The sequence below is a fragment of the Parabacteroides chongii genome, assembly GCF_029581355.1.
Lineage (GTDB): Bacteria > Bacteroidota > Bacteroidia > Bacteroidales > Tannerellaceae > Parabacteroides > Parabacteroides chongii.
In genome coordinates this window covers 3,605,449-3,663,119 of the sequence record NZ_CP120849.1, presented here as the reverse complement: position 1 = coordinate 3,663,119, position 57,671 = coordinate 3,605,449, and the positions used below count along the sequence as shown (strand labels likewise).

The window sequence follows — 57,671 nt, the reverse complement described above, 5'->3', positions numbered from 1 at the left end:
AGGTACCTTCTCCCTTCCCGGAAGATAAATAATAACAAACACTTACTTTAAAATCAAATAGTATGTCAAAGTTAAGATTCAGAGTTGTAGAATCGGCCTTCAAGAAAAGAGCCGCCGAAGTAGCCACCCCGGCAGAACGTCCGTCGGAATATTTCGGAAAGAACGTATTCAACCGTGAGAAGATGTTCAAATATCTTCCGGAAAAGGCTTATGCCAGACTAGTCGATTCTATCGATAACGGAACTCCTCTTGACCGGGAAACGGCCGATGCCGTAGCCTCCGGTATGAAAAAATGGGCGATCGAAATGGGAGCAACCCATTATACCCACTGGTTTCATCCTCTGACCGAAGGAACCGCCGAAAAACATGATGCTTTCGTAGAGCACGACGGCAAAGGCGGAATGGTTGAAGAATTTGCCGGCAAACTCCTGATCCAACAGGAACCGGATGCTTCCAGTTTTCCGAACGGCGGTATCCGAAATACGTTTGAGGCACGCGGCTATTCGGCTTGGGATCCTTCATCCCCTGCTTTTATCGTTGGCGATACCTTGTGTATACCGACCATCTTCATCGCTTATACCGGCGAATCGCTGGACTATAAGGCTCCCTTGCTGAAAGCATTGGAAGCCGTCAATAAAGCCGCCGTCGACGTATGCCACTATTTCAATCCGGATGTAAAGAAAGTATACGCTTATTTGGGATGGGAACAGGAATACTTCCTGGTAGACGAAGGTCTGTATGCCGCCCGTCCCGACCTGTTGCTTAGCGGTCGTACGCTGATGGGCCACGAAAGCAGTAAGAACCAGCAACTGGAAGATCACTACTTCGGTGCCATTCCTACCCGCGTCATGGAATTTATGAAAGAGTTGGAAATTGAATCTCTCAAATTGGGTATTCCATTGAAGACCCGCCACAACGAAGTAGCTCCCAACCAATTCGAGCTGGCTCCTATCTTTGAAGAATGTAACCTGGCAAACGACCACAACCTGCTCGTCATGGCCTTGATGCGTAAGATCAGCCGCAAGCATGGTTTCCGTGTCCTGTTGCATGAAAAACCATTCAAAGGAGTGAACGGATCAGGTAAGCACAACAACTGGTCGCTGGGTACCGATACAGGCATCGGCCTGATGGGACCTGGTAAGACTCCGGAAGACAACCTGCGCTTCATCACTTTCGTTGTAAATGTTTTGATGGCCGTTTACCGTCACAACGGATTACTGAAAGCAAGTATCTCCAGCGCAACCAACGCCCACCGCCTGGGAGCCAACGAAGCACCTCCCGCAATCATCTCCAGCTTCCTGGGAACCCAGTTATCACAGGTTTTAGACCATCTGGAAAAGAGTGAACCGGAGGATCTCATGCTGGCCGGTAAACAGGGAATGAAACTGGATATCGCCCGTATCCCCGAATTACTGATCGATAACACCGACCGTAACCGTACCTCTCCTTTCGCTTTCACCGGAAACCGTTTCGAATTCCGCGCCGTAGGTTCCGAAGCCAATTGTGCCTCGGCGATGCTGGCTCTGAATGCCGCCGTTGCCGAACAATTGAAGCTATTTAAAGCAGAGGTAGACGGAAAGATCGCAACCGGTAAAGACAAGTTTGCCGCCATCCTGGAAGTGCTCCGCAAAGACATCAAAGAATGTAAAGCCATCCATTTCGACGGCAACGGTTATAGCGATGAATGGAAAGAAGAGGCCAAACGCCGCGGCCTGGATTGTGAAACCAGTGTACCGGTCATTTTCGACAACTACCTGAAAGAAAGTAGCATCAAGATGTTCGAGTCGACAGGCGTCATGACCCGCAAAGAGCTGGAAGCCCGTAACGAAGTGAAATGGGAAACATATACAAAGAAGATACAGATCGAAGCCCGTGTATTGGGCGACTTGACGATGAACCATATCATCCCTATCGCCACCCGCTATCAGACTTCGCTGGTCGACAACGTTTATAAAATGAAAGATCTTTTCCCGGCAGACAAGGCATCCGTCCTTTCCGCCCGCAACCTGGAGATCATCGAAGACATCGCTTGCCGCACCAACTTCATCAAGGAAAAGGTCGACGAAATGGTCGAAGCTCGTAAGGTTGCCAACAAGATCGAGAGCGAACGCGAAAAGGCCATTGCCTACCACGACACCATCGTCCCAATGCTGGAAGAGATCCGCTACCACATCGACAAACTAGAACTGGTTGTAGACGACCAGATGTGGACATTACCGAAATATCGCGAATTATTATTTATCAGATAGTTTTTTGTTGATTGTTTTGTGTTTACAAGGGAAGCATGCTACGAAGTATGGCTTCCCTTCTTTCATATTCCCGGAGAAATACATACCTTTGGAGCATCATTATATAAGAAAGGAGTTTACGTTATGACGGCAATGGAATTACAACAATGGAGAGAAAACTTCATCGAGAAATATCTCAACAAGATGGATAGCCTCGAAACAATGGCTAAACTGGAAAAGTATGCGAAGCGGATAATGACGAAAAAGACTATTACTTTGTCTCCTATCGCATATAGCCTTGAAGAAGCCAACCAAGAAATCGACCAAGCAGAAAAAGAGCTTCACGAAAGAAAAGGAATTAATGAAACAGGAATGCTTCAATTCTTTGCCAAGAAAGAGAATCCTCGTCCTTGCGTCGTTCATTCGCAAGAAGAAATGATTGCGGCAATCAGGGAATCGGAAGAAGCAATCGAGCGCGGAGAATATATCACCGATGAAGAACTTTCTGAAGAAATAAAAACATGGTGGAAATAGCGTATCGTCTTATTTGGTCTCGACCTGCCCAAAAAGAATTAAAAACCATAGCCTTATACTATAAAAAAGAGGTCTCTTTAAGAGTTGCCCAAAGTATAATTGAAGCTATTCAAGCAGAAGCAAGACGGCTTATACACATGCCTTTCATAGGACAAATAGAGCCATCTTTAGCCGACGATCCTCACGAGTATCGTTATTTGATTAGTGGTCATTATAAGATCGTTTATCACATCAATAAAGATAAGATACGTATAAATAATATCTTCGATTGCCGGCAAGCCCCCGATAAACTCAAACAAGCAATACGATAAACAAATAGAATATGAACTACGGATTTATAAAAGTAGCAGCAGCCGTCCCCCACGTACAGGTGGCAGATTGCTCTTATAATATAGGGCAGATAGAAAACCTGATGCGCCAGGCATCGGAAAAGGGAGTCCAGCTGATCGCTTTCCCCGAATTGTCGGTGACGGCCTATACCTGCCTCGACTTGTTTGCCCAGCAAACTTTACTGAAGAATGCAGAACAGGCCCTATTAAAACTCGTGGGTGACACCGCCGACCTGAACCTGCTCACCATCGTCGGTGCCCCGCTCGTAACGGACAACCGACTGATCAATGCCGCCATCGCTTTTCAGAGCGGAAAGATAATAGGCGTAGTTCCAAAAACATATCTGCCGAACTACAAAGAATTTCAGGAACAGCGCTGGTTTACATCCGCTACCGAGTTATGGGATAAAACCATCTCGATCGGAAACAACCGATACCCAATGAATAGTCACCTATTATTCGCCTCCGGACAAGTAAAAGTCGGTATCGAGATATGTGAAGACCTGTGGGTTCCCGTTCCTCCCAGTTCCCTACTCGCAATGGAAGGAGCCAATATCCTGGTAAATATATCCGCCAGCAACGAACTGATCGGTAAACACCATTACCTTCGTTCGCTGATCCGCCAGCAATCTGCCCGTTGTATGGCAGGATATGTCTATACCTCCGCCGGTTTCGGAGAATCCAGCACAGACCTTGTTTTTGCAGGTAACGGCATCATTGCCGAAAACGGAAATCTCCTGGAAGAATCACCGCGCTTCACCATGCAGGAACAACTCATCATTAGTGAGATCGACGTTGAAAACCTGCAAAACGACCGTCGCGTAAACACCAGCTTCATGCACGGAGCCTCCACTTTATTACCTGAGGAAACGATCGTAGTCCCGTTCGCCCTGTCCGAAACTTCCGGAGATCCGGTACTGACACGCCCGATCGACCCGCATCCTTTCACTCCTTCCGGCGATGCTCTGAAAGAGCGTTGCGAAGAAATCTTCCAGATCCAGGTAGCCGGACTAGCCAAACGCATGGTCCATACCCATTCTAAAACGGCGGTTGTCGGTATTTCGGGTGGACTGGATTCCACATTAGCCCTGTTGGTAACCGTGATGACCTTCGATGCGCTCGGCATCCCCCGGAGTCAGATACTCGGTATCACCATGCCCGGCTTCGGAACCACCGACCGCACCTATACCAATGCTTGCGACCTGATCCGCCACCTGGGTGTCACCCTGAAAGAAATTTCGATCAAAGATGCCTGCCTCCAACACTTCAAAGACATCAACCACGATCCGTCCGTCCATGATGTAACCTACGAGAACAGCCAGGCACGCGAACGTACCCAAATCCTGATGGACGTAGCCAACCAAGTGGGCGGTATGGTGATCGGAACCGGCGACCTGTCGGAACTGGCACTGGGTTGGGCGACCTACAACGGCGATCATATGTCGATGTATGGCGTCAACGGAAGTATCCCTAAAACATTGGTCAAATACCTGGTAGAATGGGTTGCACACAACCGGGTGGATGAAGCCTCCCGCGCTACCTTGCTGGATATCGTCGATACCCCTATCAGCCCTGAACTGATCCCGGCAGATGAAAACGGAAATATCAAACAGAAAACGGAAGACTTGGTAGGCCCATACGAGCTACACGATTTCTTCCTGTATCACTTCCTCCGCTTCGGCACCTCACCTGCCAAGATTTACTTCCTGGCCGGGCAGGCTTTCAAAGACAATTACGACAAGGAGACAATCAAAAAATGGCTCTATACGTTCTTCCGCCGTTTCTTCCAGCAACAATTCAAACGAAGTTGCCTGCCCGACGGCCCGAAAGTCGGTTCCGTCAGCCTTTCCCCACGTGGCGACTGGCGTATGCCGAGCGATGCAATGGCAACATTATGGCTGAAAGAGATAGAAGGGTTGAAGTAAACAAAAAAGGCCATCGGAATCCCGATAGCCTTTTCATTTATATTGTTGTTCCGTAGGGGCGGTTCGCGAACCGCCCTTACACCCCCGACATATTACATACCGAATTCTGGTTTACGGTTAATCCATTGTCCGCGAGTAAAATCAGGGAAGTCAACCAAGGCACCGCCACGAGCGATAGACATTTCTGACAAAGCGGAGATAGCACTCCATGCAGCAGCATCATAACAATCCATTGGAGCCGGACGTTTGTTCTTGATGCGATCGATCAGGTCATACATCATGATAAAGTCCATACCACCGTGACCGGCTTCTTTTGCCTGAGCATCCAACTGAGCCCATAGTTTGTGGTCGTATTTCTTGAACCATTCGTCAGAATTATCCCAACGGTGAGGTTTAGACTGGCCTTCCACATATACATGATCGCCATCGTTCATCCATAAGCCATCTGTACCCTGAATACGGAATCCCAAAGAATAAGGACGAGGAGAGTTTGTATCGTGAGTAACGATAATGGTCTGACCGTTTGCACATTTGATCATAGATGTCACGATGTCACCCAGGTTAAAGCGAACCTTAGCCAACGGATGGTTTTCACCACCATTATCTACGATAAACTTATGCAATCCGCGAGATTGAGTTGCCATAGCAGACATAGCAACGAAGCGGTTACCACGGTTGATATCCATACAATTGGCAACCGGTCCGATACCGTGAGTCGGATACACGTCCCCATTACGATGTACAGAGTGATTCGTACGCCACTGAGCTTCAGCAAAAGCAGTTGGCCCCATACGCAACTCACCACCCTTCTGGTAAGTATAGTTCTTACCATCATTGAATTTTACATCACGCAAGTCATGTTCGTAACCGCAACCACCGTGCAATAATTCACCGAACAAACCTTCGCGAACCATGTTCAATGCCGCCATACAATCACGACGATAGCAAACATTTTCCATGATGTTCAGATGGCTTCCTGTTGCTTCCGATACATTGACCAGGTCCCAGCATTCTTCCAACGTATTGGCGGCAGAAACTTCCACACCTACGTAAGGAACACCGGCTTTCATAGCAGCTACCGACATCGGTACGTGCCATTCCCACGGGCTGGCAATGATCACGCAATCGAATTCTTCGTTGTTCAACATCTTTTCGAATTCGCGTTCGCCACCTTTGTACACTTTCGGAGCGTCAACGTTAAATTTAGCAATGTGTTTCAGCGTACGATCAATAGGTCCCTGCTGGATATCGCAGATGGCAACAATCTTATTGCCGGGGATAGCCAACACGTTATTGATGTGTTCATGACAACGAGAACCAGTTCCGATAAATCCGAAACGTAGTTTGCCATCATCTTTTCCGGCTGTTTTTTTCTTCTGAGGTTCCGGAGAACCTGCTACTGTAGTGGCCGATGCTGTACCAGCCATGGCCAAACCTGCCGCGCCAACTCCGGCGGCGGTCATTTTCTTAAGAAAGGAACGACGAGTGTTTTCCATGTTATTTTATTAGTATTTCTTGTTAAGTGGGCAAATTTATAATATTTAATCAACTTCTCAAATATGTTTAGAAAAAAAAGAAGCAATCAAATGTATCAATTAATAATTTGTAATCTTTCCTGTCTCTCTTTTTAGCTTTTCAAACGTCATCATCATTTGTCGCAAACGCCGGGGTTCCTTTTCCGCCAGATTGTGTTCCTGTCCGATGTCTTCCTTTATATTATATAATTGATAACAATTTCCCAGACCGGAAAAACCGACCCCGTCAGGATCGTCATAATAAGCAGGATAAGGCGGTATCATCACCCAATCACCCTGATGCAGGGCATAATTGAAATAACCTTCGGTAACCAGCTCCCGACGTCCCTGATCGCTTTTTCCTAAAAAAACAGGTAACGTGTTCTGGCTATCCGTCTTATCCGGATACGTCTGTCCCGTCAATGCCGCCAAAGATGCCAGCAAATCCATCTGGCAAACCAGTGCATCGGATACACCGGGCTTGACAACCGCCGGCCAACGCAACAGGAACGGAATGCAAGTTCCTCCATCATACAAGCTCGTCTTTCCACCCCGGTGAGGACCTGCCATTTTATGATCACCGACCAACTCCACGGCCTGATCCTGATAACCGTCGTCCAGCACAGGCCCATTATCGCTGGTCAGAATTACCAACGTATTTTCCGTCAATCCCAACCGATCCAGTTCATTCAAAAACTCCGTCACACACCAGTCTGCCTCCAGAATAACATCTCCACGGGGTCCCATTCCCGACTTTCCGGCAAATTTCTGATTCGGTACGCGAGGCACATGCGGCTGATGCAATCCGTAATACAGGAAGAACGGTTTGTCCTTATTGTCTTTCAGAAAACCTTTTGCCTTCTCCAGAAACAACTCAGCCATATCCTCGTCTTTCCATTGGGCAGCTTTACCGCCTTTCTGAAATCCGATACGGGGAACGCCATTCACGATCGATCCGGCATGTCCCACACTCGGATGCATCCGGAGCAATTCCGGATTATCCTTACCGGTCGGTTCACCCGGGAAATTATGCTTATAACTGACATACAACGGATCATTCGGATCGAGTCCGACACCTTTTCCATTTTCAATAAAGATGCAAGGTACCCGGTCGTTGGTTGCCGCCTGGATAAAGGAATAGTCATATCCCACTTCTTTTGCTCCGGGATAAACCGTTTCATTCCAGTCGACCGCCCCGTCACCCAGTCCCAGATGCCATTTACCGACCGAACCGGTTGTATATCCCGCCTGCTTCATCACCTTCGGCAAAGTGATTTGCTGGGTATCAATGATCAAAGCCGCATTGCCCGGAAGTATCTTGGCATCTTTATTTGTCCAGGGATACAACCCGGTCAGAAGAGAATAACGGCTGGGCGTAGAAGTAGCCGCCGTACAATATCCCTGCGTAAAACGCAATCCCTCATTGGCTATCCGGTCCATCCCCGGAGTACGAATCGTGGTAGCGCCATAACAGCTCAGGTCGCCGTACCCCAAATCGTCAGCTACAATAACCACCACGTTGGGCTGCTGCCCCGTTTGGGCATAGACGTTTAAGGTGAACATAGCTCCTATTCCGGCAGCTATACATAGTAGATTTTTCATATTTTATGCTTTCATGAATAAAAAAAGGCGTTGATTATCCAACGCCTGCAAATATAATTAATCATACGGATTTCAAAGCATGTAGCTCCCGATTTTTACTCCATCAGGAATAATGTCTTTATTTCTTTTTAGTTGTCTTCTGATTTCCGGTTTCTGCCCGCTTCTTATTCCGCCAGTAGCTTCCGTCGCGTTTGCTACCGAACATATTGCGGCGCTTGGATTCCTGCTTGATAGCTTCTTTTTTATCGGCTACGGCTGCTTTTACTTCCGCCGTTTCAAATTCGTTTCCCCCGGCAACAGGTATTTGCTTACCGATCAGTTTCTGTATATCCTTCAGGTATGGAACCTCTTCGGCATCACAGAAAGAATAAGCCACTCCGCTACGTCCCGCACGACCTGTACGGCCAATACGATGCACATACGTTTCCGGCACATTGGGCAGTTCGTAATTGATCACATGCGAAAGATGATCCACGTCGATACCGCGGGCGGCAATATCCGTTGCGATCAGCACACGGGTCGTATGATCCTTAAAGTTGGTCAACGCACGCTGGCGGGCCGTCTGGCTCTTGTTTCCATGAATAGCCTCCGCTCCGATATTCGCTTTCGCCAAGACACGGGCTACTTTATCCGCCCCATGCTTCGTCCGGGTAAATACCAGTACCGATTCCAACGAAGAATCTTTCAACAAATGAGTAAGCAGACTTACTTTCTCCCCCTTTTCTACAAAATAAACGGACTGGTCGATCTTATCCACCGTCGATGAAGCGGGTGTGACCTCTACCTTCCGGGGCTCTACCAGGATTGTTCCGGCAAGCCGTTCTATTTCGGGAGGCATAGTAGCCGAGAAAAACAACGACTGGCGTTTCTTCGGCAATAGGGGCAGGATACGCTTGATATCATGAATAAATCCCATATCGAGCATACGGTCGGCTTCATCCAGGACAAAATAGTCTAATGTCTTCAGGCTGATAAAACCTTGGTTGATCAAATCCAGCAGACGTCCGGGCGTTGCAATCAGCACATCCACTCCCTGCTTAAGCACATCCGTCTGGGGCTTCTGTCCCACTCCACCGAATATAACCGTATGTTTCAGCTTGGTATATTTTCCATACGCAGAAAAACTTTCCCCGATCTGGATCGCCAACTCACGGGTAGGCGTTAGTATCAATGCTTTGATACCACGTGCAAATCCACTCTGACGTTCATTATACAGATTTTGTAAAATAGGGATTGAAAAAGCTGCCGTCTTACCTGTTCCGGTCTGTGCGCAACCTAATAAATCGTATCCATCTAAAACATTGGGAATCGCTTCTGCTTGTATAGGGGTTGGGATGGTGTATCCTTCTTCTCTGAGAGCCTTACGTATCGGCTCGATCAGTTGTAATTGTTCAAATGTCATCTAATAAAATGCTGAGCCGTCACGGCTCGTTAAATAAATAATGGGACAAAGATAGTCAAATATATCGATATTACCTTACATTCCTATATACATAGATAATATTTTCTTCAGGAGTAACCCGTAGTTTCCTCCGCAGGGAATTACAGTTTCCTCCGCAGGGAATTACAGTTTCCTCCGCAGGGAACTGGAGTTTCCAAAGAGAGCAACTACGAGGAAACTGTAATAAACTGGCAATCACATAATAGTCTTAAAACAGAAAGAAGTAAGAAGTAATACAAAGATACATGGAAGTAAATTAGAAATTATACTATCTTTGTAAATTGATTATTGGATGATGAAAGAGTTATTGTTGCTGTTAAAGAAGTTCTTCGGATATACTTCTTTCCGCCCGTTACAGGCGGAGATTATACAACGCATTTTGAGGAAAGAGGATTCGCTGGTGCTGATGCCTACCGGTGGAGGGAAATCGATTTGCTACCAACTTCCGGCTATTTACCTGCCAGGAACGGCGGTCGTCATCTCCCCGCTGATTGCCCTGATGAAAGATCAGGTGGGCGGATTGGTAGCCAACGGGATTCCGGCGGCGGCACTCAACAGCATGATGCCCGAAGAGGAACGGCATCAGATCAAGCAACTCTGCATCCAGGGAAAAATCAAACTGCTTTATCTCTCACCCGAAGCATTGGTTAGCGAACTTCACTGGCTGCTTCCACGTATGGATATCTCACTGATCGCCATCGACGAAGCGCATTGCATTTCACATTGGGGACACGATTTCCGGCCTGAATACACCCAGTTGTCCGTCCTGAAAGAACATTTCCCCAAAGTACCGATCGTTGCATTGACGGCAACGGCCGACAAAGTAACCCGTACCGATATCATCAACCAGTTGAACCTCCGTGATCCGGAAGTCTTCATTTCTTCTTTCGACCGCCCCAACCTGTCTCTCACTATCCGGAGGGGACTGAACAAGAAGGAAAAGACGGCAGCTATCGTTCATTTCATCAACGCCCACCGCCGGCAAAGCGGCATCGTTTATTGTATGAGCCGGAACAGTACCGAGGCATTGGCGGAAGAACTTTCCTCTTACGGGATCAAGGCAACCGCCTATCATGCCGGACTACCTGCCCCCAAACGCGAAAAGGCACAAGACGATTTTATCAACGACCGGGTGAATGTGGTATGCGCCACCGTCGCTTTCGGCATGGGAATCGATAAAAGTAACGTGCGCTGGGTGATCCATTACAATATGCCGGGGAGCATTGAAAACTATTATCAGGAAATAGGGCGTGCCGGACGGGACGGAATGAAAAGTGATACGTTGTTGTTCTATTCGGTGGGCGACCTGCTTGTCCTCCGCCGTTTTGCCGAAGAAAGCGGACAGAAAGATGTCAACCTACAGAAGCTGAACCGGATGCGACGGTATTGCGAAGCGGATATCTGCCGCCGCCGTATCCTGTTGAGTTATTTCGGGGAAGAGACTGACCGGGATTGCGGGAATTGTGATGTATGCAAGAACCCTCCCCAACGTTTCGACGGAAGCGTACTGGTACAAAAGGCACTCAGCGCCATCTTCCGCACAGGCCAGTTTGTCGGCATGAATATGCTGATTAACATTCTTCGTGGATCGGAAAAAGCGGATATCACCGAGAAAGGATACGATAAACTGAAAACATACGGTGTCGGAAAAGATCTCTCTTATAAAGAATGGAAAGAATATTTGTATCAGATGCTCCAACTGGGGTATATTGAAATCGATTACGTCAATGCCGGTATCTTGAAAGTTACTCCGTTAGGACGAAAAATACTGTTCGGAGAGCAGAAGGCAATGATGTCCATTTACAAAGAACCGGAAGAGAAAACTTATTTCAGAAGAAAAGATTCCAAATTCAAATACCGCCCGATCAAACCACTCAAATCGGCATCGGTCGAAGAAACCTTGCTCGATTCACTCCAGCAACTCCGTAAACAGATTGCCGAAAAAGAACAAACGCCTGCCTATATCATCTTTTCGGATGATTCACTGGAAGATATGGTACAGAAGAAGCCGGTCACGCTGGAGGAATTCAGTGAAATACGAGGTGTGGGTGAAATCAAACTGGATAAATACGGGAAGGTATTCGTGGCACTGATTCGGTTCGTACTGAGACTACCGAAAATAGGGTAGATTTACTCCGTTTTATTTCAGTTTCCAAATATTCCGTTTGAGTCGCTCAAATTACCGTTACGGTAAAAAAGGGGCAGGTTCATCCAAAACTTTCCTGTAGATTAGCTTCCGAAACAAAGAGACGGGGACAGTACACCCTACTACCCGATCAACATAGTATTAACTTATAAATAAACAGCTTATGAATACACTAAGTTTAAAGATGTCTCAGAGCATATCCCAATTGTATGAGACTTTGTGCCAGGTTGGAAGAAGTACATTTGCTGAATTACAAAGAGCGACAAATTTCCAGGACACCGAGCTTTGTCTGGCTCTATGCTCTCTTATGCATGAGAATAAAGTATATCAGGCCCGTATCAGTAATACCATTTATTACATCCTCAAATAGCCGAACCTGATATATTTAATCCGCAACACGTATTGACAAACGTATAATCTAACGGATATTCGCCACGGGAAATTCGATCTCACCGAACCCGATCATCGCATTGAACAAACGGATCAGTGAATAACGAGACAGATCCTGTGGACGAATAGCAGCCGGAACAATCATTTCTTTCCCCAATAGAGACGCCCGCATCGTTCCTTCCAACAAAGGGACTTCGGGTGTCTCCCATTGACTTCCATTCCATAAGGCTATATTGGCAATCGAGGTATCCGTCAGAAAGCCGTCGCGCACGATCAGGATATCGTCTGCCTCTCCTCTTTGTCCGAACAGCTCATCCAGCTTCTGACGATCCGTACTTTTATAGGTATAATCCAACCCGTCGGAGGTGACCAGTTTCAGACTATTTACCGGACGAAGGGTATACGGAAGATACTCTACTTTCTCTACCTCTTCCTGGTATTCCACCCGGCACCGGGTCCGTTCAGTATATTCTCCCGGCTGGATAAAATCAGCCAGATTCACGGGTAAATTACATTCAAAGATATCTCGCCGCGTCCGGTTGAAGCGGTAATTATGGAAGCTCAGATTAACTGCCTTCCCATTCTCTATACGGATTGTTTCAATAAATGGGCACATATACTTTTTGTTTCATTTCATTATATTCACTTTGTAAATCACTTTGGGAGGTTATGCCGCCACCGCTTTTAAACAACAACTGGTCGCCGGCCTGCTCCAGGAAACGGATCATAACGGCACTATCCAGGCGGTTGCCGTCGAAATATCCCATTACACCGGTATAAAATCCGCGTTCATACGTTTCAGCTTCCGCGATAATCTCCATCGTCTTTTTCTTCGGCGCACCGGTTATAGAACCGGCTGGTAAGAGGCTGAACAACATAGTTCCTAAATTACCATTCCAGTTATCCGGCAATTTTCCTCTGATCTCCGAGCTAACCTGTAATAAGCGGCCTTTATTGGTCTGTAGCTCGTCGATATATCGGTATCGTGACACCGTCACCTCTGAAGCTACCTGGCTCAAGTCGTTGCGGATCAGATCGACAATCGTCGCATGCTCGGCTTCTTCTTTTTTATCTGCCAAAATCCTTTCGCAGGCATTCGGCAAAGAGGCATCGATCGTCCCTTTCATCGGATACGAATAAATAAAGCCATCCTCTACGCGCACGAATATTTCGGGAGAGAAAACGACAAAACGATCTTTCAACCATAATCTGTAAGGGGCTCTTGAAAAAGAAAAGACCTCTTTCAGTGTCAGGTTGGTCCGTACCGGAGTCGCGCAAGTCAGATTGACAAGGTAAGAATTTCCGGCATGGATATGATCGGACACCGTTTGAAAAGACCGGGAATAGGTTTCAAAAGAGACAGGTCTTGTTTCCCAACCGATCTGTTTCTCCGGAAATTGCATTCCATTGCCGATTGCATTGGTAAAACCATTCAGGTTATACAACACCTCCTCCGGATCAACCGCATCCGGCTCTGCCACCCAGACCTGTTCCTGCTTATAATCGACGACAAATATAAAAGGCCGTCCGGATAATCCCAATCGATTCATCTTCCGGACGGCTTCTTCTTTATTACAAAATTTCATATCATATCAAAAATCGCTCCGTCAATCCACCGAAAGCATCGATACGACGGTCACGGAAGAACGGCCACCAACGACGCACATTCTCACTCCGTGCTTTGTCGATCTCCACAACACGTACTTCCTCACGGTCGTTCGGGAACTCGGCCAGCAATTCTCCCTGCGGGCCGGCTACAAAGCTATTACCCCAGAACTGGATACCGTTTGTCTGTCCCGAAGGGTCGGTCTCATGTCCCGTGCGGTTCACGCTAATCACCGGAAGGCCATTTGCTACGGCATGTCCGCGTTGTATCGTAACCCAGGCATCCAGCTGGCGTTTCTTTTCTTCCGTCGTATCGCTACTTTCCCAACCAATAGCCGTCGGATAGATCAACAATTCGGCTCCTTTCATCGCCATCAGGCGGGCTGCTTCCGGATACCATTGATCCCAACAAACCAATACTCCGAGTTTTCCAACCGACGTTTCGATAGGTTCGAATCCCAGGTCACCGGGAGTGAAATAAAATTTCTCGTAATAAGCCGGATCATCCGGTATATGCATCTTCCGGTATTTTCCGGCAATTGTTCCGTCTTTCTCCAATACGACCGCCGTATTGTGATACAATCCCGGAGCACGTTTCTCAAAGAGGGAAAGCACCAGTACGATCCCCAGTTCTTTAGCCAACGCACCGAACTCTTCCGTAGAGGGTCCCGGAATTGTTTCCGCCTGGTCGAATACCTGTGTGTCCTCCGTCTGGCAGAAATACAGGCCGTTATGCAATTCCTGCAACACCACCAGCTCCGCTCCCTCTTCGGCACAAAGACAGATATTACTTTTCAATTTCTTTATATTATCTAACCGGTCACAGGTGTTCGCCTGTTGAATCAATCCAACTTTCATACAATAAATTCTTTCGGATACTGCATCGTCACGCAATGCAATGAACCATGTTGTTTAATTAACGGTAAACAATTAATACCTACAATCTCTCTGTCCGGGAACACCGTCTGCAAAGCCGCTTTTGCAACCTCATCTTTCGGTGAATTATAGAAAGGAACCAATACCGCCCCATTTATAATCAAGAAATTTGCATAGGTAGCCGGCAAACGTTCACCCTCCCCTTCCACTTTATCAGCCATTGGCAAAGCGATCAGCCGGTAGGGTTCGCCATTCTCTTGCTTAAACTCTTTCAGCTCTTCCTCCATCTCCTGCAATTCGGCATAATGCTCATCTTCTTCATCCGTACATTGTACATAAGCGATCGTATCTTCACTACAGAAACGGGCCAATGTATCGACATGGCTATCGGTATCGTCACCGGCCAGATAACCGCTCTCTATCCACAAAATACGATTCAGGCCGAATACCTGTTTCAGATAATTTTCCAGTTCTTCCTGCTGAAGATATTCATTCCTGTTCACGGAAGAAAGACATTCGACCGTAGTCAGCAAAGTACCCTTGCCATCCGACTCGATACTACCGCCTTCCAATACGAACGGTTGCATATTGACAGGGATCACCTCCTCTGCAAAAGTTTTACTATGAAACAACTTCCGCGTGATCAGATTATCATGATTGGCGGCATATTTCATTCCCCAGCCGTTGAATACGAAATCGTATACAACCGGAGTACCTTCCTCGAAGACGGAAATACCTCCGTGGTCGCGTGCCCAGGTGTCGTTTGTCTCCATTTCGCGGAAAATAATACGGCTATAATCCACATCTCCCAACTGAGAGCGTACCGCCGATTCATCCGGACAAACAATCAATAACTTCTCCCGCTTGATCACCTCTTTGGCAATCTCCACAAAACAAGGTACCACCTCGTCGAGTATCGGCGCCCAATCCGTCCCTTCATGCGGCCAGGTTAGTTGAACCGCACTTTGCGGATACCATTCAGCCGGTAATATCGTTTTATTTTCCATGTTTGCTCGTTTTATTTTCAAACCATTAACAAAAATATCATTTCCCTTCTATAATAGCTTTAAGCCTTTCCGGATCTGATTGATATTTATTTTCTTTCAAATATTTCAATACTTTCTTTAGGACAACCACTTCATCCGCTTTTTTGAGTTCCTGAAACAAATTTCTAAATGTTGCATCTTCCTTGCTGGACACCTTTTTTGTTTGCTCTGTAAAAGACTTCAGATCAGATGAAAAACCAAACTGTTCCATATCAGTCTCCATTTCTTCTGCACATTTAAGAATAAACCCATCTACTGCCGGTGAAATCATCACCAGATAATGAGCCTTATTAGGATGTTTATAAAAAAACAGGGAGTCGGTATGAGCTATCTCTTCAAATTCATCCACATAACGAATTTGTCTTTTGTCTTTATCGACAACTCCAACGGCAAACTCATCTGTAAATTTCTCCTTCATGACTTTAGCAACGTTATTACAACCTTTCTGGTGATTATAACCTTTTGCCGTAGGAACTAATGTCTCAAGCAAATTAGTGTCAACGTAACATTCCGGAATTATGTAAAGTTCTGCCATTATTTTAAGAAAGTTTCCGTATTAAAAAATAAGTCAGCCCCAAATTCATACATTTCCTGCAACTCACTCTCAGCCGCCCTCTTCACGATCGTTTCTCCATTTTTGAAATCAACTAAGTAAATAGCCAAATCATTCCCCGGCAATTCCAGAAAATCATTTACAACATAAGGACTATGGGTAGTAATAAAAAACTGATTATTTTCCGAATCTATAATGCTTTGTGTTACTTTTGATATGAATGGAGGGTAAGAATGTGCCTCAGGTTCTTCGAAAATCAGAACTGTATTATCATTACTTTCAATAGCCGCTTTATAAAAAATCATACGTTGCAAAGAATCAGCAATAGAATGAAACGGAATCAAAAAAATCTCTCCCGGATTCTTTTCTTTAAGAACTTTAATTTCCTGGCTATTCGTATCGAATACATACTTCAAACCATACTCTTTGAATATTGCAGACAACTCCCTCCTTAATTCTGGCAACAAAGTTACTATATTCATTAAATTACTTCCATTCGGAGGTAGAAGGTAATTTAACGGTAATTTTTCCTTTTCAAAGGAAATTGGATAAAAATAACTCTTGAACGGGTTTGCCGCCGGGATCTCAATATTCTTTTTCCCAGACAAGAGCATATTGGAAAAAGATAAAGAAAATTCCGCATCAGTATGATCTTTATACCCCAAAAGAAATGAAAGTCCCATATTGTCTAAACGCACCTCAGCATTTACAACATCCGTCTCTATCCGTATAGGTTTCTCTATATGACCATCAAAAAAAAGTTCAGCATCGCTTTCAACACGAATAAACTGCTGAATGCTCCTTTTCTTTGCAAACTTCAAATAAGGAAGACAAAATAAGGACATTGCCTCCAATAAATTACTTTTACCTACATTCGGTTTGCCGATAAACAGGTTAATCCTTCTACAATCATTCAAAGTAACGTCTTTGATCGACTTAAAGTTATTTATATGAACATGGCTTATTTTTGTATGCATTCTTTATTGTATGACTTTAATTGTACTATAAATGCAAAGGTAATAATATTTAGAAAATCTTCTCCATTTATTTGGAATCTTCAGAATCCTCATTAACTTTGCATCACAAAGTACTTTTTATTGTAAGTATATGAACAAACAAGTAGAAGACATAAAAGCCATTCGCGAGATGATGGAAAGATCATCCAAGTTCCTTTCGTTAAGCGGTTTGTCCGGTATATCGGCCGGAGTTATAGCGATCATCGGGGCAGCACTCGCCTACTTTCATATTCTAAGAGAACCGGCAAATGCCGACTTCAATACGACACACGAAGCGATGTTCCGCGAGATCACTTTGCTGATCACGGATGCTGCGGCCGTCTTGCTCTTTTCTATTTGTTTCGGAATCTATTTCTCCTGGAAAAAGTCAGTCAAAAAGAACCTGATGCCCTCCAAAAGCCTGATAAAAAGAACACTTTACAGCCTTGGTGTCCCCCTCGTTACCGGAGGGATCTTTGCTCTTATTTTCCTGTTGCGCGGCGACCTGGAGATGGCAATCACCATGACACTTGTTTTTTATGGTCTTGCCTTGATCAATGTATCCAAATATACTCTCGATGAAGTCCACTATCTGGGCCTGACAGAAGTCGTATTGGGCATCATCGCCGCTTTGTTTCCCGACTGGAGCCTCCTGCTTTGGACAATCGGATTCGGAGTCTGCCATATCATTTACGGAACGGCTATGTACATCAAATATGACTTGAAGAAAGCATGAAAAACATACTGTCCAAATTAAATAAAGCTTTCGAAAGCCGGATTCGACTGGGTATCATGTCTATCCTGTCGGTAAACGAATCAGCTGACTTCAACACCATGAAGCAACTGATGGAGTTGACCGACGGAAACCTGGCAAGCCATTTGAAAGCATTGGAAACGATCGGATATATCCAGTCTACCAAGCAATTCATCGGCCGGAAGCCCAACACCCAATATGCTATCACCGAAGAAGGAAGAAAATGTTTCCGGGAGCACCTGGATGCATTGGAAGAACTTATCAAATAATTTTTTTACCCATTTACTTTGAAACACAAAGTACTTTTTAATCATATAAACAGGTTAAACTTATGGAAACAACAATCAAGAAAGCAAGCAAAATCAACCAGTCTATCACATTCAAGGCTATGGTTATCGGCTTCCTGACCCTCATTCTGCTCATACCGGGATTAATGATTCAGGATCTGATCCGGGAACGACAAAACAGAAGCAATGAAACGATCGAAAAGATCAATGCCAAATGGAGCAACGCCCAAACCTTCTGCGGACCAGTCCTCTCCATCCCCTATACGACTACGCATATCGATTCGAACAATAAAACACACTACCAGGAACATGTCCTGACTATCACACCCGGAGCTCTGAATATCAATACGCAATTATTCCCCGAAGAAAGATACTACGGGATATACAAAACGATCCTTTACAAAAGTGAAACAGACATTACCGGAAATTTCGACAAAATAAGTTTTCCCAAAATAGAAAACAGTGCCATCCACTGGGATCAGGCTTATCTGGCTGTCGGAGTTTCTGATCTTCGAGGAATAACCGACAACATCGATTTCAGGCTGGATAACAAACAATACCCAGTCGAAACCACCGGCAACCAGGATACCCAGATAGGCAAAATGCTGGCTATCCCGCTGAATGACCCCGAAATCCTTCAAACCGGCCAGCCGCTCACCTTCAATTGCAAACTAAAACTAAACGGCAGCAGCAACATCAATTTCATCCCGATGGGAAAAACAACCAAAGTCCATATAACGGGCAACTGGAAATCACCCGGCTTTATCGGCAACTTCACCCCGGAACATACCATCACTGAAAAGGGATTCGAAGCTGACTGGAGTATCCTCAGCTTCAACCGTAGTATCCCGGAAATGTGGATCGACGGACAGGCAAATTCATTCGACGATGCTTCTTTCGGTGTTAACCTCGTAGATCCGGTAAACCATTACCAACAAAACATGCGTTCCGCCAAATATGCCATCATGTTCATTGCCCTGACCTTCGTCGTCTTTTTCTTTGTTGAAATACTGACAAAAAAACGTATCCACCCGATCCAGTATCTGCTCGTCGGCCTGGCTCTGATCCTGTTCTATAGCCTTCTCCTGTCCATCTCCGAACAAATCAACTTCGGCAACGCCTACCTGATTGCCAGCCTGGCGACTATCGGACTGATCACTGCTTATGCACACAGCATCTTCAAAAACAAGATGCAGACCGGAGCACTTACAGGCATGCTGGCTTTATTATATATTTTCCTTTATGTCATCCTGCAACTGGAAGATGTTGCCTTGTTGATTGGAAGTATCGGTTTGTTTATCATACTTGGAGTCATTATGTTCTTCTCCCGGAAAATAAACTGGTATAAGGAAGAAGAAACAGAAGAAAACAGTCAATCACAACCACTAACAGAATTTAATTAAATAAAAAACAGGGATATTGGTATCAAACCTAATATCCCTGCTCTTTTAACTGTTTGTTAAATAAACTTCAGACAATATTCAAATCTTTAAATTGCTTTTGCTTTGAAATATTCCAGAAAGTAAAAGTCCTCAAAACATCTAAAAACAATCCGGCACTATTTCCCTTTCCAAAAGTATATTCTGCTCTGTTCTTTGAAGGTGCAACACCGGATATCGTTCTCAATATCATACCGGACTCCTCTTTACAATTATGAATAAAAGGAGAAGAAGCCCGGTTATCCTGACGACTGCCGATATTCACACAAGGTATCTGATAAGCAGGAGCCTCACGTATACCCGCACTGGAATTACCGACTATTAAGTCTGCATTTTTCAACAACGAAAGGAAATACTCAAAACGCATGGAAGGAATCAACCGGAAACGCGAATTGCCTTTCAACTGACGGTAAGCTTTCAATATGGTCTGCGATCCCAAATCATTATTCGGATAGATCACAATATAGTTATGGGTATCCGCCAGTAAAGCATCCACCAACTGCTTCACGTGATATTCTATCCGGTCATATTCCGTCGTTACAGGATGATACATCACAATCCCATACTTATCATAAGGAATTTCATAATATCTTTTTACTTCCTCAATCCCGGGTAAACTGTCTGAAAACATAATATCCATATCCGGAGAACCGATCACAAAGATCGACTGCTCCAACTCTCCCATCTGCATTAAACGACTCTTTGCCCTCTCATTGGCTACAAAATGAGTATGGCTCAGTTTGCTGATTGCATGGCGGATCAGTTCATCGATCGTTCCCGACAACTCTCCCCCTTCGATATGAGCCACCAAAATATTGTTCAGACTTCCCGTTATCGCTCCGGCAAGTGCCTCCACCCTATCGCCATGAACCACGATCAGGTCGACAGGATTCTCTTTCAAATAAGTCGACAGACCATCGATCGTCTTACTCAAAGTTAGATCCATAGTCGACTCTGAAGTCAGATTCAGAAACTTGAAAATATTCTTACAACCACAACGTTCTACTTCCCGGTAGGTAGCACCATACAAGCTCTGCATATGCATACCTGTTACAAACAGGGATACTTCAAAATCCAGTTGATCATCCAAAATCTTTATCAACGATTTCAACTTCCCGAAATCAGCACGCGTTCCGGTTACAAATAACACACGTTTCATCATCTTCACTTCTCAATCATATCATATAATAACTGTACATCACTCTCTATATCCATTGACGCTTTTTTCCCAAGCAGACTATCATATGCCTCTGCCAGGATACCATCCATTCCCGGACGTTTCACCCAAATATTGTCTTTTGTAAAACATTCCCCTTTTCTCACCGGACGAATCGTGACAACGGTAGCATAAGCAAAATCTATGGTTACCTGCTCTTCCGGTAAAGGACCTTTATGCCCACCACGCATTGAATGAATGATCCGGCTTTGTTCTATCAGTTCACGCGCAGCCTGTTCATCCATCGAACAACAGATATCCGGTCCTTTCCGGTCCATCCGGTCGGTAAAATGACGCTCTACAATTGAAGCACCCAAAGCGACAGCCGACAAACAAGCCAAATTATTTGTCGTATGATCCGATAATCCATACACACAATTCGGAAAAGCTTCAGCCATTTCCTGCATTGCACCCAAACGTACCAGGTTAAACGGTGTAGGATACAGGTTTGTAGTATGAAGCAGAGCGACCGGTACACGATAACGATTGAAAATATCCACCGCTTTGCGGATACTGGCTATCGTATTCATTCCAGTTGACAGGATCACCGGCTTATGCGCCTGCGCAACATGTTCCAGCAACGGATAATTATTACACTCTCCCGACCCGATTTTAAAAGCCTGTACATTCATCTTCATCAATCGGTCCGCTGCAGCACGAGAAAAAGGAGTACTTAGGAATATCATACCTTTCGACTCCACGTATTCTTTCAACGCAATCTCTTCTTTTTCCGACAAAGCACAACGCTTCATGATCTCATAAATCGAAACATCCGCATTACCCGGTATTACCTTTTTAGCGGCTTCACACATCTCATCATCTACAATATGCGTCTGATGTTTCAATATTTCCACTCCGGCACGCGCAGCCGCATCCACCATCTCGAAAGCAGTTTCCAACGAACCTTCATGATTGATCCCCATCTCGGCTATGACCAAAGGGGGATAGTCAGGACCGATAGGACGGCCTGTTATTTGTATTTCTTTTTTCATTTATTAGATTATTATGTTACCTTCCTAATTATAAAACTCAAACTCCAATGTCTTTGCCAACCCCTCCCCTAGCGTATACGGAGCTTTAAAACCAGACTGTAGCATTTTTTCTCCACTAAACTGGGTCGTAGCACAAAACTTCTTGACTCGGACAGAACTGATCGTTTGCTTTCGGCGGGATAAAAAGGCTAACAAATCAAAACAATATCCCCCCGACATACCCAGCCATAAAGGAAAATGAGTTGTCGGAATATGTATCTTCAAGACTTTACTCACATGTTCAACCAGTTCATTCATGGTAAAATCCGGTTGATCCACATAATTATAAATGTTATAACCTGCTGTCTTTTCCGTAATCAGGAATTCAAGAAACGCTACAATGTTACCGACATAAGCCATCGACTTCTTATTATTGCCATTCCCCACCATCAGGAATTTGCCACTCGATATTTGTCGGAGCAGATTATAAACATTTCCTCTGTTATGCTCACCGAATATGACCGTCGGACGGATTATATTTATATTCCAGTCCGAATGAGTTTGATACCATTTCTGCAACACCTGCTCCGCTTCCCATTTACTTTTCCCGTAATGATTAAAAGGATCTGCCGGATGATTTTCATCCGGACATTTCTTATTCAATCCATAAACGGCTACCGAACTGGTAAAGACAATCCGCTTGATTCCATTTGCTTCCATTGCTTTCAGCGTATTACGCATACCTCCCACATTCACGTCATAATAAAGGGATACAGGAGACACATCATCCCGATGTTCTGCAGCCAGCAAAACAACGACATCCGTTCCCGCCAACGAAGAAACCAGTTTCTCCTTGTCCAATACATTGGCAACCGTAGTGATTTTCGGATAAGATAAACTCTGCCGCTTATCTATATTCTGCAATGTGCATGAACTCTCTTCCAGGAGTTTCAACAATCGTGTTCCCACAAAGCCCGAACCTCCGATAATTGTTATTTTCATAATGATACAGCTTCTATTGATTCTGCCATTTTTTCCAGTAATATATCCGGATGCAAATATGTTTCTGCATATGTCCTATTCCTTTTCCCGATATCTTCCCGTTCAGACTCATTCATTTCGGCAAACGCCAATATTTTTTGTGTCAACAAATCCGACTCTCCGTGAGAAACATAAATATTTCCGGGACAATGATCCAGTATATCCGTTATATGAGAATGATCAGGACCGATATACAATATTGGCTTTTTGATAAACATAGCCCCATACACTTTATTCGGATGCGTATAACCGACACAGCCGTTCCCTAAGACGACCACCTGCAAATCTGCCGATCCCAAAGAATTATGTATATTTTCCCGCGGTTCGTAAGGCAATGTCACCACATTCTCCAACCGATATTTTTCTTTGTATTCCAATACTTCTTTTAAACGAACTCCCCCACCTATATGTACAAATAGAAACCGGGGATCATTTTTTAGATTGACAGCTGCCTGAAGCAAGGTCGATAAAGGATGGATTACCGCATGATTTCCGGAATACATAATCACAATCCGATCACCGAACCCCTGTTTGATCCTGTACGGATTATCTTCCCTGCGACCCTTGTAAATATCTTCGACAACAGGCCAGACCGGTATGATGTCTATATGATCACGCTTACAACCCAAACGATTATAAATATGCTCTTCCATATATTTATCCAGTACGATTATCTTATCCGAATAACGGAATATGTAATCTCCTTTTTTCTGCATGGAATGAGCTACGGTACTGTCTTTTTGTAAATAACCCGCCACGATAGACAACTCCGGTTGCAGGTCCATAGCCCAAAACAGAAATGGAATCTTCTTTATCCGGGTGATATGCAAACCGAAATAAGCCAGCAACGGCGGTGTCGACATGCCAATAACAAGATCACATGTTTTCTTTTTCAGGGAAAACATATTCAAAGTACTCAACACATTAAAACTAAAGACGTCCATCAGACGACCTATCTTATGTTTTTTACCGAATCCCGTATTTGCAAGTCGATGAATATGAACACCCTTGTGTGTCTCATACTTCGGGTATGTGATTTCAGGGTGTTCATAATTATGCTGGCTTGTATATACAGAGACCTGGTGACCGCGTTTTACCAACACGACACATAAATCAGTCAGATGCTGTGCCATAGTTGTCGTATCCGGCCAGTAGACCTGTGAAATACAAACTATATTCATTTATTACGTTTTTGTACTTGTTCGTTAATCCATCGATACGTCAGTTCCATACCTTTCGATAAAGGCCAATTCGGAGCCCAACCCAATTTTTCTTTTATCAGACGGTTATCCGAATTACGGCCCATGACTCCCAACGGACCCGGGATATGTACGATATTCAGCTTCTTTCCGGCAATACCCATCACCATCTCGGCCAATCCGTTAATGCTGATCATTTCATCCGAACCGATATTTACCGGTCCCATAAACTCGTCCTGGCTCATCAAACGACGTACCCCTTCCAGGCATTCGTCAATATAGAGGAACGAACGGGTCTGATTACCGTCTCCCCACATCTCGATCGTTCCGCCATCGGGAGTTTCAGCCACCTTACGGCAGAAAGCTGCCGGTGACTTCTCACGTCCGCCTTCCCACGTGCCTTCCGGACCGAAAATATTATGGAAACGGGCAATACGCACATCCAGCCCTTTGTTACGATGGTAAGCCATATACATACGTTCGCTGAACAGTTTCTCCCAACCATAATCACTGTCCGGTCCGGCAGGATAAGCCGAATCTTCCGAAGTGGTAGGATGCAAGGCATCCATCTGGTTGCGTTCGGGATAGATACAGGCTGAAGATGAGTAAAACATTCTACCTGCATTTCGTTTATAAGCCACATCCATCATATTAATATTACACATCACCGAATTGTGCATAATATCGGCATCATTCTCTCCGGTAAAGACAAAACCGGCTCCCCCCATATCGGCAGCAAACTGATAGATTTCGTCATACTTACGATCGACCGCACGATTACATACGTCGATGTCACGTAGGTCACCGATCATAAAATCATCGGCTTCCGTCGGAGAAAATTCAGGAAACTTCAAATCGACACCTTTTACCCAATACCCCTCACTTTTGAGGCGCTTCACCATATGGCTACCGATAAATCCACCGGCGCCACAAACTAATGCAGTTTTCATGCTAATTAAGTTTAAATTATTGATTTATATTATTCCGTTCATTGATAAATGAATGAAATAGAGCATTCCATTTTTCATAGATCACCTCGGAATTATAATTTTGAAGTACAAACGAACGCCCTTTTTCTGCGTATTCTTTTCTCTTTTCATAGCTTCCCATCAGGGATAGAAGGCCGGCTCTCAGCTGCCCGATATTTTCAGGAGGAACAAGTATTCCCCGACCTTCACCAATAATATCAGCAGGACCTTCCGGACAATCAAAAGAGACGACAGGCAGTCCACACGACATTGCCTCAGTAAGAACCATACCGAAACCTTCATAACGGGAAGACATGACATAAACCGATGATGACAGATACTCAGTAATAACATCACTCGTATACCCTTTCAGAAAAACATTTTTCTCAAGACGATACACCCGGATCTTTTCCGATAAATAATCATACATTTCTCCTTCACCCCAAATATCCAAACGCCACTCCGGATACTCCTTCCATATATCTTTTACAGCCTCCAATAATAAATCATACCCCTTCTGACCGGATAAACGTCCAATGGACAGTATTCTCTTTGATGTCAGATCGGCAGTTTTATCGACTGTAAACGTCAGCATGTTCGGTATGACTTTCACATTGTTCAATCTTCTAGTAAATTTAGAGGCATCCTTATTTGTCAATGAAACCAGCTTATAAAACGATTTGTAGACACACTCTCTAAATAAAAGGACGGGAGAAGGATATATATTGTACAAATTATGCTCGCAAGCCACCGATTTACCGGAGAAGCCGGAAAAATACAAAAATAGATTTACCAAAAAGTTCTGACCGATAAACAAGTCACAATGATTTCGACCAATCATTTTCTGAAAAGAGAAAAAAGCTTTAATTATCAGGAATAACCTCTGAAAAATACTCTGACGGATAGAATATTCCTTATCGACAATATATAACACATCAACCTTTTTTTCCAAATAAAAAACCAAAGATTTATTTCTTCTGAACAAAGAAATAATACATACCTCATACCCCTTTTTCACCAAGGTATTCGCAAGTAAAGTTGTAGTCCGTTCCGTCCCTGCTTTGGCCGTGATATCCACCACAACAAATGTAATTTTCATATTCTATCTGTATTTAATTATCTTAGCCGGATTTCCTGCGATAACCACGTTATCAGGGAAACAGCCACAAACCACACTTCCTGCTCCTACGATCGAATTATTCCCGATTACAGTTCCTTTCAGAATGATCGAATTCATACCGATAAAACAGTTTTCTCCTATTGAAACCGGCTTCATTCTCACATGTCGGGGATCTGTAGAAAAATACAAACCTGCATCGAATGCATGGAAATCACTGTCCACTATTTTGCAATTGGCACCGATAAACGTATTATCCCCTATACAGATCTCCTTCATTGCATAGATTGTAGAACCGGATATTCCGACATTCTTCCCGATAGAGAGCATTCCCCCATGTCTTGCCACCAGTATCGTCCGTTGGTACATTCCAAGTAGATTATATACCGAAGTGCTACAAACCCCGGTACCTCTTCCTATTGATATGGATGAATTTCTGAAAGAAAGAATAATAGAAAAACCTCTGAATTTTACCCGTCCTAAATACCTGATCTTCCAGATCAGATAAAGTAAATAAAATATCAAAAATCGTATCATTTTAGTTTATGAACAATTTTTCTTCCTATCTTTACGACACTCCCGGTAAGGTTCGGGCAATAAAGAAAACCTCCGACAATCAGAAAATGAATTTTCTTCTTTTTCCACAAAAAAGCTTTTACCTTTTTTTTATCCCAGTAATATTGTCTTAATATTCTCGTTATCCCCATTCTTTTTTCTTCCATACACGAGAAAATGATCGTAAAAAAAAGTAAATATATCCGTTCAGCAATTCGTTGATCATAAGGATAGACAGTCAAAAGATAAAAAATCGCTTCGATCATCTCCAAATTCAATGCGAACAAAGCATTTGCGTCACGGTGTGTTACCGAAGCAGGGTGTCTTACATAATCATACACATAAGCATCGATTGATGTTGCTTTTTGCACATTGAGGGCAATCTGCATATTTACAAACAAATCATCTCCCATATAGATCGGTTTATAAATAATGCCATCAAACAATGATTTTTTCATCAAACGCCCACTAAGGCTCCACCTGCACCCCAATATATAATCAACCAAATCCATGCCTGATAATCCATTGAAATCCATATCATTATTAGAGCAATCTTTTTTCACACCACCCGATACTTCATAGAATTTACCTACTACATAATCAGATTTCTCATCGATCACTTTTTGATACAAGACTTCAACTGTATTCTTTTCTATATAATCATCGCCGTCCAAATAAAAAACATATTCTCCACAAGCTATATCCAATCCTGATTTACGGGCCAACATGGATCCTTGATTTTCTTTATCAACCACTACGATACGTTCATCTGCTGTCGCATATTTCCGTATAATTTGAATGGAATCATCCGTAGAGCCATCATTCACAATAATTATCTCTATCTCTTTAAATGATTGATTTATACATGATGATATACATTTATCCAAAAAAGAAGAAACATTATACACCGGTATAATAATTGAAACCTTAACCTCCATTTACCTTGTGTTTAAATTAATTTGCGCTTTCAGTTTTAAAATATTCAATTTAATAAGTCCTACCCGCACTTTGGTTAATATCATATTCTTCAATCGATATTTGAATGGTATTTTTATGTTGTCTTTTTTATCCCTATCCATAATCTCCGAAGAAATCGACTGCATCGTTGAAGCATCCAATGCTAAAAAGGGGGATATACCTTGAATATAAATGCCATTCAGATGCATATACTCAAAATCATCTGCCACAAGAAAAGGCTTGTCAATCGATAATAGTTTTTTTGCAGCACATCGGTTAATCAAATAAGCACATGTACCATAAGCTCCCCATATCCGGTAAAAAGAGTATCCGGACAGGCTATGAAGTACTTTCGGATAATAACAATGATAACGGCTCAGCGTAATAATACAACTTTTATCGGCAGATAATATACCGACAGCTCCTTTCAAAATAAATTCAACATCATCCGGATATATAAAGCAAACATCATCTTCCAATATTAAAGCATATTCGTTATCAGAGTCAAGTAATCTGCGGTAACACTCCCTATGACTTAAAGTACATCCGATTTCGCCGGCTGCAGGTTTACGTGAATATTTTCTTATAAAACGTTCCCGATCGAATAGCAAATCCAGCTCTTCCTCTGAAAGATTCTTGCCATTGATTGCTTCTACGACTTCCACATCCAACAAAGAATAACCGGAAATCTCCTGCAATGTCCTCTCTTTACGCGCTGTCGATTCCTTTAGATTTACCAAATAAGACTTTATTTTCATACCTTTTTCTTTTTAGTATTTCCATAATAATCATATCCTCCATAATATCCGTAATAGCTATATCCTGTATGTTGAAAATAAGCCTCATTCAAAATTACGGCCATATGTGGTAGTTTACCGGAGACATATAACTTTTCAATTTCCGGCAACAATCTACGATCCATATACCTTTCTCGAATCACATATACGCATAGATCTGCAACCCTACTGACAACCTGAGCGTCAGCAACAACTCCATAAGGGACTGTATCCATCAAAATATATTCATATTGTTCTCTGAGTTCTGTCATCAATTCATCCAAACGACTACTCAACAAAAGTTCTGTCGGATTCGGGGGGATCGGTCCGGAAGCGATCACATCAAGCCCCGGATGCCATTCGCTTTTCCGGATAATACTTCCGGTATCGGTTATATTGCCGGACAGATAATTCGTTAACCCAGGTACAACTTTTCCCTTATCATCTTTCTCCGAACCTTTACGAATATCCATTTCCAATAAAATTACCCGTTTACCGGCTAAAGCTAAAGCAACCCCCAAATTGGAAGATGTAAATGTTTTTCCCGAATCCGGACTAAACGAGGTGAACATGATCGATTGTGTTTTCGATTTTTTCTCCAGCATAAAATCCAGATTTGTACGAATAATACGGAATGATTCAGAAATCGGATCACGTCCTTTATCGCAGACCACAACCTTTCCCGATTTACCTGGCTTTCGAGGAATTTCCCCGAGAAATGGAATTGTCAGATTATCTTCTATATCCTTACGCCCACGCACTTTAACATCCAACAATTGTTGGGTGTAGAAATAGATTGCAGGGATGAATATACCGACCATCAAAGCTCCAAACAAAAACACCAAGGTGTTGGCTCCTGCCGTACCGGCAGCATAAGCATCATCCACAATGCGGAGATTACTGTCTACTGTAGCCAATGTCAATGCGTTTTCTTCCCGTTTATTTAATAAATACAGGAATAGCTCTTCTTTGATTTTTTGTTGTCGTTCCACCGATAAAACATACTTCTGCTGTGTCGGGATACTACTGATCTTTCCTGTTTCCAGCATCTGCATACGACGGGAAAAATCCAGTTTGGAATCGATAGCCTCTTTCGTATTTCTCAAACTTTCACTGATGGAATGTCTCAAAGAGGCCAATTCTTCATTCCGTTCTTTAACAGCCGGACTGTTATCTCCCGCATTTACTTTCAGTTTGTTTCGTTCCAATAATGTGTTATTATATTTCTCGATCATCCCCTCTATTCCCGTACTGGCTATCCCGGTATTTGCCGGTAGCAAACGTTCATCTTTCAAAGGGTCATGCAGATACTGCTGGATCAGCCCGAGCAGTTCTACCCGGTTCGTCAGATCTGCGACTTCCCGATCATACCGATTACGGTTATCCAAATAAATTTTGGCCTCTATACTTAAATCTGCCGATTGGTTACGTTTCCGATATTCCTCTATATCTCCCTCAACATTGCCTAATTCCTGATTAATTAACTGCAATCGTTCATCGATAAAAGTGGCCGTATTCCGGATAATCATATTTTTATCTTTCATCGACTCGTCCACATAAACCTGTATCAGGGCATTCAATATATCGTCTCCCCTCTGTGAATCCATATCCTGGCAGGTCAGCGTGATCAGGTTGGCATCCCTTACCGATCGCTCGGCCTCCAGTTCGCCTAAAAACAAAGAAATAAGCGACTCTTTTTCTGCACAAACGACCTGTACCGGTGTATTCAGCCAGTCATCGGTAAAAAAAGACGTTTTCCTCACCACCATTCGTCCGATCGGGCTGTCCAACGGTTCACCGAAAGTATACTCCATCACCCCCTCCGGATCATCCTCCAGCCCTTGTATCCTGAAACGGCCGTCTTTCAATGGAATAATCGAGATAGTGGCCGGATGAATAAATGTAGAATCAGGAAAATGAACAGTAACAGGAGAATCGGCATACAAAATCTTTTTTTTCAACCCTTTGTCTACTGAATATCCGACATCCAATCCCAATCGTTCAACCACCTGTCGCATCAACAGGCGGGACTTAAAGATCAGAATCTCTCCATCGATATTATTATTATCATTAAACATCTGCTTTTCATTAAAAGCCTCTTCTGTTTTCGCCTTGCTTTTAAGCTGTACGATAGCCTCCCGTTTATATACGACCGGAACTGTTTTTACATAGACATAAGCTATTCCCAAGCAAAGTGCTATGGATAAAACGAACCAATGCCATTTGCTCCGTAAAACATCCAGGATAGTATGGATATTAAATTCACCCATCAAATTAAAATCCGCTGTATAAGGTGTTTGTTCTTGCATATTCTTCTATTTAAAGATCAAAATACTCATTGAAGCAAGGAATGATATAAGTGAAATCCAGGTACTAACACTTGTATACTGGTTATTTGTACTGGATTCTGCTCTCACCCGGTTAGGTTCTACATACACCATATCGTTCTGTTGCAGATAATAATCCGGCGATTTGAACACATCCCTCGACCGGAGATCATGATATAAAATAGTACGTACTCCATCCTGTTCCCGTATCACTGCCACCCGGTTACGACGACCATGTATCGTCAGGTCACCCGCCAGACTTAATGCTTCAAACAAGGTTATCCTTTCAGATGTGATATTAAAAGTACCGGGACGAGCAACTTCTCCTAATACCATAATACGAAAATTCAGAAAACGTACTGTTACAATCGGATCTTTTATATATCCCCCGTTTTTCAATCCATCCTGTATGAGCTCTCTAAGTTTTCTCCGGGACAATCCTATCACCTTTATCTTCCCTAGTAAAGGGAAATTAATAGTCCCATCTACTTCTACAAGATACCCTCTGTTAGCGCCAGTACTTCCTGAATACCCTATACCATATCCTACTGAATTAATATTAAAAGGAGTCAACAACGTCGGATCAGCACAACTCACCACGATATCTAAGATGTCATCTTTTCTGATCTTCATTTCAAAAGTATCGGAAACAGCCATCTTATCAAATAAACTATCCCCCCCTTGCAAATAAGCAATATCCTTTACCGAGCCGCAAGAAAGCAACATGCAGGTCAATATCCACCCCAAAAACAAACCTTTTAACTTCTCCATCTTCCATTATTTTCCGTTAATTCTATCCATTAGCCCTTTACCGGGTTTAAACTTCACACTGGTACGTTTTCGTATCGTACATTCCTGAAGTGTTCTAGGGTTACGTCCCATACGCTCAGCCTGTTCCCAAACCGTATAACGACCGAAATTTTGTATCAGAACAGGTTCTTCACGCATCATTGCTTCTGTAATTACTTCATTCATCGTGTCTATAAAGCGCAGGGCATCTGTTGTCGGCACCGATAAACGGCTTGCAACTTCTTTTGCTAATTCAATCTTGTTCATATTGATAGATATTTGTTTTAATCATATATAAATTCAGGTTTATCACCACGCCCGACAATCCAAGCATACAATCGTTCCATCTGATGGGAAACGACATCTATTGAATATTTATCCAAAATCAGTTTACGCCCCCGTTCTCCCATCGCCTGTAATTCTTCTTTATCCAGCGATAAAGCCTCCCGTACAGCCGCCGTCAAACTATCCACATCATTCTTGACCCACCAGCCACATCGTTCTGTTTCCAGTTCCTGCCAGGGTGAACCAGTCGATGCGATGACCGGAACTTCTTGCAGCAAAGCTTCTGGTACGATCATTCCGAAATTTTCAAAATCGCTCGGCACCACCAAGCAAGCCAATGAAGCCAATAAAGCTCTTTTCTCTTTTCCTGAAACCCAGCCCATTAAACGGACATGGGATAATTGTAAACGCTTTACCTCGCGTTGTAAAGCGGATACAAACTCCGGAGTGCCATCTCCCATGATCAACAACTCGCCCGGTTCGTCCAAACGTTTCCATACATCCAGCAAACGCTCCGGATGTTTATACTCACACAAACGCCCCAAAAAACCTATACGTCTTTTCCCGTCTGCCCATACAGGAGTTTCCACTTCATATATCTCCATCGGATTTGGAACAACAGCTACCGGATTGGTAAAGCCCAATGAACGGTAAGCATCCATCTCCTGCAGGCAGGTGACATGGATACAAGCAGCTTCCTGCAATAGCTTCCGCTCAAACAAGAACAAGGCTGCTTTTTTTACCCATGAAGAATATTTCATAGCCTCCGGATGCATGGCTCCCCGTAATGAAACGACATAAGGGCATTTTCTTTTTTGGGCACATTGGGCTGTTATATACCCATAATACTGCCACAATCCCTGAATGTGATACACATCTACCGAAGGGATGGTCAACAAGGCTTTTGAATAAGATGCCACATATCCCCAGCGGTCATAATAAAAGCGTGACAAAGGCAAATAACGAATAAAAGAGTCATCGGATACCGCTTTTTCTCCCGGTAACAAATCTTTAGTCAGAACCAGGGCTTCCAGATTCTGCCGGTTCAACCCCCTTACCGTCAATAATGTCGAATAAGCCGGTCCACCATAAGTCTGACTCATGGAATTTATAACATGTACTATTTTCATTCTTTGTAAACCTTATTTTACAAACGGGCATCGACTAGCGATTGCGGAAGAAAACATTTCACATCATACACAACACCTGTTTCTTCCGATAAAAAATCACGCACATTGACTTCTCCGAACTCCTTGTGCGAAACAGCCAGAACAACTGTATCGAATCGAGCTTTTAATGATTCCATATCTCCGCTAAACAAACGGATATGATAAGATTTCCATACTTCTTCCGGATTAGCCCAGGGATCATATACCTCGATATTGTCTGTATATTCAGACAACACACTGAGTATATCCACGACTTTCGTATTCCGTATATCCGGACAATTTTCCTTAAATGTGATTCCTAATATCAGTATCCGTGCATCTTTCACCATTACCTTCTTTTTATTCATCACTTTTATTACCTGATGAGCGACATAATCACCCATACCGTCATTCAGGCGACGAGCATCAGACATTATACGCGGATAAACTCCATACACCTGGGCTTTTTGGATCAGATAATAAGGATCGACACTGATACAATGCCCTCCGACCAATCCCGGAGTCAAACGAATAAAATTCCATTTGGAAGAGGCCGCTTTTATCACTTCGTCGGTATCGACCCCCATAGCATTAAAAATCTTGGCGAGTTCATTCATAAAAGCAATATTTACATCACGCTGTGCATTTTCTATGATCTTTGATGCTTCTGCAACCCGGATAGAGGACGCTTTATAGGTCCCGTTCACCAATACCGAATTGTACACCCCATCCACCTTATCCGCCACTTCCGGAGTTGAGCCGGACGTTACTTTCTTGATTTTCTCCACCGTATGTTCCTTATCACCCGGATTTATACGTTCGGGACTGTACCCTGCATAAAAATCCTGATTGTATTTTAGTCCGGAAACTCTTTCTATGACCGGCAGACAAACCTCCTCCGTCATACCCGGGTAAACCGTCGATTCATAGACGACTATATCCCCTTCCGATATGGCTTGTCCTACTACTTCACTGGCTTTGAGCAACGGGGTCAAGTCCGGATGATTGTTCACATCCACCGGGGTAGGTACAGCCACTATGTAAAAGTTACATTCACGGATCTTTTCTATCTCCGTCGTACAGCAAAACCCGTTTTTTAAAGCTTTTCCCAATAAATCATCAGAAACCTCCAGCGTATCGTCATGGCCGGACATCAGTCTGTCTATACGCTGCTTGTTAATATCATAACCGATTGTCTGATACCGCGAAGAGAACAGACAAGCTAAAGGCAGACCTACATATCCCAGTCCTACCACACATACTTTTACGGATTCTATTTCCATATCTCTGTTTTTTAGATATACCATTTTCTTTTTATGAGTTTCTTTTTTTATACAGGTCGGATTTCCGACAATGACCGAATCTGGAGGAAAGACGCCATTAACCACACTGCCCGCCCCTACTATGCAACGGTCGCCGAGCACTGTCCCTTTGCAAATGATCACATTCATACCGAATAACACCACCGTCACGCGCCACAAAGATGGCATATTACTAGGTTGGATAAAGGATGGCTGTTAACGGCTATATTTTGTCCCCAATAAATATGGGAATCTTTAAAGGCATAGATAACTGTAAAACCGTTGAAAGTTACTCTCCCATATAAGCGCAATTTCTCTTTCCAATAAAAGAGATACAAAAAAATAGTACGAAACATTCAGATGTAAGATTGAAGATTACTCCTTGTTTTTATTCTTTCCAATAGACATTTTCTTTTAATACTTTAGCAGGTACACCACCTGCTAAAGTATGTGCAGGGATATCCCTGCAAACAACAGCTCCAGCCGCAATAATTGCACCATCACCAATATGTACTCCCTTTTGTATCATTGCATTAGAACCAACCCAAACAGAATTACCTATCACAATAGGCAAACATTTTTCTCTTTTCCCCGATGCATCTCCATGATCATGGCCATCCGAATCACGAATAGTTACATTACGTCCTATCAGGACATTATTCCCTATAGTAATATTCGATTCACACTCCAAATAGGTTCCATCATTCATAAAACAATCGCCTATTATTAATCTTGCCTCTGGAAGAACCGCTATAGTAGCATCAGCAATAAACAGTTGCTTTTCAATAATCAAATCCCCTTCTATCCAAATAGTGCAACAGGAAAACTTTTTAAATCTGGATGCATTGATCAACATCCCTTTAACAGATAAAATCCCCTTATCTTTTACTCTAATAGTTGATGATTTAGACAAGAAAATTCTTTTTTTAGACTTAAAGTAAGTCCACAACTTGTAATGCTGGATATAATATAAACAACGTTTTATTTTTGCTATGCAATTCATATTTTATGTAATTAAAAATCAAACAATATTACAAGTTTAAGTATGACAGGTAAAAGCGCGCATAACCAGTCCGCTTTCATTACCGGAGAATGCACTAATAGTCCGGTGACTTTTCCCAACCGTTTATGCAAAGGGATCATACGGGCGAACAGACAAGCACGTTCCTCTGCAGTCAATGCCACACGAAGTTGGGATAATATCTGTTCTATTTTCCGAAGTAAAGACGCCTCGTAGACTTCCAGGCGGCTCAAACGGGTAGCCTCTTTCATGTAACCGACAAAAGCCTCCCGCCCCATATTTTTTAACAAGGAATCCGGATCATGCTCCGGATTGAGGACGATCCGACCGACAGAGAAACCTTTTTGGATTAATAATCCGGCAGATTTTATACCATTCGTCTGCCCCGCATCATCACCGTCAAGCATAACGATGGCATACCGGGTATACCGGCTAAGCAGAGCCACATGTTGTTCTGTCAGAGCCGTTCCGCACAAAGCAACCGTGTTCCGGAATCCGGCAGCATGCATAGCCAACACGTCTTTATAGCCTTCAGTGATATACACAAATTTATGCTGCCGGATTGCTTCCTGTGCCTGATATAAGCCGTACAAAATCTCACTTTTATGATAGATCGGACTAGTCGGTGAATTGATATATTTCCGAATATCCGTTCCTTTCGTCTCTCCCCGATAGCGACCGGCAAAAGCAACCAATGCCCCCTTCTCATTCCGGATAGGAAAAACCAGACGATTACAATAATTTTTATAATCAGAAGGTAAAGAAGAGGGGGCTATACCTACCTCAAATATTTTGTAAGTTGCACGTAAAACCTCATCTTCCGGCATATATTCCTCCAGTAAATCTAAAAACATCCGGCAACCGCGAAACAGACTATCCATATGAAACCAGCTGACAACTTCCGGTAATTTCGATTGTGAAATTTTCTTCACAGGCGGATATTTCACCGGTCGATATACGTCTGTCTCTGAAAGTCCGTACCATCCAGCGAGTATCTTCAACGCTTCCTTGAAATCACAACTTTCCATTTTCTGAACGAACTTAAAAATATCACCACCTTCCCCACAGGCAAAGCATTTATAATATTGTTCTTCCATATTCACATATAGCGACGGATTCCGGTCGTCATGGAACGGACATAGCCCGACCAAAGTCTTTGCAGAACTTCCATTTCGTTTCAACGAAATATAACGTTCTACCACATCCTCCAGACGGGCTACAGATTTTATTTTATCTTTGAGATTCATTACATTATCAAATCACTTGCGGATCATAGTCCGTCAGACAAGTCATTGCCGGATTATACCGGAACTTAGCTGCACCGGTCGCCCCGTTACGATTCTTGGCAACCAGCAGAAGCCCTACTCCACGAAGGTCTTCCTTCGTTTTCGGATCATAAAATATATTGTATTTTTCGGCACGATATACAAAGACAACCACATCGGCAATCTGTTCAATCGCTCCCGAATTACGCAAATCACTCAATACCGGCAGATGCGGAGCCGGACGACGTTCGCTTTCACGATTCATCTGTGCCAGCAATACCACTGGAATATTCATCTCTTCCGCCATCAGCTTGATCTTACGGACTACATTCCCCAAAGCCAAATCAGTCGTCTCCTGCAAATTATTTTTAGAGACAATCAGATTGATCAGGTTCAGGTAATCGATAAACAACAACTCCAACTTTCCCTGCTTGTGCAAGGCCTGCGCCTTTGCCCGCATATCTTCGACCGTATCCGAACCACAATATTCCAGAATAAGCGGCAATTGCTCCAATGCCTCCTGCGCCTTTGCCAGGCGTTCACGTTCTGCCGCCGTAGTCCCTTTGAAACGCAAACGGTCGGTATCGACTCCGCTCAACATAGAAAGCAAACGCATTACCAACTGCTCCTTGCTCATCTCCACGCTGAAAAAAGCGACCGCTTTCCCTGCCCGGGCAGCATTCAGAGCCATCCAAAGTGCCACAGCCGACTTTCCCATGGAGGGACGGGCGGGTATCACCACCAACTCTCCGTTATACAAACCACCGGTCAACTGATCCAGCTCACGGAAGCCGGTACGGATATGCGTATTCCTGCCTGCTTCACGACCTGCCTGTTCCGCATACGATTGTTCCAGCACACGGGCAGCCACCTTTCCGGCTTCTTCCGATGTCGATGCATGAACCTGTTCGCTACGCAACGAGTCGACCAGATTATCCAGTCCGTTCAGCAACGAAGTTACATCAGCAGAAGCCTGTACCACTTCCGTTTCTTTTTTCTTCAATTCGTCCAGCATGCGACGCAACAGGTAGTTATTCACCAGTTCATCGGCATGATAACGGATATGATGATCCGTACGTACATCGAGCAACATGTCCGAAATGAAAGACAATCCGTTCAGCCGTTCATACTGCGACAGATCCAAACGGATCATTTCCTGTTCGATCGTCAACATATCCACCACTTTTCCGTTCTCCACCAACGACAACGCCGAAGCATATACAAAACGAAGCCCCGGATGATAAAACATTTCCGGTCTCAAATGTCCCATCACATCAAAAATAGCATCCGGATTAGTCAGTAAACCTGCTATGACCGCTTTTTCCATATCCAGGTTGACATGTACCTGTACCTGCTGTTTATTTCCTGCTGTATTCATCAGTTCACCACTCCTTTCTGTTCATTTTGATTGGAATAAAAATTGCTGACTGTAGCAAACAGCCCACCTTCCCCCTCCGTACCTTGTGAGGAGATATCCGGCGTATGAACCGGTTCTCTTTTAACCTCGATCAACTGTTCATAATTCATCAGGATAATCAACTTGTAATTACCCAGGTCTTTTACCTGCAGGAAATTACATGCTTCCAACTTCTCCAAACATTTTCTTACCGACTTGCGACAGAGTCCCGTCAAAGTCCCTATCTCCGTAAAAGAAGTCACCCATTCACCAGGACGGCACAAATACGAAAAGTCATTCATACAAACCACACCTTCGGAGAAATAGACAAAGGTCTCTACACAAAGCAACACGCCTGCCAAACGGCGCTGATCGTCATACCCGCTGAAAAAAGCTTTCAGCACATTTCTTCCAACTTTCAGGTAACCACACTTACGGATGCCGGGTGTCATGTTTTCCTTACATTTCTTCATAATCTTACCCTTTCTGTTTAATAATTAAAGTGTCCCGGATAAAGTCCCGGCAAAGGTTTTTCTGAAAGTTCTTGATTTTTATATGTATCAGACCGGTTACAATCTGTAAGGGTTACACCCCCGGTTACAACTCTCTTAAATATAGAATAAATATTATTTATAATAAAAATAAAAGAGCGAATCAAAAATTTAAAAGACCTGCCAATCACCCATTCGGTTACCAACAAATTTAAGGCACGAAGCCATCCGGACGGATTTGATGAAAAGTCAAAAAAAAGCAGGCAAAGCAAGCTCATTCTGAGCGGGTTAATTATTCAGTTTTTAGAATTCGTATTTTCTGTAATTATTAAAGAAACCTAAAACGTCCTCGTATTCGAGTAATTGGTCGTATAAATCCTGCTGTATACTCGATAACTGAAGTTTTACGTCAAACACAGCCACCACGGCTGTAGCCAGTTCACTGGCATAACAGTCGAACATACCGGTTTTATGCATAGCCGTCAGTACCGCCATAAATAACCCTTTGTCAATTACTTTTACTTTAGGGATTTTCAGCACATCCGGTTTATAACCGAAATACTCCAGGATGACAGGTTGGTAATAACCGAAAAAACTATCTGCAAATTTCTTCCACGATTTCCGGCTTCCCGCCAGATTTGTCAGACGAAGAAACAGGGCACATTCCAGTATCTTTCCAACCGGATCGGATTCTTTCTGTATATTGGATTTAAAAGTAGGGAAAGACAACTGTTTGCCTCCCGACATAGCATAAAAATTTTTTATTTATCGATATTTGTTTTGTATTCATCTTTTCCACATTTATGCCCGGAAGAGAACGCTTTACCCGCTGAAAAAACAAGGGACTTTTGAACGTAAAATAAAGGACTTTTGAAATCAAAAGTCTAGTATTAACATTTCAAAAGATACCTGTTTTATTATTCTAAATAATTCAGATTCTCACGTGCTATACGTGGATTTTGTGGTAAATATTTTCGAAAATAACCAGCTGCATTTTCCTTATCACCATCCATCAACGACAAGACCCCTAAGTTATTGTAAGCGCGCGGATCTCCATTTACCTGCTGAAAGAAGTAGCGGGCCGATTCTTTATCTCCCTGTGATAAGGCGGCGGCTGCCGCATTCAGTTGAGCTACTTTACAGGCAGGATACGTATAGGCTGCTATTTCATATATTTCACGATATTGCTCCGTACCCGGACGGTATAAAGCGGCTACGCGAAAGAAATCCTGCAGGGATACTTTATCCGGCTGGTTATAGACTTTTTCGATTAACTGAGGATCATTGACGGACACCATTTCCGATTCGGTTTCAACGGCCAGCTCCATACGGCGCAAACGGCTGAAAAAACTTTTCTCGATATCCTTGTAAACAGCTCCGTTGTCTATCGCCTTGATCTGTTTACGACGGCTGTCCGGATCATCGGTCAACTGGAAGATCGACAACACACGGCTGCTGTATTTCTTATCCGATCCGGCAATAAGACGTTGTAATCCCTCCCAGTCTTCTCCTACCCAGTCGACTGTGATCAGCCCGTCATTGGGCAAATGGAGCTGTTTCTGCAGGTAATTCTTAAACTGGATCGAACGGTTACCGGCCAGTTGTTCATTTGTTTTCGTATTGCCGTCGGGAGAAGCATAACCGATAATACGGATCTTCTTGATTTTTCCACTGCCGGCCTGCAACAGGGGTTTCAACTGCCCGTCCAGCTTCGCCAGTTCGGCACGGTTATTTCCATACTTCGGATTGACCTGTACACTGCCTGCCGGGAAATCGATGTAAGCGGCCAGCTTCGCTACCGAGACAGTAGGCAGCAGTTCTTCATCGGGGTTGATGTACGTGATCATCTTGTTATAAACAGACTGGGCATCTACCTGCAATTGGGGGATCAGAATGCTTCTTCCCTGCGTCTTGGCAGGAGACTGCGCTCCCTGTTCCGATACGATTTCTACTGGACCTGCGGCTAGCGCATACAGGTCGGCTGACGGGATGGCTTGCTTCTGTGTGTGGCAAGCCGGCAGAACAGCCAGCAAACCTAAGCCGGCAATTCCCTCAATAATTCTTTTTCGCATGATTTATTTGGATTGTTTTGTTATGTAATTATCTAGTTTTTCATCAGAAATACCCCGCCTTTTAGCTTCTTTTGCCAAAGCAGGAGTCACACCGTATCCGGCTATTATCTTTTCAACAGAATCATCGAAATGAAAAGCGGCTGTAGAGTCAACAGTGACAATCCTGCGCGGATGCAATCCTGAAAACAACAATAACTCCATCGGACATACACAAGTTAATATACAGGCCGAAGGAAAATAGTGTGAATAATCGGTCGTTTCAGCCGGATGAGTTTTAATCAATATCTTCGATTCCGGATAGCCGGTCAACAACCGGTGGTAAATCTCTATTTTGTCTGCCTCGGAGAAAAAACCATCTGAATATTCGCTGAACGGCTGAGTAATCAGCACTGTTTCGTAGTTATTAATCAAATGCATATCGAAATCTTCCGGCATGAATAAATGCCATATTTTCCTTTTTTGCTCCGGACTTTTTTGTTCCCATAAATAGTTCAGATCAATTAATTTGACCTTTTCGGCTATTATCTCCGGTATGGGTAAAATACCGGTCAGATAGATACTTTTCACATTCTGAGCCAGTCCCCAACAGGGATAAATATCACCCCAAAGCCATCTTGACCAGTTAGATTCTTTCTTATGAACCATCTGTTTATCTTTCTGATTAACGAATACATAAGAACCGGTTCCGTCTTCCAGGTAAAAGATCGTTGTAAAACGGAAAAGGAATAGATTTGTATATGCTAGATCTCCACCCAAAAAGACAGGGATATTTCGATTTCTAAGAAAATAATAACCGATTATCAAAAAAGAATAATAGCGTTTTATATAAGATCCGCCCAACAAACAGAACGTATTCTTCATACGAGATGATATGTCCCTCGGAAAACGCTCATGAATAAAAAATAGGGTATCTTCTATTCGATAAGGTTCTAACAGGTAATATTGCAATAATGTATAAGGGGTAGGCAAATAAGCTATCGCCTTATATTTTTTAAACAAGTTCATCACTTATAAATATTTATGCATATAATATTCCACCCTGTCAAAATCCTCCTGTGTGTCTATATCCAATGAGCCAAACGGATGATCGACGACTAAAGAAAATAACGATTTACCTCGGATATTCCCTTTCAATATTTGCTCTTTACTTGTGATATACAACAGTCCGTTTTCAAAATAAAGAGGCTCCATGTCCTGGCTACGCTGACCGAAAACAAAATTCCAGGGGACAAACTTTTCATCTATTAAACGGCCTAATTTCCTAACTAAAGGAGAGACCGTAAACAAACTATCATATTGGCCAGTTTCAATTACTTGTATGGCATCTTCCATCATACCCTCCGGACGAAGCGGATTGGTAGCTTGTAATAGAACCATATAATCGAACATTTTGCCTTCTCTTAGAAGTTGAGTGGCCGCATGTTGCATAGCCAAATCCGTCGAGCATAAATCACCGGACAACTCCGCCGGACGTTCAATCACTTCTGCTCCATATTCACGTGCCACATGAGCTATTTCCTCCTTATCAGTCGATACATATAGTTCCGTATCAGGCAGAACCTGCCGGGAATAAAGAATGGAATGGGCTAACAAAGGCTTACCTCCCAAAGGAAAAATATTTTTCCCCGGCAAACGTTTTGATCCCCCGCGAGCAGGGATTACTGTAACATACTTCATATAAATTGGATTAAAAAAACTCTTTAAAACTGAAAATAAATAAATGGTATATCTTCTGGAATAGAAAACCAAAAACACATAAAAATCAGAAAATAATAGATACAATATCTTTGCCACAATGGTAAATTATCAATTTGCAGGGCATGTTCTTTATCCCGTTGAAGCCATTCACCCAATAGCAATGTCAACACAAGAATAAAAAGATATAATACCTCTCTCTTTTGTATTAAATCAAACGATTCAAAATGAAAAATTATCGATAAATAATTAAATGCCTGTCCCAAACTATCGGAACGGAAAAATATCCAACCAATTGTAACCAGTATAAATGTTATCGATATGGATGTAAACTCTCCTGCTGAAGGCAAGATCTTGCCTTCAGCAGGTATACCGGTATACCTGTGATTCTTTTTCAAAAGTAATAATGGAAGAAATAATATTGCATTGAATATCCCCCAAAAGACAAACGTATAATTAGCGCCATGCCATAAACCACTTAATAAAAAGACAATAAATGTATTACGTACATTCAGCCATCGCGAACAACGACTCCCTCCTAACGGAATATACACATAATCGCGAAACATCGTAGTAAGCGATATATGCCAACGACGCCAAAACTCTGCAATATCTCTTGAAAAATAAGGCATATTAAAATTCCGCATTAAATTAAACCCCAATAAACGAGCTGTACCTATGGCCATATCCGAATAACCTGAAAAATCGCAATAGATCTGAATCGAAAACAACATAGCTGTGACAATCAGTGTCAAAGAGGATTGTTCCGAATAAGAATTGTATACAGTATCCACCCACCGGGCACAATTATCGGCTACTACAACTTTTTTAAACAGTCCCCAAAGTATCTGCCTCACACCATCTACCGCTACCGGATAAGAAAAAACAGTTTGATTGAAAAACTGGGGCAATAGATGTGTCGCACGCTCAATTGGACCTGCTACCAATTGAGGAAAAAAACTCACATAAGCAAAGTAAGCCACAATATCACAAGTCGGTTCTATTTTTTTCTTATATACATCAATCGTATAACTCAATGCTTGAAAAGTATAAAAACTAATGCCGACCGGTAAGATGATCTGCAATGGACGAATAGAAAGCTCTATACCCAGCATCCGAAAACTTTCGACTAAACTTTCAATAAAAAAATTACAGTATTTAAAATACGCCAATAAACCGATATTAAATAAAATACTGAAAGCGCTCGCCCAATATGCTTTTGTCGGATAACGCGAAATCAATATACCCGAAATAAAACTGATGATAGTTGTCAGAGTAATTAATAATAGGAAACGTACATCCCACCAACCATAAAACAAATAACTAACTCCTACTATAAATAAATTCCGCAGTTTTATACTTCGGTCAAATACGAACCAATACAATAAAAAAACTGCCGGAAGAAATAAGGCAAACTCAAATGAATTGAACAACATAAAAACAACTATAATTTTACTTTAATAACGAATCAACATCATGGGCTAAACGAGTAGAAAAAAGTTCTGCTCCTTTATAATTCAGATGAACAGGATCAAAAAAGCAGGAAGTATCTTCTATCAAATAATCAGTATAGTCCAACACATTTAGTCTGTATACTTCAGCAATGCTGTCAATCAGAAGAAACGAACTTTCAATATTTATTAACTTTTTATATGCAGAGGGATGAATCGGACTTTTAAATAAAACAACTTGTACCGAATCATCTTTACATTCATCCAGAAAATAGGTGAACCGTTTGATCCGTTCTTCGCCTCTTTGAAAAGACATAGAGGAAGACATCAAACTCAATGGTTTGTTGACCTCGTCCACAAGAAAAGCACCTTTTTTCCACACAGCTTTCCTTGCAATCAGTTCATCTTCCCATTTTATACCTATTCCAAATGCTTTTTTCAACAAATCCGTTTGTCCTCCATATCTGACAGCCGGTATATATTTTTCTGTCGGAGATAAATTCATTGTTTCAACTATAGTTTTAAAAGAAGGATCATGATAGAAAGGTGCATAATCCACTTTACTACAAGGAAAAGCATAATTACCGAACCATAAAAAATCGACATTACACAATATCAGTTCTATCTTTTTATGATTATGCTTTTTATAAATTCGATAGGCTACTTCAGATATTTCATAAGGTCCTCCCGAAATTCCTATATTAAATGTATTTTTCCGTAGTATACTATCCAAAATATATGGATCGACATGAAAAGAAGCTCGTGAACTACCGGTTATCAATATATCGGCATTTATTTGTCGGGTCAATTCATACCATCTTCTAAATCGCGGAAAATCAGATTTTTCTAATGTATCTGTCATACAATAATCTACAGTAAAAGCTAATAATCCCAAAGGGAATAAGAAATAGAACAGTTTTAATAAAAACCTTTTCATTACAAAACTTATAATAGTATATTTATCAACTTACTTATCATCTCCAAACAACATTTTCGCGAAGAACTGTTGCAGGATTTCCACCGGCTAAACAATGAGGAGGAATGTTTTTTGTAACTACTGAACCGGCTGCTATAACAGCTCCTTCACCAATGGTTACACCTTTAAGGATGGTAACATTCAGTCCTATCCAAACGTGATTTTCTATGATGATCGGGGCCGTTGTCTTTTTCTCATAACCAGGATATTCAAAATGATGGCTATCGGAATCCCTAATCTTGACATATGGACCTATTACAACATCATCACCGACTTTAATCATTTCATAACAATATATCATCCCAAAACTATTAAACAATATATTTTCACCTAATATCAACCTGGCATTTTCCTGAATACGAAAAAGACATCCCGTTTGTACACGAACCTTACCGCTTATTTCTACATAGGTGTTTTTATAAGCAACAAAATGGGTATCGAAAAAAGCCGGATAAAAATTATTTCCTATAGGTTCCCAGGGACCTCCCAAACGTAGACTATTTTTCTTTTTAATCAACAACTGAGAAGTCCTATGAAGTTTAATATGGGCTTTTCTATATATCCAAATTTTACGACTATACCATAGATATTTGATTACTTTTACCTGAGTAAACCAATACAATAATGATTGGATTATCCGAAAGACTTTTCGGATAATCTGTTTAATATTAAACAGATTCATTTCATGTTATAATTATATAGGAATTGTTTTCCTGCCGATATTTTCGGCATCAGTTATTGGTCCGGAATTATTACATAAATATCCGGTTATTTATTAGTTGACTTATATTAATTGGTTCATTATTATTAGTTTAAGGGTTTGGAAAGATTCACTATTTGTCATATTTGAATGTAGTGTCGTTGTCTTGAAGGCTGTAAGCCTGACCCCAAATTAGCCCAAAGTTTTAACCCTGGGTAATGATAATCAAACCCTACCCCTCTCTTTAGCCCTGTAAGGGCGTTACAAGGATATACGTGTTCTTGTGGCGTCCCTACAGGACTTGAAAAAACAACTTAACTCACTTATACCCAAGGTTAAAACCTTGGGCTAATTTGTCCTGCCCTTACAGGGCTATTAGACGCTAAACCCATATCGAAATCAAGATAATCCTCTAAATTGGCACATTGGCACATTGGCACATTGGCTCATTATTTTCTAATATATCGTCAATTTTCAATGACAACCCATTCTGCCAGATTCCGCAATTGGGGGCTGAAAGAGGCGGCGACTTTTATCAAACGACGACCGTCTGCTTGATAGGGGATCAGGTAACCTTTATCATCTATTTGTTTCAGGGCTTCTTCCATACTGCCGTTCAGTTTAAATTCAAATACGAATATATAATCTTTTGTTTTCACTACAGCGTCGGCACGTCCCCTGGCACTGCGAACTTCCGCCTCACAGAACTGCCCCATCAGCTTAAATACGATATAAAAAACAACTTGATAATGACGCTCTGTCTTGTCGTTCAATTCATAAGGAAAGTCGGCAAAAAAAACTTCTAGCCGCTTCATAAAATCGTCTACATTTCCGGCACGTAGCTCGCGAACAAACTTGCCAATGTAAAAGCCACTTTCGTCTTCCGTAATGGCTGTATAAAAAGGAGTGATAAAATCGATAAAACCATATTTCACTTCTTCATTGGGAAAGGCTAACGTGTATAAACCGAACTCTTCATCATAACCTTTTATGGTCAGATAACCACTCTGATAGAGTAATGGGATCGGATTGTTGGCTTCCACACGATATTCGGAAAAGGCAGAGGCGCGCATCTCCATACTGTCCAAAATCAGACGCAGATCGTAATCTGTCTTTTTCAGTAATTCTACCAAAAAGGTCGGAGTACCTGTCTGAAACCAATAATTGTCAAAACGAAGCGTACGCAGGCAGTTCAGTACACTGAACGGATTAAAAACTCCAGGGGTTTTCTCCCTGAAATGATAACCGTCGTATTTGAGTGTCATCAGACGAACGGTGTCTTCCATTGTCAGGTTCTTTTCCACACAAAGAGCTTCCAGTTCCGGTATGAAATTCGCCTGCAATTCATCCTGGGTGATCCCGCAAATGGCTGCATAATCGGGATACATGCTGATATCGGCCAATTGATTCAAATCGCTGAAGACACTGACATGGGCAAATTTGGTTACACCGGTCAGAAATATAAAACGCAGGTGGGCATCTGAACTTTTCAGTACTCCGTAGAAGGCTTTTAATGTATTACGATATTCTTTCATCAACACTTCATTGCCCAGTACTTGTAATAACGGCTTATCATATTCGTCAACCAGTACAACCACCTGTTTCCCGGTCTGCAAGGCTGCACGGCGAATAATACCGGCAAAACGGGTGGATAATGTTTGCTCATCCGTTCCTTTCCCATATAATTCTTCCCAACGTGTAAGATGAGAACTTAAAATAGCATTCAAGGCTTCGACTGAATCGTATTTCTCTGCATTCAGATCCAAATGCAACACCGGATACGTCTCCCACTCCTGCTCCAACTGTTCGATAGCCAATCCCTCGAACAAATGCTTCTTACCCTGAAAATAGGCTTCCAGCGTAGATAACAGCAGGCTTTTGCCGAAACGTCTGGGACGGCTCAGGAAATAGGGCTTACCAGTTTTGACCAGTTTATATACCAAGGTGGTTTTATCTACATATACAAACCCCTTGTTACGTATATCTTCAAAACTCTGTATTCCGATTGGAAGTTTTCTGATATTTGCATCCATATTTATTTAATTCGATCTATTCCTTCCGGTAAGGATTATACAAAGATAATTAATTCCCCCGAAAGCACTCTTCAATTCTCAATTTTCAACTCTCTATTTTCAATTCTCAGGGTTCTCCCAAGAAGCGAAAGATCAGTCCGGTCTGTAGCGGAGTAAACTTACGTTGACCTTTACACCAGCCGGTTTCTATGAGAGCAGCTGCCAACTGTGTATTATGGTTGATCCAACGTTTTAATGACTGGGCTGCCGATGCCGGCTGCAAATCCGGATTATATAACAATCCTAATTCTGTAAAGCCATAACTCTTTACCGGTATCTTTTCGTCTTCCGGATAATTATTTCTGCTCATAGGGGTACTTTTTTATTGATTTATATATTATAAAGTAACGAAAAAAATACCATATAAGCAAGAGAAGCGCTTCCTTATTTCATTGAATTTCAACAAATAAACAATCATATTTCATTTTATTTACTGCTATCTATTCAGAACTGTTCCTAACCGGTAACCACCCCTCCCCGCTATCGTACCTTTGAATTGTTATCGATAACCAATCAATCAACCGCCAATCGCTTCCGGACTATCTCCATCGGCATATTGGCACATTGTTCAATTAAAAATTTAGTCATCATGTCTTTAAGTTTCCATCTAGTCAAACGTCCCGATATGAGTAAAGATGCTGCCAAAGGCGCTCAGCTCTATTACGGACAAGTCAGGGCTTTGAAAAAAGTCAGTTTCCAAAAACTCTGTGAGATGATCGCCATGCGAAGCACTGCTTTTATCGGTGATGTCATGTTAGTTGTCGAAGGTCTTCTCTCCGTTATGCAGGAGCGACTCGAAGAGGGCGATATCATCCAGATGGGTCGCCTGGGTAACTTCCGCATGGTAGCCGGTAGTAAAGGGACTGCCACAGAGGAAGAGTTCAACACCTCTCTTTTCAAAAACGCACGTATCGTATATGTTCCGGGTACTATGTTAAGCGACATTCGCAAGAATGCTACGTACGAAGAAATCAAACCGTTATCCTCTGAAAAATCGTCTTCCACACCCGATGACGACAGACCGGTTATCGAATAGGCTGCGATATGCATAAAAAAGAGTTTATCCAAAAGTTCCTTCCGGCTGCCCAGGCAGCCGGGGAACATTACAAACTGAATCCGGTCGTTATCCTCGCCCAAGCTGCTATTGAAAGCGGTTGGGGAGAAAGTGCTCTTTGTAAAATCAATCATAATTTTTTCGGACTTACCGGATACGGTCAACCGTCACTTTACTGGAAAGGTGCTAAAACACCTAAGATTGAAGATGGCGGAATCTCTCACCTGCAGTTTCGTATCTATGAATCGGATGAACAGAGTTTCTTCGATTTTGCCCGGTTGATCCGTACCGTTTATTCAACAGCCGCTTCTATCAGCTATCATCCGGAGGCTTATGCCAAAGAGATCGCTTACAGCCGCTACATCAGCGAAGTAAACGGCGACAACCGCGAAACTTATCGGCAATTGCTCATATCAATCAGTCAATACATACAAAATACTATCCAACATGAAATATCTTGAAGCCGTACTTAATTTTCTGACAACCATTGCCCGGATGTTTTTTCGGGGCAAAGGAAAACATAAACCTGGGTACCCTCCTGCTGACGATAGTGGCGATACTGGCAGTTCTCCAAAAGAATACGGAAGTAGCCCTGGCAGCCATCGGAGCGATACTCTCATTTCATCGCCGAACTCCCCTACCACCGAAAACCTAATGGGATGGGCCTTGATCGTTTGTGCATTGAGCGGATATCTTACAAAGCTGTTCAGCTAATTATTTTGAGACGCAGAGCACTTCTGCGTCTCATTTTTCTAATTCAACGATGCATACTTTTAATTATGCCAATTCTTTTTTGAATCAGATAACTTATTTTGTTATAAGCCAAACGACATTCAATCCAGGAATGAGGAAAAATCCTTTTCTTACTCTCACGCTGTTCTTCCATAATAGATGATTTCAATTTATCACTTTGCTGTACGACTACAGATGGATATAAAGAATAGATATTAATCCCCCAACTTTTGAAAAGAAACCAATCATCTGCAACCCAATAAGGAATTTCCTCACGTAACAATAGACGAGCTGCATTCTTATTGATCAGATATCCCATAGTAGAGAGAGCATTATAAATGCAACAAACACTATAATTCTCACAAAACTGTTTCTTTTCACCGATATATTCAAAAGAAGCATGTAATAGTAAAACCCGAGGGATAGGATTGTTCATTAAATCATTCACGGACTTCAGAAATTGTTCCGTTATTTTGTCGTTGACAAAATGTACATCATCCTCCAATATGAGAGCGTAGTCGAAGTCCGTTTCCAATAAATGCTTATAGCATAATTGATGACTCAATGTACAACCTATTTCCCCCGGTAACACTACACGTCCGTAGTATTGGGCACATTTCTTACCATCAAACAAAGTATTTTTTTCTTCATCCGATAGTTCTTTCCCATAAACAGCCTCGATCATTTCAATATCCAACCAGGGAAACTGCGCCGTTTCTTTCAATATACTTTCCCTACGGTCCTGATCTTTTGGCAAATTGATCACATAAGTCTTTAAACGATCCATCTTTCGTATTTATTTTTCATGTTGTTGCAGATTACAAATATCCACTATCCTACGACATACAGCCAACGATTCCGGACGATGAGAAATAACCAGGAGTGTAAGCCCGGGACATTCTTCCGATAACCGGACAATCGAATCATTGATAAGGTGTTCAGTCGCTTCATCCAATGAAGAGGTTGCTTCATCGAACATCAATATCTCAGCTCTTTTATACAACGCACGGGCTATTCCTAAGCGCTGGCGTTGTCCTCCGGACAACAAGCTTCCTCCCTCGCCTACCGACGTAAAAACACCTTCCGGAAGAGTTGCTACAAAACTATCCAGCGAAGCAAGGTGTAATACCTGTTTTACCCTTTCCATGTTATTGCATTCTTCAGAACCCATGATGATATTATCGAGTAATGAGCCTTCCACCATAAATAATTGCTGCGACACATATCCTATTTTACTACGCCATGCTGACAATTTATCCACTGACAACTCAATTCCATCGATATAAATTCCCCCGGAGTCAGGTTTCAAAAAGCCCAATATCAGATGAAATAAAGTGGATTTACCACAACCCGATTCTCCCCGGAAACCGACAAAATCTCCTTTTTGAATATTCAGAGAGTAGTCGTTAAATATCTGCTTTTCCTTACTATACGAAAAACTAAGATTACGAATAGTTATCGACTCTTTAAACTCGATCGGAGACTGTTCGCCCCCCTCCTCCGCTTGTGGTTCTGATTCGAGATCGGAGATGATATCGAATGCAAACAGATTACCCCTCATCTGGAAAATACATCCGGTACTTTTCACAATACCGGGAAGCACCCGATAAACGGCAATGGCAAATACACCTACAATCAGACCTAATGCAGGAAATTCAAACAATTGTGTAGCCACGATTAAAACGACTACCGAACTGACAATGGCAATCTCCAGTACCTTTTGTAAAGAATTATTCAATAACAAATTACGAACAGACAGCCTGTTTTGCTCCTTCAGTAAATCGGAGAAACGTTCCAAGCTTTGTGGGAAAGTATTGCTCATTTCCAAATCTGTAAATCCGACAAATGTTTGTTGCAATAACTTCCCTTTTTGAGGAATCAATAAGTAAAGTTTTCTACCATATTCTTTTATCCGTGAACGGGAATAACGGTAATAAGTCAATGTTATCGGAACAAAAGTCAATATTACCAGCAGAAAAACATATACATTGAAAGAGATCAGTCCGATCAAAATAGAACACATAACAAGTATCTCACAAGTCAATTGTGAAAAAGGGACAAAATAACCCTGAATTAAATTATTTGCAATACCATTTACCTGGTTAATCAATTTGTGACTATTATTCTGTTTGATATACAAATATCCTTTTGAATAATAATAGCGGTACAACCGGATAGAAAGATAGGATGATATGGAAAATAATCGCTGATTTTGTTTGTATTGTAACCAAGTCGACAAGCATACGCGAACGAGTGAAAATAGCAAAACGAAGATACAAATAAAGAAGATAAAAGAATGAATACTGCCAAATCCCATCCAATGATAAAGTAAAGACATATAATGATTCTCCAACACCATTTTTTCATTCAGGACCAGTAATAAGACCGGCAGTAAAATTCCGGTACCCAATAAATCCAGTACAGCCATGATAAAAACAGAAATACTGACTCCCCATAAACGTCGCCTGTAGGTCTGTGGTAATAATTTGTACAAACGCTTTACTTCTAAAGGTATCAATGGTATCATATTAATTTATTTTTATTTGTAATCCTCTCACATTCGGACAATAACAGCCATAAAAAAAAGCAAAGATAGGAACCTGCCGAGATCAGGTATCCTTCAAAATAAAGATGGAAAAAAAACATAAACAGTAATGTCCCCAAAAAATACTCATTCAGTCCTATCGATTCTCTTTTAAACAAGAGATATAAAGTATGTATATATGGAACAAAAAATGACAAGAAACCAACAATTCCCATCGAAGACAACAGGAAAAGCCATCCGCTTCCCGGTTCTACCGTACCCGTTTCCTTGTTTACTTTTTTGTCGGTCTCTATATACTCCATATTCATCGTTGCAAACCCAACGCCAAAAACAGGAAAAGCCTTAAACTCTCTCATGCGGTCATCCCATAAATTATCCCGCGAACCGGTTAAACTTCCTGATTTTTTACTACTTGTCATCTTTTCACGTAACCGTTCCGTATAAGGCCACCAAATAGCAGAAGTCAAAACTGCCAGGCACAAAACAGTAAAAAGAATCCTCCACAATTTTGTTACCTGATGACGATAAACCCGGGTATAAAAAAAAGCGGAAGCTAACAGACTACTAGCCAATGCTGAACGAGAACCCGCCAATAATAAGATTATAACCGATAGGACTGCCATCGCAATCTCTTTACACCGGTTTACAGGACTGAACTGGAAATAAAATCGGTATAAACTATAAATTAGAGAAATACCACTTAATGGAGCCAGCAACATCGATTGATTGGCTATTCCTTTAAAACCACTATATCCCTGTACAAAATTCAAACGGAATAACCAGCCTAAAAATGACAGCAAGACAATCCACCTGATCAGCACTAATGCATATGTGAAGGCTAAACGTCTCCATTCCGCCAGATAAGGACTAACCACCAAAGGCCCCACAGCCAGAATTAAAGATAAAAAAGCAACGAAACGAAACCAAACGTTAAAGAAAGCCGGAATATCATTAACCCAAATTGAAATAAGAGCAGCCAATAGAAAAAGGAAGTATCTGTATGATATAGCCAGACCTCCACGTAACACAAGCCATACAAAGACACTGATAAAACCTCCGTAATAAATGGCATTGGGTAAGGAAGGTAAAAAAGGAATAGCCTTCGTCAAATGCATCAGAAGGATGCAGGGTAACAGAGCATACGCTATAAAATCTAAACGACCTGTCGTCATTCCAATATAGATAAAATAGTATTTGCTACCATCGTAGGAGTTATTTGATCCGACAGCTCCCTGCTAACTCTTCCCATTTCCAGCCATTCTGACTCCTGCAAAGAGATAAATTTCTCTATTACCCGACTAATGGATTTTCTGTTTCCCGGTTTAAATAAAAATCCGTTCTCTCCATCTTTTACAAAACAACTCACTGCTCCACAACACTCGGAGGCGAGTATCGGAAGACCTGCACAGGCCGCCTCATGAATCACTAACGACCATTGTTCAAATACCGAAGGTAAAATGAAAGCACCGGATTGTTCCAGTTCTTTCATCAATTCCTTCTGTGCCATAAAATCCTTGATTTCCACATCCGGATAACCTTGTAATTTCGCATATTCCGGTCCATTTCCAATCAGCGTCAACTTCCATCCCCTACGATCCGATATAGATTTCCAGGCTTCCAGTAAAAAAGGAAGTCCTTTTACTTTCGCAAACCGACCGATATATAATAAACGCCGGGGATATTTTTCTTTATGAGCTTGTGTATCTACCTGATGAAACAGATCCACATCCGCTGATAAATTATGCATCAATATCTGTTCAGGTTGAAAGCCTAATTTCAAAGCATACGAAACCTGAGGTTCACCTGATACGAACAGATGACTGAACCATTTCCGATGACGAAAAGAAGCAGTCAAAACATTCAGCCATTGTTTCCCACCCCGCCATTGCGTATCGCTACCGGCCACTATCGGAATATGAAAGTTCTTACGAACACGGGCACAAACTTCGTTATAGACAGGATCTATCCAACCAGATGTCCAAATCAAATCCGGACATATCTTTTCAATAAAAAGATAAAGATGGTTAGTATCAAAAAAGGCAGAACGATCATACCTGGTAATGCCTTTTTCCTCTGGAGGATAATAGGATGTTTTTTTATTTTTATCCCATAAAACCACATGTACCCGACAACCTTTTTCGACCAAAGTCTTTAATACAATCACATTGTAAGGCATCAACTCCGTATATAAAACTAAAATCGTATACATTTTTATTTTATTATTTTGAGGTCAAAGGCTTTTGCTCCCGCACTTTTTCGCTGTCTTATTTTCATATTTAGCATATAGTTCATCAGAATGGCCAGCAGGATATTGATAATCAATACAATATTCAGGTCCATCATTTGAGCGAATTTAAGATTCACAAACAGCATGATTATCATATAACTTATTAACAACAAGGTCGATTGTAAATGAGTCAATCCTGCTGCCAGACATTTATGATGAATATGATTACGATCGGCAAGAAACAACGGATGACGTTGATAATAACGAACTACCATCACACGAAAAGCGTCGAAAACCGGTATAAAAAGAAGAGATAACGGAATTACCAGGCAACATTTATCCATTCCATGCTCCGGTATATACATGGCGTATTTGATGGCAAAAAACGATAATAAATATCCGAGAGACAAGGAACCGGCATCCCCCATAAACAATTTTGTTCCATGTTTGGCAGATCCCCAGATATTGTAGTACATAAACGGAAGCAAACATCCCACAAAAGCAAAAGCCAACATGGAATAGATCCATTCCTGCCGGAGTATATATAATAGACCGAATGTCAAAAAAGAAACCAGTCCTCCTCCCCCTGCCAAGCCGTCTATACCATCTATCAAATTAACTGCATTGGTTATAAAAACAACCATAACAATCGTAAATGGAACACCGATCAGAGCCGGAACTTCGTATACTCCGAATATCCCATACATATTATTTATATACAAACCGGACATTGGAAACAGAAATGCGACTAAAAATTGTGCCACAAACTTTTTATGGTAACGCACACCAATCAAATCATCTTTCACTCCGACTAAATAGAGGAACAAACTTCCCGCTATCAGAAACAATAATTCTAATAAAGTATATCCAGTCAGAGAGGCATTAAAAGGAAAATCAATCAGAAAACGGAAAGCTGTCGAAAATGATAATGCGATCAGTACCGACGGGATAAAAACTAAACCACCTAAACGCGGAATAGCCTCCGAATGACTTTTACGGGCATCCGGATTATCATACAACAATTTTCGTTTGGATATAATAAGTATACGGGGAAGCACGAATAAGGAGAAGATGAAAGACAAGAAAAAACAAAGCGAAATGATGATTTCTGCTTTTGTCACTTCCCCCTTAATTGGAAGTAAAACTACTGGCATTGAATTAGTTGACATTTCTTTATGATTTAGTTTTTTGCATAACAATGTTCGTCAGTCCCATCATTTCGGGCGACATACTAGTGTGTTTCGTTTTGACCCTTATTTACTAAATAAGGGTCATTGGGTTTAAACCACTATATATCTGATATATACAATACTAAAAAGAAACTTCAGGAAGAGAAATTTCACCGATAATAGGTTTCTTTCTTATTTTGTTATGATTTATTTTCTTCAAATAGAGGGAAGAGAAATCCGAAGTGTTAGGTAGTAGTATTTATTTAGTAAAATAATATTATAAACCCGGCGATTCTTTAAATAAACGTCAATGAATTTATTTCTTATCATTTTGTAGTTCTGCTAAGTTCGGTTAAAGGATTTTTAGCGGCAGCCTTTGAATTGCATAATCATCTCATTTCTAGCATTTTTAGCAGTATCTTTTCGCAAATTCCAGTATCATTAATTTAATATTAACCTTTTTTATGACACAAAATATCTTCCGGCTAAAGTTTTATCAATTTAAAAAATTTACCTTTGCGCTGTCATAGATTTTCAAGCCTTTTGGTAGTATAGGGTATTACTGATTATGATTTTTCACCTACCATTTTTAAGGCAATGACCCTTATTTAGTAAATAAGCGTCAATTTTTAATCGATTGTTTATTTACCCATTTTTCTACAAACCCTATAATTTTCATATTCACCCTATCAATTATCGATTGGTCCAGTTCTTTTAGATAAAAACGAGTCGTTTCTTCAGAGGTATGTCCCAGTGCCTGACTGATCACCGATATCGGTGCTGAATTTTCTTTAGCACTCATTGCCCAGGAATGGCGGGCAACATACGATGTCAGCTTTACCGGACAACTTAACTTATTCCCTATCCTCTCCAAACGACGGTTATAAGTCCTTAGAGCCACCTTATATGTTTCATAAGAGGCATCCAATGATTTTAATATAGGAAATAAGGCGTTCGAATTAGCATCAGCATACTTTTCCAAAAGGCGACGCATACCCGAAGTAATCTTTACGCGGATTTCCGTTTTAGTCTTAACACGAGAGTATACCAACTCGTTACCATGTATATTTTTATAAGTCAGGTGGGCAAGATCGACGAAAGCCATCCCACAAGCCATAAAACTAAAAAGAAACAGATCGCGTGCAAAATCCAACGATTTGTTTGCTTTCAAATCCATTTGCGTCATTTCCTTTATTACATCAGCTCCTACCGAACGTTTATAAGACTGAACCGGCCGCAGGCGAAGCTTTTGAAAAGGATTTTCACCAGGAGCAATTAAGTTTTCAGAAAGTGCACAATTATAAACGGCGCGAAGTATGCTGGTGTAATTACTTACTGAATTACGGCTCAGGTTCAATGACTCCAGATGGTCGACAAAATCATTTACCAACTGGGTATTCACACGTTTGAAATCCAATTTGCGTTGACCGATAAATAACGCCAACTGATTTCGGGTTGCTTTGTATAAACTGGCTGTTCCTTTTTTACCGGAGGCATATTTATCTCTTTCAAGAGAATCCATATAACCCAATACTCCTTTGTCTGCAATCTTTCCTGTTGTTTCCATAACAATGTTTTTATAAGATAAATAAGAACAAAAATAAGAGATTTATAGTTTACCCAAAAGCAAAAACCATTGATATACATAAGAAATGGAAAAAGGAGGATACCTCCCGGCATCCTCCTTTCTAACGCAACGAATGAATTATTTATATTTACACTTACTTCTCATTACTTCTTGCAATCGCAAGTGGAATAAGCTACTAACATCCAAACCAATTTTTCCTGTTCTTTCAGATAATCGCTCATCAGCGCTACTGTAGCTTCATCACCTGCTTCCGACGCAAGAGAAAGGAGTTTACGCTCTTCGGCGATGAACTGTCCGTAAGTATTCAGGATATTTTCCAGAGCTTCATCACCACAGGAAACGCCTGATACTTCTTTAACTCTTGCCACTTTCAGGTATTCACTGAATTTATTTACCGGTACGCCACCCAACATCAGGATACGTTCTGCCAGTTCGTCTACCTTTTCGGCTGCATCGTCGTACATTTCTTCAAATTTACTGTGAAGCACGAAGAATCCATGTCCTTTTATATTCCAATGGAATCCGCGAAGGTTTGTATAGAATACCTGATAGTCGGCTAATAACTGCTGTAATGCTTCTACTACTTTGTTTGCTGCTGATGCATCTAAATGCAAATAATCTAATGTTTTCATAATTCTTATTTTTTATATGTTATACGTTTTTATTTTTCTTGTACTGCAAAGATACAGCATATATAAACACCTGTCAAACAGATAATTGCTATATATACATAGATAAAATCTATTAAACAAACGGCAGCTATTCATATCAAGAGCATATCATCCATAAAAAATGACTGACAGCTTTAAAATGCTATTATTAAAAAAACTAAACGACACAATAATTCCGGATATACTTTTTTTTCGATAAGACAACACCTCCTGATACACCACATTAATTGAA

General features: G+C 41.9%; 54 protein-coding genes. 11 read left to right on the top strand and 43 right to left on the bottom strand.

The features are described 5' to 3' along the window. Nucleotides 1-62 precede the first annotated feature (62 nt). The 4 genes from P3L47_RS13700 to P3L47_RS13685 all read left to right on the top strand — a co-directional run bounded on the left by P3L47_RS13700 (nt 63) and on the right by P3L47_RS13685 (nt 5,016). Complete coding sequence (locus tag P3L47_RS13700; protein ID WP_277781142.1) at nt 63-2,249, top strand: glutamine synthetase III family protein; 2,187 nt, start codon at nt 63-65, stop codon at nt 2,247-2,249. Between the two features lie 123 nt (nt 2,250-2,372). Next, nucleotides 2,373-2,762 carry a hypothetical protein gene (locus P3L47_RS13695; protein ID WP_277781141.1) on the top strand — a complete coding sequence of 130 codons (390 nt, stop codon included), beginning with the start codon at nt 2,373-2,375 and terminating at the stop codon, nt 2,760-2,762. Continuing rightward, on the top strand, nt 2,750-3,073 hold the full coding sequence (locus P3L47_RS13690; RefSeq protein ID WP_277781140.1) for a type II toxin-antitoxin system RelE/ParE family toxin: 324 nt from the start codon (nt 2,750-2,752) through the stop codon (nt 3,071-3,073). Before P3L47_RS13695 ends, P3L47_RS13690 begins: the two co-directional genes overlap by 13 nt. Nucleotides 3,074-3,084: 11 nt before the next feature. Next, complete coding sequence (locus P3L47_RS13685) at nt 3,085-5,016, top strand: NAD(+) synthase (protein WP_277781139.1); 1,932 nt, start codon at nt 3,085-3,087, stop codon at nt 5,014-5,016. 92 nt (nt 5,017-5,108) lie between these two features. On the opposite strand, the gene P3L47_RS13680 is transcribed toward P3L47_RS13685, so the two are convergent. The 3 genes from P3L47_RS13680 to P3L47_RS13670 all read right to left on the bottom strand — a co-directional run bounded on the left by P3L47_RS13680 (nt 5,109) and on the right by P3L47_RS13670 (nt 9,534). Continuing rightward, complete coding sequence (locus P3L47_RS13680) at nt 5,109-6,512, bottom strand: Gfo/Idh/MocA family protein (RefSeq protein ID WP_122362613.1); 1,404 nt, start codon at nt 6,510-6,512, stop codon at nt 5,109-5,111. Between the two features lie 99 nt (nt 6,513-6,611). Continuing rightward, entirely contained in the window at nt 6,612-8,093 is a 1,482-nt protein-coding gene (locus tag P3L47_RS13675) for a sulfatase-like hydrolase/transferase (protein ID WP_277783701.1), read from the bottom strand. Between the two features lie 157 nt (nt 8,094-8,250). After that, nucleotides 8,251-9,534: a DEAD/DEAH box helicase gene (locus P3L47_RS13670; protein WP_122362615.1), complete on the bottom strand. Its 1,284-nt coding sequence runs from the start codon at nt 9,532-9,534 to the stop codon at nt 8,251-8,253. Between the two features lie 334 nt (nt 9,535-9,868). Between P3L47_RS13670 and recQ the strand changes: the two genes are divergently transcribed. Beyond that, on the top strand, nt 9,869-11,701 hold the full coding sequence (recQ, locus tag P3L47_RS13665; RefSeq protein WP_277783700.1) for a DNA helicase RecQ: 1,833 nt from the start codon (nt 9,869-9,871) through the stop codon (nt 11,699-11,701). A gap of 181 nt (nt 11,702-11,882) precedes the next feature. Beyond that, nucleotides 11,883-12,089, top strand: coding sequence for a winged helix-turn-helix domain-containing protein (locus tag P3L47_RS13660; protein ID WP_075556936.1), 207 nt, complete (start codon nt 11,883-11,885; stop codon nt 12,087-12,089). A 48-nt stretch (nt 12,090-12,137) separates the two neighbouring features. Here the strand turns inward: P3L47_RS13660 and P3L47_RS13655 are convergent, their stop codons facing one another. From P3L47_RS13655 to P3L47_RS13630, 6 genes are read right to left on the bottom strand one after another with little or no spacing between them, the layout of a single operon-like run. Beyond that, on the bottom strand, nt 12,138-12,725 hold the full coding sequence (locus P3L47_RS13655; RefSeq protein ID WP_277781138.1) for an aminotransferase class IV family protein: 588 nt from the start codon (nt 12,723-12,725) through the stop codon (nt 12,138-12,140). Beyond that, complete coding sequence (locus P3L47_RS13650) at nt 12,709-13,695, bottom strand: aminodeoxychorismate synthase component I (protein WP_277781137.1); 987 nt, start codon at nt 13,693-13,695, stop codon at nt 12,709-12,711. The genes P3L47_RS13655 and P3L47_RS13650 overlap by 17 nt, the downstream gene beginning before the upstream one ends. 1 nt (nt 13,696) lies before the next feature. Further along, a complete protein-coding gene (locus tag P3L47_RS13645; RefSeq protein WP_277781136.1) occupies nt 13,697-14,572 on the bottom strand; it encodes a carbon-nitrogen hydrolase in 876 nt (291 codons plus the stop codon). Then, nucleotides 14,569-15,597, bottom strand: a complete 1,029-nt coding sequence (locus P3L47_RS13640) for an agmatine deiminase family protein (RefSeq protein ID WP_277781135.1) — start codon at nt 15,595-15,597, stop codon at nt 14,569-14,571. Before P3L47_RS13640 ends, P3L47_RS13645 begins: the two co-directional genes overlap by 4 nt. Before the next feature lie 37 nt (nt 15,598-15,634). Further along, nucleotides 15,635-16,171 carry a hypothetical protein gene (locus P3L47_RS13635; protein WP_277781134.1) on the bottom strand — a complete coding sequence of 179 codons (537 nt, stop codon included), beginning with the start codon at nt 16,169-16,171 and terminating at the stop codon, nt 15,635-15,637. Further along, nucleotides 16,171-17,166 carry an AAA family ATPase gene (locus P3L47_RS13630; protein ID WP_122362622.1) on the bottom strand — a complete coding sequence of 332 codons (996 nt, stop codon included), beginning with the start codon at nt 17,164-17,166 and terminating at the stop codon, nt 16,171-16,173. The genes P3L47_RS13635 and P3L47_RS13630 overlap by 1 nt, the downstream gene beginning before the upstream one ends. Before the next feature lie 130 nt (nt 17,167-17,296). On the opposite strand from P3L47_RS13630, the gene P3L47_RS13625 reads away from it, so the two are divergent. The 3 genes from P3L47_RS13625 (at nt 17,297) to creD (ending at nt 19,628) form a co-directional block, all read left to right on the top strand. Then, nucleotides 17,297-17,920 carry a hypothetical protein gene (locus P3L47_RS13625; protein ID WP_277781133.1) on the top strand — a complete coding sequence of 208 codons (624 nt, stop codon included), beginning with the start codon at nt 17,297-17,299 and terminating at the stop codon, nt 17,918-17,920. Next, nucleotides 17,917-18,207, top strand: a complete 291-nt coding sequence (locus tag P3L47_RS13620) for a winged helix-turn-helix domain-containing protein (protein ID WP_122362624.1) — start codon at nt 17,917-17,919, stop codon at nt 18,205-18,207. The genes P3L47_RS13625 and P3L47_RS13620 overlap by 4 nt, the downstream gene beginning before the upstream one ends. Before the next feature lie 62 nt (nt 18,208-18,269). After that, nucleotides 18,270-19,628, top strand: coding sequence for a cell envelope integrity protein CreD (creD, locus tag P3L47_RS13615; RefSeq protein WP_277781132.1), 1,359 nt, complete (start codon nt 18,270-18,272; stop codon nt 19,626-19,628). 67 nt (nt 19,629-19,695) lie between these two features. Here creD and neuC read toward each other — a convergent pair whose 3' ends face one another. The 27 genes from neuC to P3L47_RS13480 form a co-directional block, all read right to left on the bottom strand. Continuing rightward, nucleotides 19,696-20,823, bottom strand: coding sequence for a UDP-N-acetylglucosamine 2-epimerase (gene neuC, locus P3L47_RS13610; RefSeq protein ID WP_277781131.1), 1,128 nt, complete (start codon nt 20,821-20,823; stop codon nt 19,696-19,698). A 5-nt stretch (nt 20,824-20,828) separates the two neighbouring features. Then, nucleotides 20,829-21,872 carry an N-acetylneuraminate synthase family protein gene (locus tag P3L47_RS13605; protein WP_277781130.1) on the bottom strand — a complete coding sequence of 348 codons (1,044 nt, stop codon included), beginning with the start codon at nt 21,870-21,872 and terminating at the stop codon, nt 20,829-20,831. A 24-nt stretch (nt 21,873-21,896) separates the two neighbouring features. Further along, entirely contained in the window at nt 21,897-22,853 is a 957-nt protein-coding gene (locus P3L47_RS13600) for an NAD-dependent epimerase/dehydratase family protein (protein ID WP_277781129.1), read from the bottom strand. Continuing rightward, the gene (locus tag P3L47_RS13595; protein WP_277781128.1) at nt 22,850-24,073 is read right to left on the bottom strand and encodes a glycosyltransferase family 4 protein; all 1,224 of its coding nucleotides are present in this window, start codon (nt 24,071-24,073) and stop codon (nt 22,850-22,852) included. The genes P3L47_RS13600 and P3L47_RS13595 overlap by 4 nt, the downstream gene beginning before the upstream one ends. After that, nucleotides 24,070-25,041 (bottom strand): NAD-dependent epimerase/dehydratase family protein, encoded by a 972-nt coding sequence (locus P3L47_RS13590; protein ID WP_277781127.1) that lies wholly within the window; start codon nt 25,039-25,041, stop codon nt 24,070-24,072. Before P3L47_RS13590 ends, P3L47_RS13595 begins: the two co-directional genes overlap by 4 nt. Nucleotides 25,042-25,057: 16 nt before the next feature. Then, nucleotides 25,058-26,158, bottom strand: coding sequence for a glycosyltransferase family 4 protein (locus tag P3L47_RS13585; protein ID WP_277781126.1), 1,101 nt, complete (start codon nt 26,156-26,158; stop codon nt 25,058-25,060). Nucleotides 26,159-26,161: 3 nt separating this feature from the next. Next, on the bottom strand, nt 26,162-26,545 hold the full coding sequence (locus P3L47_RS13580) for an acyltransferase (protein ID WP_277781125.1): 384 nt from the start codon (nt 26,543-26,545) through the stop codon (nt 26,162-26,164). A 164-nt stretch (nt 26,546-26,709) separates the two neighbouring features. Beyond that, nucleotides 26,710-27,669 carry a glycosyltransferase family 2 protein gene (locus tag P3L47_RS13575; protein ID WP_277781124.1) on the bottom strand — a complete coding sequence of 320 codons (960 nt, stop codon included), beginning with the start codon at nt 27,667-27,669 and terminating at the stop codon, nt 26,710-26,712. Further along, nucleotides 27,670-28,446, bottom strand: coding sequence for a glycosyltransferase family 25 protein (locus P3L47_RS13570; RefSeq protein WP_277781123.1), 777 nt, complete (start codon nt 28,444-28,446; stop codon nt 27,670-27,672). Then, nucleotides 28,443-30,773, bottom strand: coding sequence for a GumC family protein (locus tag P3L47_RS13565; RefSeq protein WP_277781122.1), 2,331 nt, complete (start codon nt 30,771-30,773; stop codon nt 28,443-28,445). The genes P3L47_RS13570 and P3L47_RS13565 overlap by 4 nt, the downstream gene beginning before the upstream one ends. Nucleotides 30,774-30,779: 6 nt before the next feature. After that, nucleotides 30,780-31,562 (bottom strand): polysaccharide biosynthesis/export family protein, encoded by a 783-nt coding sequence (locus P3L47_RS13560; RefSeq protein WP_277781121.1) that lies wholly within the window; start codon nt 31,560-31,562, stop codon nt 30,780-30,782. A 6-nt stretch (nt 31,563-31,568) separates the two neighbouring features. After that, nucleotides 31,569-31,847, bottom strand: a complete 279-nt coding sequence (locus tag P3L47_RS13555) for an HU family DNA-binding protein (protein ID WP_277781120.1) — start codon at nt 31,845-31,847, stop codon at nt 31,569-31,571. 17 nt (nt 31,848-31,864) lie between these two features. Further along, nucleotides 31,865-32,995, bottom strand: coding sequence for a glycosyltransferase (locus tag P3L47_RS13550; protein WP_277781119.1), 1,131 nt, complete (start codon nt 32,993-32,995; stop codon nt 31,865-31,867). A 17-nt stretch (nt 32,996-33,012) separates the two neighbouring features. After that, the gene (locus P3L47_RS13545) at nt 33,013-34,290 is read right to left on the bottom strand and encodes a nucleotide sugar dehydrogenase (RefSeq protein WP_277783699.1); all 1,278 of its coding nucleotides are present in this window, start codon (nt 34,288-34,290) and stop codon (nt 33,013-33,015) included. A gap of 412 nt (nt 34,291-34,702) precedes the next feature. Next, on the bottom strand, nt 34,703-35,317 hold the full coding sequence (locus tag P3L47_RS13540; protein WP_277781118.1) for an acyltransferase: 615 nt from the start codon (nt 35,315-35,317) through the stop codon (nt 34,703-34,705). 11 nt (nt 35,318-35,328) lie between these two features. Continuing rightward, nucleotides 35,329-36,582 (bottom strand): DNA primase, encoded by a 1,254-nt coding sequence (locus P3L47_RS13535; RefSeq protein ID WP_277781117.1) that lies wholly within the window; start codon nt 36,580-36,582, stop codon nt 35,329-35,331. Between the two features lie 7 nt (nt 36,583-36,589). After that, entirely contained in the window at nt 36,590-37,978 is a 1,389-nt protein-coding gene (locus tag P3L47_RS13530; RefSeq protein ID WP_277781116.1) for a replicative DNA helicase, read from the bottom strand. Next, nucleotides 37,978-38,469: a hypothetical protein gene (locus P3L47_RS13525; protein WP_277781115.1), complete on the bottom strand. Its 492-nt coding sequence runs from the start codon at nt 38,467-38,469 to the stop codon at nt 37,978-37,980. The genes P3L47_RS13530 and P3L47_RS13525 overlap by 1 nt, the downstream gene beginning before the upstream one ends. Nucleotides 38,470-38,790: 321 nt before the next feature. Beyond that, complete coding sequence (locus tag P3L47_RS13520) at nt 38,791-39,234, bottom strand: hypothetical protein (protein ID WP_277781114.1); 444 nt, start codon at nt 39,232-39,234, stop codon at nt 38,791-38,793. A 170-nt stretch (nt 39,235-39,404) separates the two neighbouring features. Then, nucleotides 39,405-40,559 (bottom strand): OmpA family protein, encoded by a 1,155-nt coding sequence (locus tag P3L47_RS13515; protein ID WP_277781113.1) that lies wholly within the window; start codon nt 40,557-40,559, stop codon nt 39,405-39,407. Nucleotides 40,560-40,562: 3 nt separating this feature from the next. Next, nucleotides 40,563-41,420 carry a glycosyltransferase family 52 gene (locus P3L47_RS13510; RefSeq protein WP_277781112.1) on the bottom strand — a complete coding sequence of 286 codons (858 nt, stop codon included), beginning with the start codon at nt 41,418-41,420 and terminating at the stop codon, nt 40,563-40,565. A 147-nt stretch (nt 41,421-41,567) separates the two neighbouring features. After that, nucleotides 41,568-42,236 (bottom strand): acylneuraminate cytidylyltransferase family protein, encoded by a 669-nt coding sequence (locus tag P3L47_RS13505; protein ID WP_277781111.1) that lies wholly within the window; start codon nt 42,234-42,236, stop codon nt 41,568-41,570. Nucleotides 42,237-42,259: 23 nt separating this feature from the next. Further along, complete coding sequence (locus P3L47_RS13500) at nt 42,260-43,690, bottom strand: MBOAT family O-acyltransferase (RefSeq protein WP_277781110.1); 1,431 nt, start codon at nt 43,688-43,690, stop codon at nt 42,260-42,262. A gap of 16 nt (nt 43,691-43,706) precedes the next feature. Continuing rightward, a complete protein-coding gene (locus P3L47_RS13495; protein ID WP_277781109.1) occupies nt 43,707-44,642 on the bottom strand; it encodes a hypothetical protein in 936 nt (311 codons plus the stop codon). A 37-nt stretch (nt 44,643-44,679) separates the two neighbouring features. After that, nucleotides 44,680-45,363: an acyltransferase gene (locus P3L47_RS13490; protein WP_277781108.1), complete on the bottom strand. Its 684-nt coding sequence runs from the start codon at nt 45,361-45,363 to the stop codon at nt 44,680-44,682. Between the two features lie 485 nt (nt 45,364-45,848). Beyond that, entirely contained in the window at nt 45,849-47,414 is a 1,566-nt protein-coding gene (locus P3L47_RS13485; RefSeq protein ID WP_277781107.1) for an ATP-binding protein, read from the bottom strand. A gap of 106 nt (nt 47,415-47,520) precedes the next feature. Continuing rightward, entirely contained in the window at nt 47,521-47,763 is a 243-nt protein-coding gene (locus P3L47_RS13480) for a DUF4248 domain-containing protein (protein WP_122362647.1), read from the bottom strand. Nucleotides 47,764-48,042: 279 nt separating this feature from the next. On the opposite strand from P3L47_RS13480, the gene P3L47_RS13475 reads away from it, so the two are divergent. Both P3L47_RS13475 and P3L47_RS13470 read left to right on the top strand, forming a co-directional pair. After that, the gene (locus tag P3L47_RS13475) at nt 48,043-48,489 is read left to right on the top strand and encodes an HU family DNA-binding protein (protein WP_122362648.1); all 447 of its coding nucleotides are present in this window, start codon (nt 48,043-48,045) and stop codon (nt 48,487-48,489) included. Nucleotides 48,490-48,497: 8 nt separating this feature from the next. After that, nucleotides 48,498-48,968: a glucosaminidase domain-containing protein gene (locus P3L47_RS13470; protein WP_277781106.1), complete on the top strand. Its 471-nt coding sequence runs from the start codon at nt 48,498-48,500 to the stop codon at nt 48,966-48,968. A gap of 296 nt (nt 48,969-49,264) precedes the next feature. Here the strand turns inward: P3L47_RS13470 and P3L47_RS13465 are convergent, their stop codons facing one another. The 7 genes from P3L47_RS13465 to P3L47_RS13435 all read right to left on the bottom strand — a co-directional run bounded on the left by P3L47_RS13465 (nt 49,265) and on the right by P3L47_RS13435 (nt 57,400). Next, nucleotides 49,265-50,026 (bottom strand): glycosyltransferase family 25 protein, encoded by a 762-nt coding sequence (locus tag P3L47_RS13465; RefSeq protein WP_277781105.1) that lies wholly within the window; start codon nt 50,024-50,026, stop codon nt 49,265-49,267. Nucleotides 50,027-50,035: 9 nt separating this feature from the next. Continuing rightward, the gene (locus tag P3L47_RS13460; protein ID WP_277781104.1) at nt 50,036-51,766 is read right to left on the bottom strand and encodes an ATP-binding cassette domain-containing protein; all 1,731 of its coding nucleotides are present in this window, start codon (nt 51,764-51,766) and stop codon (nt 50,036-50,038) included. Next, nucleotides 51,763-52,956, bottom strand: a complete 1,194-nt coding sequence (locus tag P3L47_RS13455; protein ID WP_277781103.1) for an O-antigen ligase family protein — start codon at nt 52,954-52,956, stop codon at nt 51,763-51,765. The genes P3L47_RS13460 and P3L47_RS13455 overlap by 4 nt, the downstream gene beginning before the upstream one ends. After that, nucleotides 52,953-53,993: a glycosyltransferase family 4 protein gene (locus P3L47_RS13450; protein ID WP_277781102.1), complete on the bottom strand. Its 1,041-nt coding sequence runs from the start codon at nt 53,991-53,993 to the stop codon at nt 52,953-52,955. Before P3L47_RS13450 ends, P3L47_RS13455 begins: the two co-directional genes overlap by 4 nt. Before the next feature lie 2 nt (nt 53,994-53,995). After that, complete coding sequence (locus P3L47_RS13445; protein WP_277781101.1) at nt 53,996-55,180, bottom strand: MraY family glycosyltransferase; 1,185 nt, start codon at nt 55,178-55,180, stop codon at nt 53,996-53,998. A gap of 622 nt (nt 55,181-55,802) precedes the next feature. Next, on the bottom strand, nt 55,803-56,747 hold the full coding sequence (locus P3L47_RS13440; RefSeq protein ID WP_122362655.1) for a tyrosine-type recombinase/integrase: 945 nt from the start codon (nt 56,745-56,747) through the stop codon (nt 55,803-55,805). Between the two features lie 164 nt (nt 56,748-56,911). Further along, nucleotides 56,912-57,400, bottom strand: a complete 489-nt coding sequence (locus P3L47_RS13435; RefSeq protein ID WP_048318171.1) for a Dps family protein — start codon at nt 57,398-57,400, stop codon at nt 56,912-56,914. Nucleotides 57,401-57,671 lie beyond the last annotated feature (271 nt).

Coding starts and splice junctions, on each gene's coding strand:
- P3L47_RS13460 (WP_277781104.1), bottom strand. CDS start 51,766: ATGATACCATTGATACCTTTAGAAGTAAAGCGTTTGTACAAATTATTA.
- P3L47_RS13575 (WP_277781124.1), bottom strand. CDS start 27,669: ATGGAGGTTAAGGTTTCAATTATTATACCGGTGTATAATGTTTCTTCT.
- P3L47_RS13595 (WP_277781128.1), bottom strand. CDS start 24,073: ATGAATATAGTTTGTATTTCACAGGTCTACTGGCCGGATACGACAACT.
- P3L47_RS13600 (WP_277781129.1), bottom strand. CDS start 22,853: ATGAAAATAACAATTATCGGAGGTTCGGGCTTTGTGGGAACACGATTG.
- P3L47_RS13580 (WP_277781125.1), bottom strand. CDS start 26,545: ATGTACCAACGGACGATACTGGTGGCAAGACATGGGGGAATGCTCTCT.
- P3L47_RS13525 (WP_277781115.1), bottom strand. CDS start 38,469: ATGAAGAAATGTAAGGAAAACATGACACCCGGCATCCGTAAGTGTGGT.
- P3L47_RS13475 (WP_122362648.1), top strand. CDS start 48,043: ATGTCTTTAAGTTTCCATCTAGTCAAACGTCCCGATATGAGTAAAGAT.
- P3L47_RS13640 (WP_277781135.1), bottom strand. CDS start 15,597: ATGGAAAATAAAACGATATTACCGGCTGAATGGTATCCGCAAAGTGCG.
- P3L47_RS13605 (WP_277781130.1), bottom strand. CDS start 21,872: ATGAAAAAAGAAATACAAATAACAGGCCGTCCTATCGGTCCTGACTAT.
- P3L47_RS13635 (WP_277781134.1), bottom strand. CDS start 16,171: ATGGCAGAACTTTACATAATTCCGGAATGTTACGTTGACACTAATTTG.
- P3L47_RS13500 (WP_277781110.1), bottom strand. CDS start 43,690: ATGTTGTTCAATTCATTTGAGTTTGCCTTATTTCTTCCGGCAGTTTTT.
- P3L47_RS13585 (WP_277781126.1), bottom strand. CDS start 26,158: ATGAAAATTACATTTGTTGTGGTGGATATCACGGCCAAAGCAGGGACG.
- P3L47_RS13480 (WP_122362647.1), bottom strand. CDS start 47,763: ATGAGCAGAAATAATTATCCGGAAGACGAAAAGATACCGGTAAAGAGT.
- P3L47_RS13560 (WP_277781121.1), bottom strand. CDS start 31,562: ATGGAGAAGTTAAAAGGTTTGTTTTTGGGGTGGATATTGACCTGCATG.
- P3L47_RS13510 (WP_277781112.1), bottom strand. CDS start 41,420: ATGAAGAATACGTTCTGTTTGTTGGGCGGATCTTATATAAAACGCTAT.
- P3L47_RS13555 (WP_277781120.1), bottom strand. CDS start 31,847: ATGAACAAGATTGAATTAGCAAAAGAAGTTGCAAGCCGTTTATCGGTG.
- P3L47_RS13465 (WP_277781105.1), bottom strand. CDS start 50,026: ATGGATCGTTTAAAGACTTATGTGATCAATTTGCCAAAAGATCAGGAC.
- P3L47_RS13620 (WP_122362624.1), top strand. CDS start 17,917: ATGAAAAACATACTGTCCAAATTAAATAAAGCTTTCGAAAGCCGGATT.
- P3L47_RS13530 (WP_277781116.1), bottom strand. CDS start 37,978: ATGAATACAGCAGGAAATAAACAGCAGGTACAGGTACATGTCAACCTG.
- creD (WP_277781132.1), top strand. CDS start 18,270: ATGGAAACAACAATCAAGAAAGCAAGCAAAATCAACCAGTCTATCACA.
- P3L47_RS13435 (WP_048318171.1), bottom strand. CDS start 57,400: ATGAAAACATTAGATTATTTGCATTTAGATGCATCAGCAGCAAACAAA.
- P3L47_RS13625 (WP_277781133.1), top strand. CDS start 17,297: ATGAACAAACAAGTAGAAGACATAAAAGCCATTCGCGAGATGATGGAA.
- P3L47_RS13670 (WP_122362615.1), bottom strand. CDS start 9,534: ATGACATTTGAACAATTACAACTGATCGAGCCGATACGTAAGGCTCTC.
- P3L47_RS13520 (WP_277781114.1), bottom strand. CDS start 39,234: ATGTCGGGAGGCAAACAGTTGTCTTTCCCTACTTTTAAATCCAATATA.
- P3L47_RS13540 (WP_277781118.1), bottom strand. CDS start 35,317: ATGAATTGCATAGCAAAAATAAAACGTTGTTTATATTATATCCAGCAT.
- P3L47_RS13690 (WP_277781140.1), top strand. CDS start 2,750: ATGGTGGAAATAGCGTATCGTCTTATTTGGTCTCGACCTGCCCAAAAA.
- P3L47_RS13490 (WP_277781108.1), bottom strand. CDS start 45,363: ATGAATCTGTTTAATATTAAACAGATTATCCGAAAAGTCTTTCGGATA.
- P3L47_RS13570 (WP_277781123.1), bottom strand. CDS start 28,446: ATGAAAATAAAGTCTTATTTGGTAAATCTAAAGGAATCGACAGCGCGT.
- P3L47_RS13505 (WP_277781111.1), bottom strand. CDS start 42,236: ATGAAGTATGTTACAGTAATCCCTGCTCGCGGGGGATCAAAACGTTTG.
- P3L47_RS13680 (WP_122362613.1), bottom strand. CDS start 6,512: ATGGAAAACACTCGTCGTTCCTTTCTTAAGAAAATGACCGCCGCCGGA.
- P3L47_RS13440 (WP_122362655.1), bottom strand. CDS start 56,747: ATGGAAACAACAGGAAAGATTGCAGACAAAGGAGTATTGGGTTATATG.
- P3L47_RS13495 (WP_277781109.1), bottom strand. CDS start 44,642: ATGAAAAGGTTTTTATTAAAACTGTTCTATTTCTTATTCCCTTTGGGA.
- P3L47_RS13535 (WP_277781117.1), bottom strand. CDS start 36,582: ATGAATCTCAAAGATAAAATAAAATCTGTAGCCCGTCTGGAGGATGTG.
- P3L47_RS13700 (WP_277781142.1), top strand. CDS start 63: ATGTCAAAGTTAAGATTCAGAGTTGTAGAATCGGCCTTCAAGAAAAGA.
- P3L47_RS13550 (WP_277781119.1), bottom strand. CDS start 32,995: ATGAAAATAGTACATGTTATAAATTCCATGAGTCAGACTTATGGTGGA.
- P3L47_RS13660 (WP_075556936.1), top strand. CDS start 11,883: ATGAATACACTAAGTTTAAAGATGTCTCAGAGCATATCCCAATTGTAT.
- P3L47_RS13695 (WP_277781141.1), top strand. CDS start 2,373: ATGACGGCAATGGAATTACAACAATGGAGAGAAAACTTCATCGAGAAA.
- P3L47_RS13455 (WP_277781103.1), bottom strand. CDS start 52,956: ATGACGACAGGTCGTTTAGATTTTATAGCGTATGCTCTGTTACCCTGC.
- P3L47_RS13685 (WP_277781139.1), top strand. CDS start 3,085: ATGAACTACGGATTTATAAAAGTAGCAGCAGCCGTCCCCCACGTACAG.
- P3L47_RS13650 (WP_277781137.1), bottom strand. CDS start 13,695: ATGAAATTTTGTAATAAAGAAGAAGCCGTCCGGAAGATGAATCGATTG.
- P3L47_RS13470 (WP_277781106.1), top strand. CDS start 48,498: ATGCATAAAAAAGAGTTTATCCAAAAGTTCCTTCCGGCTGCCCAGGCA.
- P3L47_RS13630 (WP_122362622.1), bottom strand. CDS start 17,166: ATGCATACAAAAATAAGCCATGTTCATATAAATAACTTTAAGTCGATC.
- P3L47_RS13515 (WP_277781113.1), bottom strand. CDS start 40,559: ATGCGAAAAAGAATTATTGAGGGAATTGCCGGCTTAGGTTTGCTGGCT.
- P3L47_RS13445 (WP_277781101.1), bottom strand. CDS start 55,180: ATGTCAACTAATTCAATGCCAGTAGTTTTACTTCCAATTAAGGGGGAA.
- P3L47_RS13675 (WP_277783701.1), bottom strand. CDS start 8,093: ATGTTCACCTTAAACGTCTATGCCCAAACGGGGCAGCAGCCCAACGTG.
- P3L47_RS13565 (WP_277781122.1), bottom strand. CDS start 30,773: ATGCAAGAACAAACACCTTATACAGCGGATTTTAATTTGATGGGTGAA.
- P3L47_RS13590 (WP_277781127.1), bottom strand. CDS start 25,041: ATGAAAACTGCATTAGTTTGTGGCGCCGGTGGATTTATCGGTAGCCAT.
- neuC (WP_277781131.1), bottom strand. CDS start 20,823: ATGAAACGTGTGTTATTTGTAACCGGAACGCGTGCTGATTTCGGGAAG.
- recQ (WP_277783700.1), top strand. CDS start 9,869: ATGAAAGAGTTATTGTTGCTGTTAAAGAAGTTCTTCGGATATACTTCT.
- P3L47_RS13450 (WP_277781102.1), bottom strand. CDS start 53,993: ATGTATACGATTTTAGTTTTATATACGGAGTTGATGCCTTACAATGTG.
- P3L47_RS13655 (WP_277781138.1), bottom strand. CDS start 12,725: ATGTGCCCATTTATTGAAACAATCCGTATAGAGAATGGGAAGGCAGTT.
- P3L47_RS13485 (WP_277781107.1), bottom strand. CDS start 47,414: ATGGATGCAAATATCAGAAAACTTCCAATCGGAATACAGAGTTTTGAA.
- P3L47_RS13645 (WP_277781136.1), bottom strand. CDS start 14,572: ATGAAAGTTGGATTGATTCAACAGGCGAACACCTGTGACCGGTTAGAT.